We start from the raw sequence: 57,671 nt of genomic DNA, 5'->3' as shown, positions 1-57,671 counted from the left end.
TGACATAGATAGGGTCGCCCCCATCATTATAAATCGGTTCAAATAAGGAAACAGGATCTTGAATCGCATCTAAAGCAAATACAACCTCTTCATGAGAAACCCCAAGGACATTGGCGATTTCCTCAGCTGTCGGTTCCTTTAGCGTCTCCCCTATTAATTTTTCACGCACTTGAAGCGCTTTATACGCAATGTCGCGCAACGAACGAGATACGCGAATCGGATTATTGTCGCGTAAATAGCGACGAATTTCCCCAATAATCATCGGAACCGCATACGTTGAAAATCTCACATTTTGACTTAAATCAAAATTATCAATCGATTTCATAAGACCGATGCAACCGACTTGAAACAAATCGTCCACAAACTCTCCACGGTTATTAAAACGCTGAATAACGCTGAGGACAAGACGCAAATTGCCATTCACAAGCTTCTCTCTTGCCTCTAAGTCCCCTTCATGCATCTTTTTAAACAGTTCTCTCATTTCCTCGTTTTTTAGTACCGGAAGCTTTGATGTATCTACACCACAAATTTCTACTTTGTTTCTTGTCAAGTCTTTCCCTCCTATCAGGAGATGCTGTCATTGTTCAGTATCTCCTTAGGAAGAAAAAATATGCACATGTCCCATTAAGGAAAAATGGGACATGTGCAATTTTTTACATCATCTTATTGAATTCCTTGCGCAATCGCTTAATAATTCGCTTTTCGAGACGTGATATGTAAGACTGTGAGATGCCAAGTAAATCGGCTACATCTTTTTGTGTTTTTTCTTCTCCGCCAGAAAGACCAAAGCGAAGCTCCATAATTTGTTTTTCACGATCACTTAACTGACGGAGTGCATTTAATAAAAGATGGCGATCCACATCTGCTTCTAAATCTTTTGTAATCACATCTTCTTCTGTTCCAAGTACGTCAGACAATAACAGCTCGTTTCCATCCCAATCAATGTTTAGCGGCTCGTCAAACGATACCTCTGATCTCACCTTATTATTGCGTCGCAAATACATGAGGATTTCATTTTCAATGCATCGCGAAGCATAAGTGGCTAACTTAATCTTTTTTTCAGGATTAAATGTATTGACCGCTTTAATGAGTCCAATAGTCCCAATGCTAATTAAATCTTCAATATTGATTCCTGTATTTTCAAATTTTCGCGCAATATAAACGACTAAGCGCAGATTTCTTTCAATCAGCAGCGATCGAGCCGTTTCATCCCCTAAGGAAAGCTTTTGCAGCAATTCCTCTTCCTCTTCTTTCGTGAGTGGTGGAGGTAGCGCTTCACTTCCTCCAATATAATAAATTTCATCGGTCTTGATTCCGAGTTTGATCAGCAACTTATACCATAAATGCAGAATTCGAAGTTTCCATCGTTTCATAAAAAATCCCCCTTCTAATTTAGATAAAGATGCGTATGATATAGTAACAACCCTATGAAGCGGTTAACCGTTTGCCCGCTTGAATCATTTTCGGATGCACAATGCATTGATATTCCCCGTCCGTCGATAAGCTTGCTTCATTTAAACCAACCAGTCCCTTCGACACTCGAATCCATTGTGCTTCATAGCGAATCATGATTTCATCTGGCTTAATAGCTAATAAAAATCTCTGCTCTTTTCCAATTACACGATAAGGAATGATTCGCAAGCGATTGGACCATTTTTCAAACATGGGATCATTTAACCATTGAAAATCGTCTTGTCGTTTAAATTGCTCAAGGATAAGCGGCGGCAATACATCTTTCATTTCATGGATACAGGTAATCATCACAGGCGTTTTTGTGATGGGATCATACAATTGATTTCCACTGTCAATAAGCCCCTTCAGTGAAAGTGAAACATCATCAAAGATAAGCACAACATCCACAATGCTATCAAAACGTATTTTTTTCTCACGAATTCCGGCAATCCTCAAATGGGAAAACAACCATAAAAGCGGAAAGCCAACCAATACAAATAACCAGCTAACAGGATCTCCCGTTCCAAGCGAGTAGGTGGAGAGCATCCCTGTGGTCACTTGGATCTCATGCTGCAGAAAATAGTGAACAGCAATCATCCCTCCCCCAACCATAAAAGTAGCGAAGTAAAACGTAAATAAATTCTCGAAAAAATATCGAAACCGTTTAAAGCCAAATGATATCCAAACGATGATCAATGAGAACAATAACTTGCCAAGCGGTGTTTGTACATATGAAGAAAGCGGTGTAAACATCAAAATCACAAGAAGTGAGCCGATGAAAGCTCCTGCAACTATCCTCCACCATACGGCATTTCTTTTCAGGATAATCGCTGTTAACCAGAGCAGCAATCCGTCAAAGCAAAAATTTAATAACCAAATAACATCTAAATAAACGGTCAATCAGCTAGCCTCCTTTTACAAGGAACACGACAATCAATCTGAAAATAGTATATAGTACATCTTACTGGAAAGTCTGTCAATTTATGATGGTGAAAAAGTGAATTTTTTGTCAAAGGAAAACGAATAGCAGATCGAGAAAGTGCCGTAGGATTAAACTTCATATAGGCATGAACACCTGTCTAAGCCTTATTTACTTTGTCATAAAAAATTAAGATCTTCCACCTAATGCCCAAGTCATATTCATATGTTCACAGAAAAGCAAAAAGAGCATGAAACAGTGTTCATGCTCTTTTGTGAAGCTACATTTTGGCTTATTTTCTTTTTGCTTCAATTGAATGGGCAAGAATGAAAAAGAACGTTCCTACCCTTTTGCATTTTTAGCGGCGACGGTTGCGATTGCGCAGAAAAGCAGGGATATCAAGCGGATCTTCCACCTGTGAAGAGCGAAGCGAACCATAGTCTTGCACGGGCTCTTCACGTTTTTCACGCTTAACGGTCGTTGTCGCTTTTGGAGCGGTGCCAAAACCAGCGCGAACCGGACGAGAAGATGATGGTGTTTCGCTTTCATTGAACCCAGTGGCAATGACCGTCACGACAATTTCATCCTTTAAGTTTTCATTAATAACAGAACCGAAGATCATGTTTACTTCCTGATCGGAAGCCGAAGCCACAATATCCGCTGCTTCTTGCACTTCATATAGACTTAAGTTCGTGCCGCCAGTAATATTCATAAGCACTCCTTGCGCTCCGTCAATCGACGTTTCAAGAAGCGGACTTGAGATCGCTTTTTTGGCGGCTTCAGCCGCACGATTTTCACCGCTAGCGATACCGATTCCCATCAAGGCTGAACCTTTATTGGACATAATGGTTTTAACATCGGCAAAGTCAAGGTTAATTAAACCAGGAACGGCAATTAAGTCGGAAATGCCTTGCACCCCTTGCCGGAGCACGTTGTCCGCTTCACGGAACGCTTCAAGCATCGGCGTATTCTTATCCACGATTTCAAGCAGGCGGTCATTGGGAATCACGATAAGGGTGTCGACTGCTTCCTTCATGGCTGCAATTCCATTAGCAGCTTGCATAGCCCGCTTTCTTCCTTCAAATGTGAAAGGACGTGTAACAACGCCAACTGTCAACGCTCCTAGCTCCTTAGCAATTTGGGCGATGACTGGGGCAGCCCCTGTTCCTGTACCGCCCCCCATTCCTGCGGTCACAAATACCATATCGGCTCCTTTTAGAGCTTCTTCAATTTGTTCTTTGCTTTCCTCTGCTGCTTTTTTTCCCACTTCTGGGTTTGCCCCCGCACCTAATCCGCGCGTCAGTTTTGCACCGATTTGCAGCTTAGTAGGAGCTTTCGATAAATTGAGCGCTTGTGCATCGGTGTTGACTGCGATAAACTCTACACCTTGTACGCCATGTTCAATCATCCGATTTACAGCGTTGTTTCCGCCGCCGCCAACACCGATGACCTTAATAGTTGCTAACTGATCAACAGTAGTATCAAACTCCAACATGACAAATCCTCCTAATAATTCGATCTCTACTCAAAGAAATAACCGAAAAACTTTTTCATTTTTTGTCCTAAATTTTCATCTTTACTTTTTTGTTTTGCTTTAGAAGGCTGTTGTTTAGGAAGCCGTTTTTCTGGCGTTTCCACCGTTGCAGCCACCGGAACTCCTCGTCCCTGCAGCTTGGCATGCCGATAAGCAAATTTAATCAATCCTACTCCCGTTGTATACTGCGGATCGCGCACGCCGATATAATCAGGAATCGCGATGCGTACACTATTCCCCAGCATGTCCTGGGCCAGTTCTAAAATTCCCGGCATGTTGGCGACTCCACCTGTCAAAACATAGCCGCCTGGCAAATCACGAAAGCCTAGCTTACGAGTTTCTTGGAATATAAGCTGAAAAATTTCTTCAAGCCTCGCTTCAATAATATCAGCAACATCAAGCTGAGTAAACTGCTGATGCTGATCCGTGCCGATGATTGGGACACTGAAAATCTCTTCTTCTGAGGCGAGATCATAAAAAGCATGTCCATGTTTAAGCTTAATTTTTTCGGCATCTTCTGTTGAAGTTCTAAGACCGATCGAAATATCTTTTGTAATATGGTCGCCTCCAACAGGAAGAACAGCGGTTGCCCGTAAAAACCCTTGCTCAAAAATAGCGACGGTTGTGGAGCCGCCACCGATGTCTACTAAAGCGACACCCAAATTTTTCTCATCCTTTGATAAGGCAAGCGAACCAGCCGCCAACGGCTGCAAACAAATATCACTTATTTCCAAGCCTGCTCTCTCCACACAACGAAGCAGGTTATGTAATACTGTTTTGGCTCCCGTAATCATCGTTCCTTCCATTTCAAGACGCACCCCGATCATCCCACGAGGATCGCTAATCCCATCAAGACCATCGACTATAAACTGCTTCGGGATGACACCGATGATTTCTCGATCTGGAGGAATCGAGACAACTTGGGCAGAGTCAATGACACGAGCTACATCTTCATCCGTAATTTCCCGGTTTTCACTGGAAACAGCGACAATGCCATGACAATCTTGCAGCTGCACATGGTTGCCGTTGACCCCGACAACGACCCTGTTGATTGTTAACCCAATCATTCGTTCTGCTTGATCAATTGCCCGCTTAATTGAATGTACGGTTTCATCTATATCAACAATGGAACCTTTTTTGAGCCCTTCAGATTTCACATTTCCAACGCCAATGATATTCAATGATTCATTTAGCATTTCTCCAATAATAACCTTAACACTGGATGTACCGATGTCAAGACTAACAACGATTTCATTGCTGTTCATTCTTTGGCACCTCCTTTAACAACTAACATATCGACGAATTGAACAGCTGGCAACAAGTTTTGTTTCATATATTCAACATATCAAGAAGCATTCCCTTTCATTAAAATGAACTTTTTAGGATTTTTCTCGTTTTTCCATCCATTTTGCGAGCCAAATCCGGCGAATGACAGCGATGTTTTGAAACAATCGAACCCCAAAAGCAAACACAGCTGCTAAATACAAGTCTACACCAAGATAAACACCGAGAAAAGCTAAACTTGCGGCTAAAATAATATTAAAAAAGAAACCTGTAAAAAAAACATTTTCATCATATACATTTTGCAAATGAGCGCGAATGCCGCCAATGAGTGTATCAAAGGCTGCGAGAATGGCAATCGATAAATAATTGGCGTATTCAGCAGGAATGCGCCAATCGGTTGAAAATCCTAACACAATCCCAATAATGAAGCCGATGACCGGAAGCCACATGCTATTTTTCCTCCTTTTCGGCTTTTACTGTTTGCATATAGCGAACGCGCCATTGTCCGTTATATTTAGGAATAGAGACTGCTGGCATCGGCTCTGAAACAGTAATTTGCAAATTTTCTGTAACAAAATCATCATAAATGGTGGATACTTTTAGATGATTGTATAGCGTCGTCACATCATCGGAAATAACCTTCACCTGTATTGGCAATGAAGAAATGGATTTCTTTCCAATCTTCGTTACACCGTTTACTTCACGAATTGCCGTTGTATTGGCAAGACGTTCATCAGCAACAGCAATCTCCTTGGCGCCGTACATATTCAACTCATTGATCAACCTCTTTAACAGCTCTGGAGAAATCGTGTATGTAATAGGCCCCACATAATCTTCCGGATAAAACGGTTCGATTGTCAAAACGACTCCTGGCCCCGTCGTCTCCGTCAATCCCGCCTCTTTCCTCAGTTCCTCCACCGTTTCTTGAAGCGTAGCTGCTTGGTTTCCGGCGGGATTTTGCAGGTAATTTTGAATTTTTTCATCATTGCGGCGAATTTCTAGTAAAAGCTGTTGCTCCAGCTGCTGCTCCTTTTTTAAATCTTGACGCAGCTGCCAAATATCCCGCGTATCGCGCACAGCAGGTTGCTTAGTTGTTTGCACCTGAATCGCAAGCATAAACCCGATAATCGCCATAATCACTGTAAAATGAACCAGCTTTTTTCGTACCAACGCGCTTCACCAAACTTTCTATTTTTACTCACGGTTTGTATGAAAAATCGGATCTAGTGTGATATCATCCTTTTGCTGAATATCAACAACAACATGGTCCCCTGTTAATTGATCCTTCACACCTCCGGCAATAGTAAGCGCTGAGGCAAGCACGTTGGAGTCGCCAATCGCAGAAATGGTAAAGGGAGCTGAATGCTGTGTCCCATCCACTTCAATAACAGGACCGTTGCAAACAATATAGGAGCGGTGTGAAATCCGTTGCCCGTTGATGGCAATCGCCTCTGCCCCAGAGATGAGCAGTTCATGCACTACTTTTAATACATGTTGCTCATGAACGATGTAGTTGGTCGCGCTTTGTTCGCTTGGAATATAAGAAGCATCTGAAAGCGTGACTTCAACCCCAGCTCCTCTGACCTTCACTTTTCCGATGTACATCCGCAATTGTTCTGCTTCTGTTGCTAAATCGCTATATGCCTTTTTTTTATCGGCAAGTGAAGCCTCCATTTTCCGCACTTTTTCCTGCTTGCTCATCAGTTCTGCTTTCAGCTTTTGGTTTTCTTTTTGCGATTGAATCAGCAATTGTCTGTATTCATATTCCTTATTCCATTGCTTATCAGTGATCGTTCGTTTTTCAACACGACTTTTTGTATATTCGTAGGAAAAGGAAAGCATAAACCCTAAAACAAGACAGACCAAGGAAAGGATGACATAATTACCGCGCACTACTTTCATTGTCATCGTCATCCTCCTTTTTTGGTTGATCATAAGCTTTAAAGTAGTTGCTGACCTCTAAATGAATTACACCTTTTACATTCGGATCAAGCTTCTTAACAATCTCAGGATAAAGAAGCATTTTTTCCGCAAAATTTTTGACACTCGCACTTACCTCGAATCCGTCATTCATATAAACGGTAATGTGATAGCGATCTTCATCGCTCGGCGCATAGTGGATTTCAGAAATAGCGCTTAATATGTATGGAGGCAGTTTGGCTAGCTGACCTGCCATGTCTTGAATGTCTTCTCCTCTTTTCCAATCCACTAAAATTGGGGCATCGCTTAATACCGTTTTTGGAGCATTTTTCATTAAAATTTGACCGTTCTCAAGAAGGGGAAAGAACGTCTGTTTATGTTCAATGTAAGCAACCCGTCTGCGTTCTTTTATGTAAAGTACAATTGTATTGGGGAATTTTTTTTGCATTTCTACTTGTTTGATTTCCGGATGCTCTTCAATCGCCTGTTTAATTTTCTCTTCTTTTACTTTCCAAAAGCTTGTCCCATTCGCTAAACCGCTCAGTTGAATAATTTTTTCACTTGAAATATGTTGATTTCCTTTTATTTCAATATGCTTGACATAGCTTAAGGGTGATTGAAAATAAACAATACATAAAATAAGCATAAAAAAGAAGACAATGTAAATGGTTAATCGGCGATTGACTTTTTGCCTGCGCCGCTTCTTTAGTTTAGGAACACGTTCTTCGAGAACGACGACTTTACCTTTTTCCAATTTGCTCACCGCTTTCTGACACTTACAAAACAATAAAACAAACGGCATTTGTCTATGCCGTTAGTTTTTGAAGCAAATCTGTTTTTATTATAGCACAATATTGGAAAATAAGGTGATCTAATTTTCTAGGACTTACGACCAATAATCTCCACTTCTGTCTTCATTTCGATGCCGTATAGCTGCTGAATCGTCTTTTTCACATGAGCAATCAAATCCAATACGTCTTGAGCTTTCGCGTTCCCGGCATTTACAATAAAGTTTCCATGCTGCTCAGAAATTTTGGCGCCACCGATCGCATATCCTTTTAATCCCGCTTTTTCAATCAACTGGCCCGCATAATGTGGGAGAGGATTCCGAAAAACGCTTCCAGCACACGGATAATCCCACGGTTGCGTCTCGCGGCGGTAGTCTTTATTTTTTTGCATTTTCGCTACAATGCTTTCCCTTTCTCCCTTTTTCAATTCTAATACCGCTGCAATACAAATTCCAGGGCGCTTCTTTTGCAAAACGGAGGTTCGATAAGAGAACTCCATTTCTTCTTTACTTAACCATTCAATCGTTCCATCAGGAAACAAAACCTGTGCCTTTTGCAAAATATGCGACATATCCGAGCCGTGCGCCCCCGCATTCATATAAACAGCACCGCCGACTGAACCAGGAATTCCCCCAGCAAACTCTAAGCCTGATAACCCTTGCCTGCTGACGGTCGTTGCCAATTTAATTAAAGAATATCCTCCACCAACGGTTACTTCCTCTTCATGAATGGTCAGCTCAGCAATCCCGTCTCCTAATTTAATGACAACACCTTCAATCCCTTCATCCGCTACAAGCAAGTTAGAGCCACGTCCAATCACTCGCCAATTTACATGATGCTTTCGAATAATTTCCATTACTTTTTTTAGGCTTTCGATGCTGTCTGGCTCTACAAACACATCAGCTGGTCCGCCGATTCGAATCGTTGTGTGGCGGGCAAGCGGCTCCTTTTCTCTCACTTTTCCAATATTCGCTTGAGTGAATTCTTTGATGAGCTGTTCCACGGATTTCCTCCCCTTTCCTGTATTTCTTGTTGTCCTGATGATGGATCATCATGATCTTTTTTCCTGTCCACTACTGTCCACAAACAAAACGAGAGGGGCCGCCTCCCTAAGAAATTAGCTTAGAGAACCTCCCCTTTTCTCGTTCATTAATATCGGGCATGTTTACTGATATTCAACAAAACTCCAATCGCCATCAGCATCAAAGTCAGCGACGAGCCGCCGTAGCTTAAAAATGGCAAGGTAATTCCCGTTACTGGCATCAGTCCTGTTACTACCCCGATATTAATCATCACTTGAATTGCGATCATCGAAATAATTCCGATCGCTAAAAATGTTCCATATAAATCAGGAGCTCCAAAAGCGATGCGCACTCCTCTCCAAAGGAGCAAGCTAAACAATAACAGCACGAGTGAACCGCCAATAAATCCCAGTTCCTCCGCCAAAATCGCAAAAATAAAATCGGTTTGCGGTTCAGGTAAGTAAAAAAACTTTTGCCTGCTTTGTCCTAGTCCTAACCCTAGCAGTCCACCCGGCCCAATCGCATAGAGCGACTGAATCATTTGAAAGCCGCTGCCAAGCGGATCTTCCCAAGGATTTAAAAAGGAGGTGATTCGTTTGATTCGATAAGGAGCCGATAAAACAAGACCAGCAAAGCCAGCCAAGCCTATCATTCCAAGGCCGACAAAATGGCTGATGCGAGCTCCAGCAACGAAAATCATCGTAATACAAGTACCCACCATCACCGTTCCTGTTCCTAAATCGGGCTGCAACATAATCATGCCAAATGCTGAAAAGACAAGGGCTAAAGCAGGGAGTAATCCTTTTTTAAATAATGTAATCTTTTTTTGGTTTTCGGACAAATACTTGGCCAAGAAGGCTGCCATCGCCAGTTTCATAAATTCAGATGGCTGAATGGAAAATGCCCCTACACCAATCCAGCTGCGCGAGCCATTGCGCACTACTCCAACTCCTGGAATCAGCACAAGCACAAGCAGCACAAAACATATAATCAGCAAAACTTTTGACCAGTCGCGCCAGACCCAATAATCGACATTCATAATAAAAAACATCGCTGCAATTCCTACACAAGCAAATAACAGCTGGCGCTTAGCAAAGAAAAAAGAATCGTGAAACTTATATTCTGCCCATACAGCGCTGGCACTATAAACCATGATTAGCCCGATTGCTAGCAGCAGAAACGTCAGCAATAGAAGTAAAAAATCAGGCGCAGACTTTTTTTGAGACACTGCCCAACACCTCAGCTTTTATGAACGGTATGTCCTTTCTATTCAAGCTTATGCACTGCGCTTATAAAAATGTCTCCTCTTTGTTCAAAAGTTTTATATTGATCCCAGCTTGCACATGCTGGTGACAACAAAATAATATCGCCAGGCTTCGATATCTCATAAGCAACAGGTACAGCTTTTTCCACATTATCGACATGATAAACCGTTTCTATTCCTGCCTGTTTCGCTACCCGCTCTAACTTTTGTGCCGTTTGTCCAAATAAAATAACGGCTTGAACCTGTTTAAGATAAGGGATCAAGTCATCGAATTCATTGCCGCGATCCAATCCTCCCGCAAGAAGAATGACTCGCTGATCACTAAAAGCAGATAACGCTTTTTGCGTTGCCAATATATTGGTTGCTTTGGAGTCATTAAAAAATTTTCTACCGTTCACAGTGCCTACGTATTGGAGGCGGTGTTTCACTCCAGTAAAGGTTGTTAGTACGCGGGCAATGGCCGCGTTATCTGCGCCTACTAGCTTCGCTGCTGCTACAGCCGCTAATATATTTTCTAGATTATGTTTGCCAGGCAACACAATATCTGATAGGGCGATCACTTTTTCACTGTTCCAGTAGACTGCCTGATCTTTCACATAAGCGCCGCTATTTAATGGTTTGGTAGTGGAAAAAAATATTTTCGTTGCGCTCGATGCCTCAGCGAGCTTCATGACCCATTCGTCATCTGCATTCACGACAGCATAATCGCTTTCTGTTTGATTTTTTAGCAAATTTCCTTTCGCTTGTGCGTATGCTTCCTTCGTTCCATGATAATCCAAATGCGCATCAAAAATGTTAAGAAGCACAGCAATGCGGGGACGAAACGCTTCAATCCCCATCAGTTGGAATGAAGACAGCTCAGTGACAACCCAATTGTCTTCATGAGCCGTTTTGGCTACTTCACACGCCACCATTCCGATATTACCCGCAATCAACGGTTTTTTGCAAGCTTCTTTTAGCATTTCGTAAATCAGTGTAGTGGTGGTCGTTTTGCCATTCGAGCCCGTAATGCCGATAAACGGAGCTTCACAAATGGCATAGGCAAGCTCGACTTCTGTTATGATCGGCAGTCCTTTCTCAAGTGCTTTGGCTACCATTGGATTGGTATATGGAATTCCAGGATTTTTCACCACCAAATCAAATGGTTCATCAAGGAGACCAAGCGGATGCCCTCCGCAAATCACACGAATTCCCTTCTCATGTAACTGCTTTGCTGTTTCGTTTTCATCCAGCGGCTTTTGATCATTAACGGTCACGCTTGCTCCAAGCTCATGAAGCAGCATAGCCGCTGCGAGACCGCTTTTCGCCAAACCAATCACTAACACTCGTTTCCCCTGATACATCGTTACTTGTTTCAATTACATCCACACCTCGATATAGATTCCGAGTATTGCTAACAATAAGCCAATCGCCCAGAATGTGACAACAACGCGCCACTCAGACCATCCAATGAGCTCGTAATGGTGATGCAACGGACTCATGCGAAATACTCGTTTTCCTGTTGTTTTAAATGAAATAACTTGAATAATCACTGATAATGTTTCAATCACAAACACGCCGCCGATAATCGCAAGCAATAGCTCTAATTTCGTTAATATCGCAACAGTGGCAATCGCTCCTCCTAACGCAAGAGAGCCGGTATCGCCCATAAACACTTTAGCTGGATGGGCATTAAACACAAGAAATCCAAGAACAGCCCCAACGACAGCAACGCTAAAAATAGCTACATCATATTGTTGCTGGTTCCATGCAAGAACAGCATAGGCGCCAAAGGCAATCGCTGCCGTTCCCGACAACAAACCGTCGAGCCCATCCGTTAAATTGACGGCATTTGAGCCAGCCACAAGCATAAAAACAAGAAATACGATATATCCCCATCCTAAATCAAATGATAGATGGGTTCCTGGAATATGTAGCGCTGTGGAAAAATTTTGCTGGTGATAAACCATATAAAACACAAAGGCGATCAGGAGCTGCCCTGTTAATTTTTGCTTGCTTGTTAACCCCAGATTCCGCTTCATGACAACTTTAATAAAGTCATCAATAAAGCCAAGCAGTCCATATCCTATGGTAACAAATAAAAGCAAATAGGTCTCGATCGTGATATGGGAAAATTTTTTCGTCATGAAAAACGTTGTAATCACAATCGAGAGCAAAATCATCATTCCGCCCATCGTCGGCGTGCCAGATTTTTTGTGGTGCGTTTTTGGTCCTTCTTCACGTATGCTCTGCCCAAACTTTAATCTTCGTAAAAACGGAATAAAAAAAGGAGATAGCAGCACCGTAATGAAAAAAGCTGTTACAATTGAAAATATCATCACTTGTTCTAACATGACGGCTCACATCCTTCTTTCTCTTGAGCACCGAACCATTTTTGTTTCAGTTGCTGTAATTCATTTATTACCGCTATATCATATGAATGATTTTGTTCAATATGATGCTGCGGAGCGTCAATGGTCAATAAAAATTGCGTTTCTTTATTGTCCGCTTTTTTTAACGGCAAATACATTTCTAATATGGAAGCTAACGCCTTCAGCTCAGAAGGGACGAAAAAAATTGGAAACTGATTTGGAATGTAAGACGGCAATGTTCCGCCATTTTTCCAAAGAGAAGCAATCGCCCCTTGCTCAATAGCCACTTTTAGCTCCCATTCTGTTCCTGCTAGCGGAACAAATAGTCCTTTTTCTGCCTTGCAATAAGGATTCGTAAAAACGGTGCGAAATTCAAGCGCATTGTCGACAATCCCTCTTGTTAAAGGAAATAATTGCTTGACCATTTGATAAGTTAGCATTCTCCATTTCGCTCCTTAATGGCTTCGCGGGCAACGATGCGGTCATCAAAGTGCAGCACTTGATTTCCAATGATCTGATAGGTCTCATGGCCCTTTCCAGCAATTAAAATGACATCATCCTTTTGTGCGTGTTCTACTGCATAACGAATCGCTGCTTTGCGATCTGCGATTGAGATATATCGCTTGCCCGCAACTCCTTTTTCCATGTCATGTAAAATATCTTCCGGTCGCTCGGAACGGGGATTATCAGATGTAAAAATCGCTGTATCCGCATATTTTACGGCAATTTGAGCCATTAACGGACGCTTGGCACGATCTCGATCCCCGCCGCAGCCGACAACCACATAAATATTCCGTTTAGCGAATTGCCGAATGGTTTTTAACACATTTTCTAAGCTGTCTGGAGTATGTGCATAATCAACAATAACAGTAAAATCTTGCCCTTCATTCACGGTTTCAAAACGCCCCGAAACGCCTGATATTTCTTCTAGCGCCTCAGCAATCGTAGACAACGAGAGTCCCGAAGCAAGGCAGGCAGAAGCAGCGGCTAATATATTATACACATTAAAACGGCCGATCAGCTTCGTGCAAATTCGCACCGTTTCATCTGGTGTCACTAAATCAAATTTCATTCCGTTTGGCGACATTTCAATCTGCTTCGCCAGAATATCGCTGTCTTGATCAATCCCATACGTAATAACCGTAGCGGCTGTCATATGTTTATAGTATTCAGACGACGGATCATCTTGGTTAAGAATCGCAAATTTCGGCCGTTGATGATCAAAACGATTGCCGAGTTGAGCAAATAACAAACCTTTTGCCAAGCGATATTCTTCCATTGTACGATGGTAATCTAAATGATCCTGTGTTAAATTTGTAAACACCGCGATATCATAATCGCATCCGTGAACACGCCCCATATGCAACGCATGCGAAGACACTTCCATGATCGCCGTATCAATCTCTTCCTCCACCATTTGCTTAAACGTTCTTTGTAATACAAGAGCGTCAGGAGTCGTGTTTTTCACATCATAAGTTTTATCGCCAATTTTTATATGCATGGTTCCAATCAAACCTGTTTTCTTTCTCGCCTTTCGAAACACATAATCGATAAGGTGAGTCGTCGTCGTTTTTCCATTTGTGCCTGTCACTCCGATCAGATGTAGCTTATGCGTCGGTTGACCATAAAAAGCATCTGCCAGCACTGCTAACGCTCGTTTGCTGTCGCGGACAAGAATCACAGGTACGGAAACATCAACTTCACGCTCTGCTATAATCGCCACTGCCCCGTTTTCTACAGCTTGCTGGGCAAAATCGTGACCATCAACCGTAAATCCTTTAATACAAATAAACAGAGCACCTTTTGTTACCTTTCGGGAATCCATCTCAATCGATGTTACAGTCGGATTTTCGCCGACATATGTACCTAAATGATGCAAATAAGAAAGCAATGTTCGCAGTTCCATCTTGTTCATTCCTCTCGTTTAAATTCCCTCATAAAGAGAATTGTCAGTCGATTTGGCCAAAAAACGGAAAAGAAGGGAGCACCGATGTCCCTCCCTTGTCCTGTATGCCATCATCATGCTGATATCCAGTTAATCAATGGCAGGCAAAACGTCATTACGTACGGATCAAAGAATGCAAGCAGCCAGCAAAAACAAATGAATGTTTCGCTGACTCCCTCGCGCAAAAATACCAATCACAAACGATACGCTTATTCACCGGCTCAACGAAGGCTAGATTTCGTGCCCAAATATACGCGAATCGTTGAGCCTTCCTTCACCTTAACCCCCGGCTTCGGTGCTTGATCAATGACGACATCGCCTTCTCCACTAACATCTAATTTTAAATCAAATAGCTGTTGTTGCAAGTCATTTTTTGTCAAACCTGACAAATCTGGAACTTCCACCATTTTTGTATCATTCCAAGCAAGCTCTTTTTCAATTTGTCCTTTCCGTGGTTTTACACCGATTGTACGCAAACTATCTTCCATAATTTTCCCTACAATTGGCGCAGCAACCACTCCACCGAATTGAACCGTTCCCTTTGGATGGTCAACCGCTACATATACAACCAGCTTTGGATCATCGGCCGGAGCAAAGCCAATAAAAGACACAATATAGTTATCTTTCAAATAGTGACCATCTTTCGCCTTTTGCGCTGTTCCCGTTTTGCCGCCTACACGATAGCCTTCCACAAACGCACCTTTTCCCGTTCCTTGAGCAACCACACTTTCCAGTGCATAACGAACTTGTTTCGATGTTTCCTCGGAAATAACCCTTCTTTTTTCCTTCGGGGTATTACGGCTGATCACCTTTCCGGTTTCCGGGTCCACCCATTCTTTAGCAATGTAAGGAGTATATAAAATACCGCCATTCACAGCAGCCGAAACAGCAGCCACTTGTTGGATCGGCGTAACTGAAACCCCTTGGCCAAAAGCTGTTGTCGCCTGTTCAACAGGTCCTACATTTTTTAAATCAAATAAAATGCCGGTCCCTTCTCCTTGTAAGTCAATACCTGTCTTTTCTCCAAAGCCGAACGCTTTAATATACTCAAACAACTTCTCTTTTCCTAGTCGCTCACCAAGCTCGACAAAACCCGGGTTGCATGAGTTTTGCACGACCTCTAAAAAGGTTTCAGAGCCGTGTCCCCCTTTTTTCCAGCAGCGCAATGTGGCCCCGGCGACTTTGACATAACCTGGATCATAAAAGTGATCTTTTAACAGATTCACTTTTTTCTCTTCAAGAGCTGCTGCCAGTGTAATAATCTTGAATGTAGACCCCGGTTCATATGTGCTCCAGACCGGCAAATTGCGATTATAAATTTCCGATGGCACATTGCGATAGTTCGCTGGATCAAACGTAGGACGGCTCGACATCGCTAGCACTTCGCCTGTATTAGGATCCATAACAATCGCAATAATGCCATCTGGATTATATTTCGTTTCAGCGATATCTAATTCTCGTTCTACAATCGTTTGAATACGCGAATCAATCGTTAGCTTTAAATTTAATCCATCCGTTGGCGGCGTGTAGTGATCGGCCATATTCGGCATTCTCTTTCCTTTTGCATCCGAATAAAACTCAACAGAGCCCTCCTGGCCTTTTAGTTCTTTATCATAATACAGCTCAAGGCCGGTTAAACCTTGATTATCAATTCCCGTAAAGCCAAGCACATGTGATAAGTAGCTGCCGAACGGATAATACCGCTTCGTATCCTCTGCAATATAAACGCCTTTTAAATTCAATTCTCTAATTTCTTTTGCTTTCTCATTGGAAATTTTTCTTCCTTCAGGAATCCGTTCGATCAATGTTTGTTTTGTCACATGCTTATACGCTTCCTCAACTGGCATATTTAGGGCTTTGGCCAGCTTTTGAGCTGTATCTGATGGATTTTCAACCTGTCTTGGTATCACATAAACAGTTGGAGCGCTCATATTAGTTGCTAGCGGAACGCCATTGCGATCTAAAATCTCTCCACGCTTCGGTTCAAATGGAATATTTCGGCTCCATGAATTTTTGGCTTTTTGCGCCAATGCATCTCCAATGAATAATTGGACATACCCTAAGCGAGTATCAATAATCGCAAAAACCAGCACCCCGACCAGCAACACAATGGCAAGCCGTTTGCGAACCGTAACATTTGAAACACGCATACGATGGGAACCTCCCTTATAATAGGCTCGTTCCACTATATGCTTGTACGTTTATTTATAGAACGCTTGAAAATGGATGATATGACACCTTTACTGCACAGGCTGAAAGAGAAGCTATTTGAGTTTCGACTGTCTTGAGCATCATCATTTTTAATCAACCGGCTGCTTTTTCTTTTCGTCCTTCTTCTCTTTTTGCTGGTTGATCCGATCCTTCCATTTGTCCGGTTCAGCTAGCTCAACAATTAAATAGTCATTCGCTTTGACAACCGTTTTTGGTCGAATGCTTTGTGTAATGACATAACCGCTCCCTTTTATGCTCGGATTGAGCTGCAGCAGCTCGGCTGCTTTCATGACATCACGCAATGACCAGCCATTTAAATCTGGCATCGTAGCTGTTCCATCCGTTTTTAAAACGACACGTTCATGAATGATCGTTTCGTCTCCTGCTGAAGGAAGCTGGGCTGCTATTTTTTCTCCATTTCCAATCACGACAGGCTGCAGCCCCTTGGCTTTCAAATCTTGCACGGCTTCATTCACCGGCCAGCCATGATACGACGAAAGTTCTATTCCTTTTTTACTAGAAGTCGTTTTCTCTGTTTCCTCCGAAGCAGGACGGATATTTAAATATTGCAGACTATTTTTCATCACACTGTTAAAAATCATCGAAACAGGTGCGGCTCCTGTTTCTGTATAGGAAAGCTTTGGCTGTTGAACCGCTACATACATTAATAGCTTTGGATCTTCCTTCGGCGCCATTCCTAAGAAAGAGAAAATGTAATTTTCATAGCCTGTCAAATAACCACCTTTTGGAGATGGAATTTGTGCCGTCCCCGTTTTTCCGGCTACATGGTACCCTTCAATTTGATAAGGACGGCCTGTTCCTTTTTCTGATGTCACAACCGTCTCCAGTATATCCAACACCTTCTCTGAAGTTTCCTTCGTAATCGGCTCTCCGACGACCTCTGGCTTATTTTGCATCACCACTTTTTTCGTATCCGGATCGATAATGCGGTCAACAATATACGGCTTCATCATTTTTCCGTCGTTCGCAATCGCTGTAGCCGCCTGAATTTGCTGGATCGGAGTGATGGATGTTCCCTGTCCAAACGCGGTTGTCAGCTTTTCAATGGGATATCGATACAGAATATTTCCTATTCCTTCTCCCGGTAGGTCAATTCCCGTCTTTTCATGAAAGTGGAAGCGATGCAAATATTGCAAAAAGCGATCCTCTCCCAACTTTTCCTTAACGAGTTTTGCAAAGGCTACGTTTGAAGAGCGCTGAACGCCTTCATTAAACGTAATAACACCCCATCCTACTTTATTATGGTCACGAATCTCATTTTTTCCCACTCGATAAGATCCAGAGCGATAGAGCTCATTCCCGTTATAAACGCCTTCATTAATAGCGGCCGCCAAAGTAAACACCTTCATCGTCGATCCCGGTTCATAAGGATAAGAAATCGCATCGTTTAAGTAGTTGGTAATGTTGCGCTTATTCGGATCAAAGCTTGGTCTTGTTCCCATTGCCAAAACCTCTCCTGTTTTCGGATTAACGACAATGGCAATGATTTTTTTCGGCTTGTATTGCTTTTCGACTTGATTCATGGCGTCTTCTAAAAACGTTTGGATTTTTTGGTCGATTGTTAAATATACCTCATCTCCATTATCCGGAGGAACAATCTTTTCTTTTGTATCCGGCAGCCGAAATCCTTCCTTATCACTTTGATAAAAAACATAACCATCTTTTTCATGCAAATAGCGGTTTAAGCTTTTTTCAATTCCCATTGCTCCTGCTGTTTTGCCCGTATCCTCTTCTTTTTGAGCATAACCGATTACATAAGAGGCGAATGTGCCGTTTGGATAAAATCTTTTCGTGTCACGAATGAAGCCGATTCCCGGCAGTTTGAGCGCTTCAATCTTTTTCTTGAGCTCATAACTGATGTTGCGCCCTTGTGCCCCAAACTCTACCTGCTTTGCCTTTTTAGTTAAGATGCTTTTAACTTCGCTGACCTCCATATGTAACAGCGGGGCTAATTTTTGCGCTGTCCTATCAGGATCCACTACATGTTTTGGATCTTTAGGATCGGTCGTCATCTTTGGATCAAGCACCGCTACAAGAGTATATGAAGGGGTATCTTCCGCCAGCACTTCTCCATTCCGATCCAAAATGGTGCCACGCTTAGCCTCGATGGTCCGCTTCTGCTCATATTTTTGCTCCGCCTTTACTGCCAAGACCTGTCCGTCTGCCTTGCCTGTTGTCTGCAACTGAACGAACCGAAAAAGTAACACAAAAAAGAGCAGGCTAAATATTCCAAACAATAATGCCGCTCCTTTATGCGTATTCTTATGCTTTTTGTAAGCCATCGTCCATCATTCCTGTACAACCTTTACGTTATTTTCGTTTAATGTGAGGCCTAGCTCCTTGGCTTTCTCCAAAATCCGTTCATACGTGCTAAGCTGCTGGACTTCTACATACAAATCATTGTTGCGCTTTTTCTGCTCATCCATTGTCCCTTCAAGTTGCTGAATATGCTTATTGACTTGATAAATCGTGACTTGATTGGAAATGATTTTGACAGACGAATAAAAGGCAAATAGCAAGAACGAGAATAAAACGATTTTCTCGCCAAGCGTGAGGCGAAGCTTCAACTTTCGTTTTGGTTTCGCCTGCGGACGGACCGATGAATGCTGTTGTTGCTTCTCTTGAACTTTGACAGCTGTATTACTCACATTTTCCCCTCCTTAAAAATTCTGTCCTTTTATAGCTTCTCTGCAATGCGCAGCTTGGCAGAACGTGCTCGATTGTTTTCCCCTATTTCCTTTTCTGAAGGAATAATAGGCTTTTTGGTAATGATCTTTAATTTTGGACGATATTCTTCTGGAATCAATGGCAATCCGGGAGGGAGCTTGGGCCCTTCACTCGCTTCCTTAAACGCCGTTTTGCAAATGCGGTCTTCTAACGAATGAAAGGTGATCACGCTCACTCGTCCTCCAGGTTTCAACAGATCAATCGCTTGAGTAATCGCTTCTTTAAATGCTTGCAATTCATCATTGACCGCAATACGTATAGCCTGAAAAATTCGTTTGGCCGGGTGTCCTCCGCTTCTTCGGGCTGGCGCAGGAATCGCTTCTTTTATGAGTTCCACCAGCTCCCCGGTCGTCTCAATGGGCTTCTGCTGCCGGAATGCTTCAATTTTTCTGGCGACTTGTTTTGAAAATTTCTCCTCACCATATTGGAAAAAAATATGTACAAGCCGTTCATATGGCCAGTGATTCACAATTTCATATGCAGTGAGCGACTCCTCTCGATTCATCCTCATATCGAGCGGTGCATCATAATGATAGCTAAAGCCGCGTTCTGGCGTATCTAATTGCGGGGAAGATACTCCCAAATCAAATAAAATTCCATCCACTTCGTAAATGCTGTGTTCAGCTAGTTTTTCCGCTAAAAAGCGAAAATTGCTTTTAATAAATACGACCTGCTTCTCATACTGCGCTAATTTTCTTTTGGCATGCTCAATCGCCGTTGTATCTTGGTCAAACGCGAACAGCCTTCCTTGCGTCGAAAGCTGCGAAAGCAAGTATTCGCTATGTCCGCCGCCGCCAAGCGTACAATCGACGTAAATGCCGTCCGGATTGATTCGCAGGCCATCTACTGTTTCTTTTAATAAGACTGTTGTATGCTTAAACACAGCCTCACCACCTTTTTCATGATGTATGCTCTATGTAAGTAGCCGTTTATTTATTATACAACAAAACAAAACAATTTTTTAGGCTTTTTCTGTAAAAATACGTCTATTTCCGCATCTTTTTGTCGCATTCCGTCTACCCCCCTCCAATCAAAACAATCGTTCGCTTTTCCACCTGATTTTCTTGAATTGTTTTTCTCTGTACTATTCTTGTCCCCCAAAAAAAATCCTGTACAAAACAGGATTTTTCGTTCGACTCTTTCTGTTATAGATATACAATTTTATGCAAACCATTCCATTTATATTTGACATTCATCAGACGTTCGACAAAATCAAATCCGTATTTATTAATGTAATAAAAAATGTTCCAGACTCGCTCTTGTGGCGCTTGATTCGGGAACAGCGACATTTCAATGCGGGCAAATTTGCGCAGTTCCACCTCATATTTTCTCTCAATCGAGCGATGCAATGTTTGGTGAAGAAAATCGATCTGTGATTGAATAAAAGCGGCATTTTTCGCCAATACATCCGTTAAACCGCGATCAATCTCCACCCCTATCTCCCTCAGCGGCCGATGAATTTCTTCAATTTCTTCTTTAGCACGGGCAATCATCTCATCAAGCGGGTATTGGACTTGACGCGCGTACCATTCTGATTTAGCTTGCTCGATCTGTCCTTGCAACACATCAAACACGGTCATTCCAACTTCACGCAAATCGGTGTCAATCGAACGCTCGACAAGTGTAATATTGAATCTTGGAACAACAGGCGGCATCGCATAACCAAATAACGAAAACGCTTCCTTTAATTCTGCCCAATACGCAATTTCCCCTGGACCAGCGATAAAGGCGAGGGTTGGAAACAAGAATTCCTGCATAAGCGGTCTCGTCACCACATTATTGCTTAGCTGATGCGGTGAGCGTTTCGCCATTTGCAATAGCTCTTCCTTCTTCCATACGATCTCATTTTTTTTGCTTCGGAAATATTCTCCATTCTCCTCTGCTTCCAGCAACAATCTTTCCTTTCCGTCATAGTAAAAGAGATTGGCTGATCGCGGATGAATATCGAGCGTCTTGCGATATCCCAGTTCTTCCAATCGTTTTTGCTGGTATATGACTGCTTCTGTTACCTCACTGTAGCGTTCAATCAGCGATGCAAAAAATTCACTTTCAACGACTCTTAGCGATTCATCAGCTGCATTTACGACTACAAGTCCTTCTGAAGCAAATAACCGGAGAACAATCTGGGCAAAGAAGTCCACAAAAGTATTGGCTTGCTCTACACAATTCTCTAAAAAATGGAGCAGTTTATCTGTCGTTTCTGTCTCTCCATACGTTTCTATCACTTGCTGAATCCATTCGATACAGATTTGCCGATCAATCGGCAATTGAGCAACCATTCGCTTTTCCCGCACTGCATGCGGATATGTATGCTTTTTGATTTTTCCTTGATCAACTACATAAACATGATCCACTTCTGCAATATCGTGGTCTTCTCCAGCCATCCAAAACACCGGCACAACCGGAACTCCCAATTGCTCCTCCTGTTCTTTCGCTAGTTGAATAATGGACATCATTTTATAAATGGTATAAAGCGGACCGGTTAGCAACCCCGTTTGCTGTCCTCCGATGACAACTACGCTAGATGGATTCAACAGTTTTTGAATATTGGCCATCGTCCGTTCACTCGCCTGGAGCGCTTGATGATAAGAAAGCAAATGATCCACCAATCTTTGGCGCGGGTACGTTCGCCTGCTTAGATCGCTCAAGCGCTTTGCAAATACGTCCTCCGCGCGAACGTCGTATGCAAATCCAGCATCCATTGGAAACGTTCCCGCTATGTAATCCGATGCTAGCGACGTCGTCGCTTGTAAAGGAAATTCATATATCTCCATACTTGAAAACTTCCTTTCTTATTTCTTGGTTTTATCAGCACTAAAAATCAAGATATTTCGCTATATCAGGAGATTTGTTTCGTTCTTTTAAGAAGCGAACACTCATGAGTATAGCATTCTTTTCTCCAAATGAAAAAATATGCGCTCACAGCTATTTTATATGTTGTTGACGATTCTTACCAAAATTCCATATCCAAGCAATCCAAAGTAAGCAAAGAAAAATAATAAAAAGCTAAATCGCCAAAATAAACGAAAAACAGTGGCAATATGTAAGTCCCCTTTTTTCTGCCAATATCCTACTGCAAACAATATATTAATTATAATGAGCAAAATGACCATAGGCCACCAATATGATTTTCCCCAAATGGCTTGAATCAAGAAATGAACCGCAATGATAAAAAAGATCGTTGAGATATTGATCGCTGTATAAAATGACTTTTTCTTTTTTTTCGTTAATTTTCTCGTTACCATATAAACGACAAAAAAAGCAAGCAGTGGCATTGTGACAAAAGCTGCTGCTATATGAGCAACCAAATTACCCATTAAATCCCCTTCCTTCCATCCCTTTTACGGCGTTCATTAAAAATTGGCAAATGGGCGTTTGCACACCTTTTTCTTTACCTTTGGCAATCACATATCCCAAAATCGCTTCAATTTCTGTCATCCGCCCATTTTCGAGATCGCACAGCATCGAGGAACGGTTATTAGCTGTTCGTTCGCATATCCGGACAATCCGCTCCCGCGCTTCGTTCTCATCAGGCAATGACAACGCTAAACATATTTCCGAAAATAGCAATTCCATCATTTTTTTATATTCTTTCGTTTTTACCAATTCTCCATTTGGAACACGTAACATCGCTGTTAGCGGGTTAATGACAGCATTGACAACGAGCTTATTCGTCAGCAACTGCTGCCAATTATGTTCAAATTCGATCGGAAAATCGGAACTAGAAACATCCAACAGTTGCTTTAACGGCCCGGTATCCCCCTGAAATAAAGCAATGGAAATCTTTCCAATTCCCGTATGTTCAACAGTCCGGTCATCCTTTTTAAACGCTCCGTGTTCAACGGTGCCCACGGCAATACACTGTGCTTTAAGCTGAGATAAAAGAGAGACATGCCCCATGCCGTTTTGCAAAAAAACAAAGGCCCCCCCATCTGTCCACTGATTGCACAGCTCGATTGCATGAACCATATCATATTGCTTAACGGTAACAAAGAAAACATCCGCTTGCATCTTTTCATATCCAGCTGCCCATGCACGGATCGGCACGATTCGTTCATCGCCATTCTTTATCATTCGCAAGCCTCGTTCATTAAGAAGATCCGCTTGCGTTTTCCGACGCGTATAAATCGTTACCTCGCATGTGCTCGATAAATAAGCTGCAATTAATAGCCCAATCGCTCCGCCGCCGATAATCCCTATTTTCATCTCGATTTTCCTCGCTTTCCATTCATACACTCCTGCGACTATTTTATCAAATTACGAATCGACCCGTTAATAGAAAAAGCTGATCTCAAAGGATCAGCTTTTTCTATTACTTTTCAATTTTTTCGAGATTGCCATTTCGGTCCATTTGGAACTTTACTTTCGATGTTTGCTCTTCTTCAAGTATCACCATTTTTCTCGCTCTTTCCATAATTCCAATAAACGTTTTGTAATCTTCTTGGACCGCTTTTAATTCTTTTTGCAGACGCTCTTTTTCTAGCTGCAATTTGGTAATCATTTGCTGCAGTTGTTCCATATCTCTTTTTAACGCGCGATTTTCATCCATCACATGCTGATATTGTGCGGAAGATTGTTGATATCTTTGCAAAAAGGCAATGATATCCTGCCATGTCAATTTCGCTGTTTTATCCTCTCCTTGCCCCGCTTCCTTTTGAACGAGCTGCGTACGTTCCTTTTTTACTTCTTTTCTCTGTTTTTTCGCTAGCTCAATGGCTTCTTTATATTGTTTTCTCACATAGGAATTCCAACGAAAACCGCAAGCAGCAGCTGTTCTCGAAAGACGCCTGCCTACTTCCTCAAACGCTTGCAGCTGCGTCCCTCCTTCACGAATATAGCGCAATACTATTTCTGCCAATAATAAATCCTCATCCTGCGTCCATGCATCTTGTCTTACACTCGTCATGGTTCCTTCCCCCTAGTCGCTTTTTTCAATATATGTATGCGACTAGTAGAAAAGATAGAAGAAGAATATTACGATCGATTCAAAAAAGTTCGCACTGCTTCTTCATGCTCATCAGATTCCCAAAGCACGGCACATTGTTCAATTTCCGCAAAAAAACGACCTCGAAACTCTTCTGTTTTCCATTTTTGAACAGCAGCTTGCTTATAGGCGCGAAGAACAGGGGCAGACTGCGCCAAATACGGCTCAAGCAACTTCCGACACTCTTCTTTTATTTCTTTATTTTCCGAAATTAATGAATGAATCCATCCATATTCATGCAATTGCTCAGAAGGCATACGTCTCGCTTTTAATAAAAGATCGAGGGCGTGCGTATAAGGAAGCTTTTCGAAGAGCATCGTCGCTCCTCCCCATCCCGTCGTAATTCCTAACGTTCCTTGAATAAAGCCTGCTTTGATTCCTGTCTTTGCATAGCGAAAATCACAGGCCGTTGCAAGTTCACACCCGCCGCCGACAGCTGATCCATTAAGCAAAGCAACTGTCGGTTTAGAAATCGTTAACAAGGAATACAAAATCGCGCCCATTTTTGAAAGCATTTGATACGCTTCTTCCTTTGTATGTAAACGATGGAATTCACTTAAATCCCCGCCCGAACAAAAAGCTTGCTGGCCGGCACCTGTCAGCACCAACACCTTTACTTTATCATTTTCTTCCACAAGGCGAATCGTTTCTTGTAAAGCATCCATCACTTCATAATTAATGGCATTTCGTTTTTCTTGCCGATTAATAGTAAACCAAACGATGCCATCATCATCTCGTTCTAGCAAAACCGCACTCACTTTTCTTCCTCCTTTACTCTCATATTTATGTTAGCCACTTTTTCTTATTTTCCTTCTGCTCTGCACAATAAACCTCTGCCACCTACACTCTGTTTAGGGGGGAGAGAATATAAAAAAGAGGCTCTTGTCACACCATCCCTATGTAACCGCTTAACTTTACGTTTTTCTACAACACCGGCAAAGCAAGCATTTCACAATAGCCACGTGCCCCATGCTCTTCCATGAAAAAACAGGCATAAGGATACCCTTATGCCTGTTTTTTCATGATTATTTGTTCACAACTTCTTTTCCTTTGTAAGTTCCGCAAGACTTGCAGACGCGATGAGCTAATTTCATTTCACCGCAGTTTGGGCATGCAACCATGCCTGGAACTTGCAATTTGAAATGTGTACGGCGCATTCTTTTTTTCGTTTTCGATGTTCTTCTAAAAGGTACAGCCATTCTTTCCACCTCCTTAAACAGGATTTAGAAGTTATGATGAAGGCCGGATCAAGCCGGTTCTTCGCTTATTCTTCCTTTTTATCAAAAAATTTCGCCAATCCAGCTAGACGAGGATCAATTTTGTTTTTAGCCTGCTCCTCAGTAATAACCTCCCAACCAGCTCCGGATTGTGGTGCTCCATCTTGAATGTTTTCCTGCTCTGAAAATATTTGCATGGGAATTTCAAGCAAAATGAGCTCTTTCACAATCGGCAGCAGGTCAACCGCATCTCCTTGAACAAGGTGCGTTTCTTCATCCGGATGAACATCATAGTCGTTTAAAAAAAACGTTTCGGTCGTATGGATCGCAAACGGATAAGAAACATCAACCAACGTCCGGGAGCAAGGCAATACCATTGTCCCTTCAATCGTTAAATGAAAAGTAAACTTAGTAGCACCGATATCTGCCCGTCCTTTCACACGGACAGGGGAAATATCGCGGATCGATGGCTCCATCTGTTTTAAATCGGAAACATCGACCATTTCATCCATGACAAGCCCTTTTGCTTGCAGCTGATGAAGCTGATGAATAGACCATTTCATTAAAATCACCTCAAGGCAACAAAGAAAATTATACGTTTCGTTTCCCTGTTTGTCAATATTTTTTCTTTACAGTATAATGATTGTCAGTTTACATTCAATGTATCACGTTTTGATCAAAAAAACAAAATTTCAAGCGGGGAGGCAAAAATGAAGGCAGTTGGAATCGTCGTTGAATATAATCCGTTTCATAACGGACACTTGTATCATCTCCAAGAAACGAAAAAAAAGACAGGCGCTGATTGTGTCATTGCCGTTATGAGTGGCAACTTTCTGCAAAGAGGAGAACCAGCGCTCGTTTCCAAATGGGCTCGCACATCTATGGCCATCTCAGCTGGTGTCGACCTCGTCATCGAGCTTCCTTATACATTTGCCGTCCAATCAGCAGAACGGTTCGCCACTGGAGCTGTCGCACTGCTTGATGCATTGTATTGCGCCGAGCTTTGTTTTGGGAGCGAAAATGGCGAAATTGAGCCGTTTCTTCAAGCGGTCCAAACGATCAAACGGCAGCAATCACGGTACAACCAATCCATTCAGCAAGCTCTCAAAGACGGTATGAGCTATCCACAAGCAGTCACATATGCTTGTAGACAGCTTGAGATGAAGGAAATCGATTTAGCTCAACCAAATAATATTCTCGGTTTTTCCTATGTGAAAGCGATTATCGAGCAAAAGAGCGCGATGGTTCCCCAAACGATTCAACGGATCGCTTCCGGATATCACGATGAAGTTTTTTCTCATCCGTGGATCGCCAGTGCAACGAGCTTAAGAAAAGCACTAAATGGAGCGATTGAAGCGCTTGAACACATTTCGCCCTATATTCCCTTCTCTACCAAAAAGGCTCTTGAGAAATATTATGCAGTATATGGCACATTCCATCGTTGGGAGCCATATTTTCCGTTTTTGAAGTACCGCATCATGACAAGTGAAGAAAGCGATTTACAAAGCATTGTCGGCGTAGATGAAGGCATTGAGTATCGACTCAAACAGGCCATTACAGAAGCCGAAACATTTGAGCAATTTCTCCATTCTGTCAAAACCAAACGATATACATGGACTCGTTTACAAAGAATGTGTGTCCATATTCTAACCCATTTTAAAAAAGAGCAAATGAATGGGATCAAAAGCCCCTCTTATATTCGTCTGCTTGGCATGAGTGACAACGGACGCCTCTATTTGCAAATGATAAAAAAACGGCTTTCGCTGCCGCTTGTAACAACCGTATCACGCCTGCAAAAGGATGTGATATACCAGCAAGAAAAAAAAGCGGTAGCTGCTTATACCGCTATTTTTTCCGAGACTACTCGCATTCAAGCACTTAAAGAGGAATATGCGACACCTCCTGTTCATTTCAACTCTTGCAAATAACGAAGGGCATCAGAAAACGTGTCGACCGGAACAATTTTCATCTTTGTTCCGATTTTTTTTGCCGTTTTGACAGCTTCGCGATAATTCGAGTTTTTCGCTCCCTTCTCGTTTGGAGCAAAGAAAATATCGGCACCAGCTTGATCAGCAGCCACAATTTTTTGCGATATTCCCCCAATAGGGCCAACCTCACCATTCATGTTGATGGTGCCGGTTCCAGCGATCTTATATCCCTTTGTAATATCTTCATCAACAAGCTGATTATAAATTTCTAAAGAAAACATCAGTCCTGCAGACGGCCCGCCAATTTTTTCTGAATCAACGCGAACGGAGGGCTGCGTCGTAATATGATAATCGGTCATTGGCGAGATACCAAGTCCGATTTGCTTTGGTTCTTGCGGAAATGGTGCCAACGCAATCGAGGCTGTCTTTTCTTTTCCATTTCTTTCCCATGTAATCGAAACGGAATCTCCTTTTTTCTTTTGCCGCACATATTGGATTAATTGTTCTGCTGTCCCAATTTCTTTTCCACCTACACGAACAATGCGGTCTCCCACATGCAAAATATGCGCTGCTGGCATTCCATCGACAAGGCTCATGACATAAACACCATTCGGACGATAAGAAACAGGTTTATGGGCATGTTTATAGGCGACAACAATCGCAGATTCTTTTGACTCCTTCATTAAATGGAGCTGTCGAAGGGTATACTCTTCATCCGTTTCCCCTTCTTGCTTGATTTCCTGCAATGGATAAAGCTCGTAATACGGACGGATATGAGCAAGCAAGTAATAGGCGATATTCGCTCGCCCCATTCGCACAGTTGTCAGCATAAAGCTCCCTTGATCCTCATCGCCTTGATCAACGTGAACGAGCGGTTCTAATTTTTGGGCTGTACCCGGCATCGTCACATAATACGGAAGCTGCACAAAAATAAAAAGCAGGCTAGCTGCTACCCCAATTAACAGTGAAATAATATAGGCTCTTGCTCTTTTTTTCATTTATGATGTTGCTCCTTCCATTTCGCAATTGCTTCACGGATTCTAGGAATTTGCTTTCGCGCCTCTTCTTCCCCGATTTCAATAATTTCTTCAATATGAGTAAATGCTCGAGAGCTATATTGCTCTACACGCGGACGGATCATAACATCTGAAGCAAATTCACGATGACGGACAAGTTCATCTTGGAGAATATCAATGCTTTGCAAAATGACATCAAAAATCGAGGAGATGGCATCAGTTACCTTTACATGAGAGACATCGACGCCAATCACGACATCCGCTCCCATCGTGCGCGCTACCGAAACTGGAATGCGGTCAATGACGCCCCCATCGACAAGCATCCGACCATCGATGGTTTCAGGAACAAAAATTCCCGGAATCGAAATACTGGCACGAACAGCATCCGCTACCACGCCGCTTCGAAACACCACTTTTTCGCAGCGCTGAAGATCTGTTGCTACAATGGCAATCGGAATCTGCAACTCCTCAATTTTTTTCCCTTTTGTTACCAACCAAATAAATTCCTTTATTCTCTTTCCTGCAATAAGCCCCATTTTCGGAATCGTCACATCAATGTAGTCGTTTCTGCGGAAGGCCTTTGCTAATTTGTATAGGCGCTCGACCCCTAATCCGCTTGCATATAACGCCGCGACAAGCGCCCCCATGCTGCTTCCTGCTATGTAATGAATCGGAATCCGCTCTTCCTCCAACACTTTAATAATACCAAGGTGCGCAAAGCCTCTTGCTCCTCCGGAACCTAGCGCTAAGCCAATTCTCGGTTCCATCCCCTTTCCTCCTTTTGACTCTTCCATCTCTTTCAGCCTCAGCTTCCCCTTGCATATTTAATTTATGTCGATCATACGTAAAAATGCTTTTTATCGCTCATGTGTCGAGACCACTTGCTTTGATCTTGAAACGATTTCTCCATCGCCATATGCCTCGCTTTACTTCCTGTGGACAGCAGCAAATCCCGTATGCCAAGCGAACCGCTCTCTGAACGTCGTTACGCCATACGAAAACTACATCGAGCAACTTGACATGTGAAGGGAATTGGCGTTGCTCCAAGCTTCGCCGCGCATCCGTGTGACAAAAAAGCGAGTCACGGGATTCTTCCAACTATGGATTTTTACAGCTACCGCTCGTTTCATTTTTAAGGTGTTTATATCGTTTCTATCCATCAAGAATTCTCTATTATTTTACTATGATAAGCGAACAAGAGAAAAGCTATGAGCATTTATATAGAGAAAGTCGCCTCCCTTGTGCCGCTTTCTCAATCGGAACTTATCTATTTCGTCTACTAGCTAAAGCGATTGCATTCGATCATGATCCGTTTTCGGTTTATATCGATATAGCTGTTAAGCATGACAAGCAACTATGTATAAAGATGAAACGTACCGTCCATTCAAAGGCTGACACTCATTTTTTCGACAACTGGAGGCAAGTTATACCGAAATAGGGCCTTTGTCCCTTTATAACTAAGCTAGCCCCAGACGACCGATCTCCCATCCGTCTTCAAGATTGTATGGACATAGCAGCTTTTTACGGCCATAATAAAGAGGCTGACTGAAGCAAGGACAATTCCTTTTCAGTCAGCTTTCTTTTTACAAGACTATTGCTGCGATAAAAAAGAATGAAATTTTTGGCGAAGCGCTTCTTCGACAATTGGCGGTACCAGTTCAGAAATGTTGCCGTTATATTTTGCCACTTCCTTAACAATACTTGAGCTTAAAAAAGCATACTGGCTATTCGTCATCATAAAAAAGGTTTCAATATTCTCATCAAGTACGCGGTTCATCGACGTAATTTGCATCTCATACTCAAAATCGGAGACTGCCCGCAGCCCTCTTAAAATAGCGTTAGCCTTCTTCGTACGAGCATAATCAATAAGAAGACCGTTAAAAGATTCGACCATAACATTTTTAAAAGGCTTGACCACTTCTTTCAACAGCTCTATTCTTTCTTCAACTGAAAACAGCGGCTTTTTTGACGAGTTATTCAAAACCGCAACATATACTTGATCAAATACCTTCGCTCCGCGGCGAATAATATCTAAATGTCCATATGTAACCGGATCAAAGCTGCCCGGACAAACAGCAATGCTCGCCATGAAACCTATTCCCCCTTCTGTGTATAAGCGTAAATAGAAACAGCGGTAATGCCGTAAACTTCGTGCTTTATTCTCACTAAGTTTCCGATTCTGTCAGGAAGCTCAATATCATGCGCATGCTCCGCAACAATAAACCCATTTTTCTCCAAAAGAGAATGCTCATCAATAAAGGAAATGAGCGCCTGCAATTTTTGCTTCTTATAAGGTGGATCAAGAAAAATTAAATGAAATCGCAGCTGACGTTTTATAATCGCTTTTAATGCTCGCTCTGCGTCATTGCGATAAATTTCTGACTGTTCTTTCAACCCGCACGCTTCTACATTTTTGCGAATCGTCTGGACCGCTTTTGCGTCATGATCGACAAAAATCATCGAATGCAAACCGCGGCTTAGCGCTTCTATTCCCAATCCGCCGCTTCCTCCGAATAAATCGAGCCCGATTCCTCCTGAAAAATAAGGGCCAACCATATTAAAAATCGCTTCTTTTACTTTATCTGTCGTCGGTCTTGTCGACATGCCTGGAACCGCTTGCAATACTCTCCCCTTACACTTTCCAGAAATTACTCTCATGATGCCTCACCATACTTCAAACATTTCTTTCCCTATCCTATCACAAACGTGCTAACCGTTTCCAGTCGTTTTTATCCCCGCGTTTTTGCAAAAAATAAAATAGGATGTATACAAATTCATTCATTGGTCATACTGATTAATGGCAACGTCCATATGGGTGTTGTTGCCAATCACGGAGAAGACTTACGTTTCCCCATAAGTTCTTCCTCCGGTTTCTCCTCTCCCTTTTCCTTTAGCTTATGCGTTCCTTTTCGATGCGCAGGAACAAATAAGCATAAAAGGCCCTGCAGGAAAACTGCAGGGATTTTTTTATGATATGAGAATTGATATATGACTCTTTTTTAAAGAAACCAAGCGCCATCGGTGAGCGCTTTTCTTATGAGCCATGCACATAAATATTTTGAGAGCTTGTCCAAACCTCGATGGAAAACCAGTGCTGAATCATATCTGCACTCATGTATAAAGTACCATTTAAATCATGGATGATGATGGAGGGCATCCCAAATTGATCGTTTTCTTTCATGTAAACAGGTGAATTGACAAAAAAACGCCAACGGTTGCTGCCCTTTTCAATAAATACAGCATCGCCGGACTGAGTAACGTGATAGCCAAGTTTCTCCATCACTTCTTTAAACGGCAATAGCAACTCACCGCCTCGCAAAACGGCTTTTCCTTCTTTCAAAACCTTGTCATTTACATATAGATTTCCTTCATTAGTAAACACGAGATCAAGATTTTTTTTGGCTGTTAATAAATCAGCAAAATAAGTCGTCTTCCCTAAATGAGCTTTTGTTAACGCCTTATCCAGCAAAGCCGGAGTCAGTTTTTCTCCTTTATGCTGCAAAATAGTGGAAAGAAACTCTTGTCTCTCTTCTTCCGTTAGATTTTGCTGAAACTGCTGCAGCACCGCTTTTGCCCGAGAGGTGGTCGCTGGCTTCTGAAAGGTGAGGGCTGTCAATAAATCTGCGAGCCACTCGTTCATCAAAGCATTTGGTGCAAAATAAGAAGCATAATAGGCCCGCATATATTGTTCACGAACAGCAGAAAGTGATCCCGATTCCGGTATGACAACTAACACGGGGGATATGTGCTGATCGTTCTGTGGCGATTGTACAATCGTCAAGGATGGGACGTCTGCCCATTTTTGCAGCTTTCCATTCCCCATTGGACGCTTTCCATATACTTCAATGTCACCATCTACTTGCCTTGGCAGCTCAGAAGGATAAAAATAAAGCGGAAATGATAGCAAATTCGCTTGCGACCAAGAGTAAAGGGTGAACGCTTGCTTCTTGATCTTCGCTTCGAGCGGAGCCCCGGCTATCCACATTCCATCTTTCGTCGCATAATCGACAAACTGCACATGAAATTTCTGTGTTTGCTTTGTCACAAACATAACAGACCAATGTTCAAGCCAAATCGTTTTCGATATCGGCAGCGGAATCATGTATTGCATAATCAGCCGTTCATGTTCTTTTCCTTCAATAGACGACGCTCCAGCATTCAAGCCGTTCTGCATGTTTTCTTTATCTCCGAATCGATATCGAAATTGCTGCGCTTCCTTTGGTACAACAATTTCATACGATTGATTCTTTAGCCCATCAACCGTTTGCGTAATTTCTAGACTCCCCTCTTCATGTCGAATATCAATGGAATGAACCAGCGGTGCGTGATCGTTGATCTGATTACTTTTTTCATAATCTCGCCATTGCATATAAGCAGTGCCACCGCTTATCCCTAAAAAGATCATCATCATTAAAATGGCCGTTCGTACCATGCTGCGATCCCTCATTCGGTTAGTTTCTTACAATATTTACTACACATTAAAGATATCAAAAAAACGCTAGAATTTGTATAAAAATGTCGAAATTTGTTTATCTTTTTTGGAAACAATGGTAAAGTAATAAATTGGAGAAAAACAGGGAAGGGGGGAATCCTACATGATTCAGCGATTTATTGAACTTGGAGAAGGGTATTCAGATATTTATGAGCTCATTGAATTAGCCAAAGTCAACCAGCACCGCCTATCGGGACTTTTTGCCTTTCACACCGTTAAGCATGGACAGCCGGTTACATCCTTAGTCGTTGTGCTTCATCCAACAGATCCAGGCGATTTTCAGCCTTTGTACATTTGCCGCGAAGGCATTCCAAATCCGTCAGTCAAACCAAATAAGCGATACGATCTGTTTGCCGAGTTAGCAAAAGAGCTCAACCTTGAGATTATCCATCTTGAAGTAAAACCATCCACTTTTTTCGCGGAGGTAGAGCTCTATTATCAGCATTTGATTGGCATTATGCGAATGAATCGTTTCATTCCGCCTCTGCAGTAATTACAACGTCAATCAATAAAAAGCGGCTGACTTCAAGTACAAAGTCAGCCGTTATTCGACCGTATAGCCCAGCTTGTAGCTTTGTTCTTTTTCCTTCTCACCGTCTCCTTTTGACTCAAACTCCATCTTCAAAAACGGACGATAGGAAGGTTCCACTTTTTTTACAAATGGCAAAGAAGCGATCTTCTTCATAAGAACATCCGCCTCTTCCATATTGCAGTACAGCACTGCATATTTCAAGCGCTTCGATACATAATGAATGTTGCCAAATTTGCGTAAATGCTTACTATGCTTCAATGAGTATAGCCAAACAATGATTCCTTGACGTTTCCGAAACATACTCTTAATTCCCCTTTGACAGATTACGATCGGCAGCCGCAGCTTCCTCCTGTGCCACATCCGCCTGAACAGCCGGATAAAGCAGTAAAATACGGATTCCCTGTCGGTACTTTCACTTGTTCCGATACAGCTCTTCCAATAAGCACACTCACTTCATCTAACAATTCTTGCAGCTCATTTTCCGCTTTTTTGAATGCGGCAATGCTATCATGAAAGTCTAATTTTCGCTTAATTTCGCGTATTTCCTTCATCACTGTTTGGTAATCTGGATGGTACTTTCCAAAACGCTGTACTTCTTCATAACGCTCTTTTATGGCTATAAACTGCTTAATCAGCTGCTGTGCCACACGGTCATTTTTTAAACGCTGCCAACAGCTGCGGTAATATTCCGCCGCCGCCGACTGAACAATCATTTTTCCTAACGATTCGGCTTTATTTAAAATCTCGAGCCGTTCGAGCGTTGCAATCATCACTTTGTATAAGCACCTCCATGTTATCATCATATCATGAGAACAGTCTAGAAGAAAAGCAAAGCGCAGAACAAAAAAATAGTCTGACTTACCCGCCAGACCTTCCATTATGGAATATTCACTTCAAATTCGCTTGATACACCATATTTACTTTCATCATCACGAACAAGCTCAAGACGGATCTGATGCTTTCCTGATGGCAGCCCTCTTAAAACAAAAGCAGCTGTAAATACTTCATTTATTTTCTGTCCATTTAAATATACATTAATGTGTCCATTGCCATGAGCTTTGTCACCTTTAGTAAAGGAAAAATGATCGACAACGCATTCAACCAATACATCTTTTCCTCGCATTTCATGCTTAACATGCATCGTCTGAGCTGCTGGGGCTTGCATGGAAACAGCAGCCGAGACCTGCTGCATCGTTTCAGGCTGCGGCTTATGATTAACGCATGCGGTCAAAGCCGCTATCGCCAAAACCATCGCTAGTTGTTTTAGTTGCAAAGACATCACTCCTTTAGGAGTAGTCTTTGCATTTTTTTTTAAATTACTCTTGCATCCCTTGGAACATATTGAACATAAGTGCCGCCATTTCCAGAGAATTAGCTATTTTTTCCACTTTTTGCGGCAATGTTTGTTCATAATATTCTTTCGCTGCTGCTTCGAATGCTGCCACTTGATTTGGATCACGCGATAATGTTCGGTACCATCGCGGTTGCTCGCGAATAAATGCCTGAAGCATTTTTTTAGAATGAATGTATTGAACAAGTTCTTTTCTCATCAATCGCAACCTCTAATCTTTGCGGAATGAAAACGGATGATGCTCGCGCGAAACCGTTGACGACGGCTGTCTCATTCCTTGTAACTGTCCGATCATACTTTGAATAGCAGAAATGGCTTGTTGAGCACTTGAAATATGCTTCTGCACCTCATTCGGATCCATATTTTTTAACGTAGCTAAAAGTTTATTGATAAATGGATGATGCTCCCCGTCTTCCTCTGCTTGCTTTACTTGCTCCGCTTTGTATTCATTCCAGATCTCATCTTCTTCGCCAAACAAATACCAATCTTCATAAAACTGCTTCCACGTTTTTTTTCCGTTTCTTACTTCTTGAATGATTTTAGGATGCTTTTTTACAAACTGTTTAAACTGTTCCACAGAAGGATGTAGATTCTTTTCCATATCCCTTCTACCTCCCCTTTACTTACCTAACATATACTATTCGACTAAGCGAATATGGCGTGCGCCCATTTTTATCTAATGGAACAGATGGATCTCTCACACCTATCCCCCGTTAAAAGGAGAGCTTCTCGGTGGAGTATGTTCAACATGCGGGTTACGCCATGCTTTTTCTTTTTTGAATTGTTTTGGTTCAAGCGGAAAGGTACTTAGCCTTTTCCTATTGGAGCTTTCTATAAATTTAGATTGAAAAATCGACAGAATGAAAAACGTTTCTAATGAACGGAAAAGAACCACTGAAAATGGTTTTCGAAGGTTGAAAAAGAAACTGGCCTTTATTAAAATACAACTTTAATTCGCCAACATTTGTCCTCAAATGAGCGAGCCGTGATTTGATTTTGCCGATCGGGCAACCGAATAACGCCGCTTCCTGACCAATAAATTGGTCAGGAAGCGGCTAGTTGTTCGCTCATCAATCATCCGGGACAAGTCGATGACTGGACTCCGACCGTCGCTTCCCTTATAAAAATTAGGGTGAAAAAGAAAAAAAGTGAACAGCCATCACTTGCATTATAAAGTCATTGCCTAATTCGTCGAGACTTCCCATGGTTTCAGAAAATCTTGGGTATAATATTGTCCTGACACGCCAACACCAAGATGAGTAAATTGCGGGCTAAGCAGCGTGTCTCGATGGCTTTTGCTGTTGAGCCATCCTTTAACAGCCGCAATTGCATCTATATATTGGGCCGCAATATTCTCACCAGCGATTTGAAACGGGATATGAGCCGCTAACAAGCGTTTTTTTAGATCACCATAAGTCGGAGACTGATGAGAAAAATAATGGTTTTCGTTCATATCCTGGCTATGCGCATAAGCAGCCTCCGCTGCTTTATCGTGCCAACGCAATGGTGCAACCTTATAGCGGCTCCTAATTACATTGGTAATCTCAAAAATTTGCCTTGCATTCGCCGTCTCTACTTGCTTTTGCTCCACTAAAGATAAAGGGCGTGCTGTCGGCAGCTCTCCTCGGTACACTAGTTCATACGGTCGCAGTTTTACCAGTGTTTCCCCATCCATAATTCGAATGCCTGAAATCGTTTCATTAAAATGATCAAGATAAAATTGCACATAGACATCATTTAAACGAACGATGGGCTGGATCGTCATATCTTGTTCCGATAGTTCAAAACGGTATGTTCCCGTACGGAGGGATACTTCCAGCGTTGAAGATACGGGAATCCGCTTAAATAACTGCTGCACAGGCTGACCAATTCGAAAAGGAGAGACATCTACCTGATCACCGCATATAAAGACAGTGACAACGCGGCCATTCAGCACGCCAATTTGTAAATACGTACTCGCTTGCTGGTTGTAAATCCACCATTTGTAGTCATAAGCTGAGGCGTCCACTCGCGTTGGTTGTCCAAACTGCTTTTTTATTTGCTCTTCTGTCTTGCCAATCAAAGACAATGCTCCTGTCATGATGACCGGTTGCTTTTCAAGCTGCTGCTGACTTTCTTTTTGTGATGATGAAGAATTTAACGGAGGGATATGGGTAGGGAAAAAATACAAAAAGCTAATTAATAAGATAAAAAACAGAAAAAACCATTTCACTAGGCAGCCCACCTTCATACAATCTCTTATTGACATTATATCCTGTTTTGTCTGCAAAAAAAACGAAACCCCTTATGAAAAAGGGATTTCGTTTTTAATCGACAATATGTTGCTTTGAAATAGAGGTCAATGCCTGACCAGCACTTTCATCCGAAGCTTCGTTTGTCGCCAAGTCTCCAAGAGAGATAATGCCGATCAGCTTATTATGTTCAACAACCGGCAAGCGACGAATTTGCTGCTTAGCCATTTGCTGTGCTGCCTCTTGAACAGATAGGTCCGGCGATATTGCCATGACATTTCGCGTCATCACTTCGGTTACTTGGCTAGATCCTGGTCGTTTTTCTGCGATCCCGCGAACAACAAGGTCACGGTCGGTCACCATTCCAACAATCTCACCGTTTTCTACTATCGGTATCGCTCCAACATTCAGATCCCGCATTTTTACCGCTGCTTCAAACACGTTATCAAGAGGCGTGCAATAATCCACCTGTGTTGTCATCACTTCACGTACCGTTTTCATGGTTTTCGTCTCCTCCTATTTTCTATTTTCCAATCAACATTTGCATCCAATAATAGCCATACGGGCCGCCCTTTGCATCCCCCACTCCAATCGGTGTATACTCCTTGTTGGAAAGATTAGTCCTAAGACTATCTATCTAAGCGCTGACCTCTTACCGAGTCGAGTATCACCACTACAGCATTTTCTCCTGCTGATCGATCGCTAATTCCAAAATGATGGATCATCGTAAATGATGATTTACACACATATGAAAAATAATTTTTATCTCTCATGTCCACCGATTTATATCGTGCGACACCAGCCAATTCCCAATCAGTCTGCAGTGGACGCAAACAGCATTTTGCCCTCTGCTCGTTTGTTAAACGGATCACTTCACTTTCCGTTTGTTTGGCACAATCTAAAACGCAAATATCTCTGGGATCCATAAGCGTCGGGTGAAAAAATGGCGGATTGACAGCCATCTTCTCTGACAATCCAACTTTGTAACGAACGGCTATTTTCCACAAACTATCCTCCGGTTGGACCACATAGGTCGTCGTTCCTTGCTCATGAACGCTAAGTGGTATACTGATAGTAAAAATCAACATACTCATCAGTAAAGATATCCCGATTTTTCCGTGTTTATCTCCCTCCTTTGCTTTTTAGTTTCACCAAAAAAAATAAAAAACGACGAATATCATAAAATTTTTCACACTGTTTCGTCAAAAATAAACTATTGATTGAAAGTTGAACGCTTTCATACTATTATAAATGGAGAAGGATTTTTCCTTTACCGGGAATTGGTGCATAGGAGGGAATATAGAATGAAATTTGAAAATACAGGAATTGAAAACCAAACAGCTGAATTATCTGATTTAGACGAATTGATGGAAAATCTAGGATTTGTACGTGCAGGACAATGGGATTATGAACGTGTTACATACGATCGCAAATTCGAAATTAAAAACGATGTATACTATCTTCGAGTACAAGGCTATGCAGTTGAAGGAGAAGTTGATTCGCGTTATGCGCTCATCAAATTAATCACTCCGATTCTTGGCAAGCACTATTATCCGCACGGCGTTGAGTATGGGGAAGGAGAAAATTTTCCAACTTCGTTGATTAATCAATGTCAAACCCTTTTAGAAAAACTTAAAAGTGAATTAACAAAAATCAATGCATGAGATCACGATCTCATGCATTTTTTTCTTGATGATCTATTAGACGTTTTACAAAAATATGGACATGCTTGACCTTGAACGGAGTCATTGTTTCGATTTCACGAGCAATTCGCTCCTGCATTTCCTCACACACAGAAATAATGGACGAACTGGTCCGCATCACAGCAGTGATTATAATCGTACAGGCAAAACCTTCATTTAGCAAAATATCAACCGTTGTTTCATCTATGACGATTTCTTGCCGTTCGTGCAAACACATCATCGCAACGGTCATCAATGTCGAATAAGCTGCATTCGGTCGACGCAAGCGAATGGCCCCTTTCATTTTTCATCACCCGAACCTATATGAAGAAATTCATACCTTTTCTAACATCCAAACATGCGACCGATATACCATCGCTGAACACCTCAACATTTGTATGAATAAAAGCCCCGCATGTCTTTCAACTGATTAGACTTTGATCAATTCCTTCGCGTCGCACAACTTGTCTTCGAGCGCCAAAAACAGCTGCCACCTTCTCACTTTCCGGATCTGATTCATGCCCTCTCAAGTTTTATTTATATATTATAACCATGATGCTAGAGGAATGTTACGCGCAACGATATAGACATAACTTGACATGCCTCCATTTGCATGGAGACGGGGCTCAATAGTCAGGTGAGCGAACCGCGCTGATTCACAAAACCAGCCATGAGCCTGAACACGTTGTCGTTTCATCCTTTGCTACACAATTATCCTTCCATTCCGACCGTAAATTTTGCAGATACCGTTCGTTTCATCTTTTCCGTTGTCTTTATACAGCATGAGAACACTAAAGTGAATCGATTCTACCTGACGCCATGCTTCTATAATGATCAGGAGTGTTAATTAGCCAATCCCCGAAGTTGGCGAGCAAATCGGCTTCATGCTTAAGTAAAATAACGGATCTTCAACACTAGTGCTATATGATATTTATATGCTGCCTGCCCTCTCTTGTTTCTTCATAAAAGAAAACCCCCGGCATTTGCCGCGGGGAGCGCTAATACCCTAAAATCGCTTTAATCATGGAGGTAGTTTCCCCACCATGATAGACGACATAGAGAAGGCAGTAAACGACAACTCCTGTCACTGCCGTAAAAAACCAAATAACACTTGTAATCGGTCCTAATTTTTTATGTTTAATCAAATTGTTTTTCCATCCCGTTAAAAGTGTAACAACGCCAAAAACAGCGCCGACAGTCGCTAGTACGATATGGAAGAAGAGAAAAATAGTATAATAAACTTTTACTGAAGCAGGGCCACCAAAGCTTGTGTTCCCGATAAATACAGTTCTTGACAAATAAATCAGAAAAAAGGCAAGTGCAAAAATCGCTGCCCAAAGCATGGTTTTCTTATGCGCTTCGATCCTTTTTTTTCGAATGAGATACCAGCCATACGCTACCAGCGCAGCACTAATAACAATGCAGCTTGTACTGATAGTGGGCAAAATTGGCAATGAATGTGTCATATCCTCTCCTCGCTTCGTCTTTAATTATGATTCGGAAGGGTGTGGTGGTACAACTGTTTCTATCGATTCCTTCTCGCGTTCTTTTTGATACCATTCAATAAACACAAAAAACAGCATAGCTCCATACACAATTTCTTGAATAATTTTCATTAAAACACCGCCTAGCTGTTGGTCATGAAGAAGAGACATCGATAGAAACATTTCTGGTCCCGTTAAATGCAAAGATGCCAACGTTGCTTTAGGCACACACAGCTGCAAAGCGTTGAGCCATGCCTGCGGATCGGAAAATGTTCGATAAAGCGGTTCATCCGCAAAAATAATTAGAGCACATGCAGGCGTCAGCAGCACACCATTAGCGAAAATATACCCAACCTTTTTAATTCCTGAAAGAGTTTGCCATTCGGTCAGCTTGTTCAGCATCGGCCACCACATAAAAAACGCTGCTATAAAAATGAGGGTAGTCACAGCTGCATGATACAGCACATTCGTTTTAATAGCATCAAAAATCAATGGCACATGATAAAAAGAAAATAAGCCATTAAACAATAACAAAGAAATAAGCGGTTTTGTAAAAAAGGAAAACAGCTTTTTGATGATGGCCATACTGAACAATTTTTCATACATCCAATTAGGAATACCTAAAATAAAGCATGGTGGAATAATTAAATATAAAACCGCCATTTGCGTCATATGGGCACTAAACATTAAATGACCAAGTAAATCAATTGGCGATCCTTTTATTATATAAAGCAGAGCCATTCCGATTAAAAAATACGTTTTTTGCTTTGCCGATGTGGGGCCCTCTGTCGTCCATTTTTTTTGCCACGGCCCAACTGCCAATATATAAAATAAACTGATCAATAATAGCGCGATGAGAAAAAACGGGCTCCACAAAGCCATAAACCCAAACATTTGCAATGATGATAGCATACTTCCCCCTCCTTCACTATTATACTACACGACTGTCGTTTGTCCACGAACTTTCACCTATGACACGAAAAAGGAAATCAGCTTGGGCTGATTTCCTTTTTCTATTACCACCAAACAATTGTCATAAAAGCCCAGATCGTAACAAAAGCTACCAATACACCACCATAAAGAAACAAAGCTGGAATTTCATGGCCTTTATGACTCATATGCATAAAGTAATACAATTGGAACGCTACTTGCACAGCGGCAAGGAGCAAAATAAACGGAACGGAAAACCAGTGTGAAAATTCATCATAACCAACTGCAAAAAACGCCACAAGTGTCAAAGCAATCATTAAAGCAAACGAAATGACCTGATGCTTCATTTCAGCAGCATTTTTTTTGCGACGATACGCTAAGTCTACCTTTGGGTTGCCTGCATTTGTAGGATTTGCCATAAAATCACCCCACCATTCCCATTAAGTATACAACGGTAAAAATAAACACCCAGACAACGTCAATGAAGTGCCAATATAAACTTGCTACATAAAATTTTGGCGCATTGTACAAGTTTAAGCCTCTTTTCGCATTACGGATCATCAATGTTGAAATCCACAATAATCCGAATGCAACGTGGCCACCGTGTGTACCGACTAGCGTGTAGAATGCAGAAGCAAAAGCGCTTTTCGTAAACACATGTCCTTCATGAACATATTCATTAAATTCGTAAATTTCAAGCCCTAGGAAGCCGGCACCTAAGAGCAATGTAATTCCAAACCAAAGCTGCATTTTTTTAAAATCGAAATTTTTCATATGGTAGATCGCGTACACGCTCGTTAAGCTGCTTGTTAATAAAAGCATGGTAGCAACGAATACAAGCGGCATTTTAAACAATTCATCAGCAGATGGACCACCAGCTGTTTTATCTCTTAGCGCCAAATAAGTGGCAAAGAGGGAGGCGAAGAGAACAGTCTCCCCCCCTAAGAATAGCCAAAAACCTAAAAATTTATTTTTCCCTTCAAGGGTGGCTTTTTCAGGCGATGCAGGAAACGTTTCTGCAGTCAATTTTTCTTCAACATGCATTATGCCTTAACCCCCTTTTCCGTTTCAAGGACTTCTTCCTTATGAATATGGAAGCCATGATCATCGACAACTGAACGTAAGAACATACAAATAAAGGTAATTAACAAGCCGCCTATTCCAACAAATAGGCTCCATGAATATTTTGCATGGTACATAAAACCAAATGCCGCAATAAATAAGCCAAGCGAGATCACAAATGGCAAAATTGAAGAATTCGGCATATGAATATCGCCTAAAGGTTCTGCTGGCGTTAAGCCTTTTTTGCCTTCCATTTTTTCAATCCATAACGCATCTAAACCACGCACAAGCGGCGTTTGAGCAAAGTTATACTCTGGAGGCGGAGAAGCAACAGCCCATTCAAGGGTACGTCCGTCTCCCCATGGATCTGCAGACACTTTTTCACCTTTCACAGATGTAATGACCACATTGATCAAAAGAATGATCGTTGCTGCGGCCATGAAAAAGGCTCCAACAGTACTAATAAAGTTCCCTGTTTCTAAGCCCTGCCCCGGTAAATATGTAAAGATACGTCGAGGCATCCCCATCAGTCCTAAGAAGTGCTGGATAAAGAATGTTAAATGGAAACCGATAAAGAATAACCAGAATGTAATTTTTCCAAGCGTTTCATTTAACATTTTTCCAAACATTTTTGGCCACCAATAATGAGCACCAGCCAACAAGGCAAAGACAACCCCGCCGACAATGACATAATGGAAGTGGGCAACAACGAAATAGCTATCATGGTATTGATAGTCTGCCGCAGCTGCCGCGTTCATAACCCCTGTTACTCCTCCCATGACGAAAGACGGGATGAAGGCTACAGCGTACATCATCGGTGTCGTAAACTTGATGCTTCCGCCCCACATTGTAAATAGCCAGTTGAAAATTTTAATACCTGTTGGAACGGCAATGGCCATCGTTGCCACAGCAAAAATAGCATTAGCAATTGGTCCTAAACCGGTTGTAAACATATGGTGTGCCCATACCATGAAGCCTAAAAACCCGATGAGCACCGTTGCAAATACCATTGAAGAATATCCGAATAAGCGTTTGCGTGAAAATGTCGCAAAAATTTCCGAGAAAATACCGAATGCTGGAAGCACGAGAATATATACTTCTGGGTGACCGAAAATCCAGAATAAATGCTCCCAAATAATCGTATTTCCTCCAGCCGCCGCATTGAAGAAATTACCCCCAAACAAGCGATCCATCATCATTAAAACAAGACCAACTGTTAGTGGAGGAAACGCAAATAAGATGAGTGCAGATGTTACAAATGTCGCCCACGTAAACATCGGCATACGCATATATGTCATTCCAGGCGCTCTCATATTGATAATGGTAACAAGGAAGTTAATACCGCCTATCAAAGTTCCAATACCGGAAATCTGTAATCCAAGCACATAAAAATCAATACCGTGCCCTGGTGATTCAAGTGATAAGGATGCATATGAAGTCCATCCAGCATCAGGCGCTCCGCCTAAAAACCACGAACAGTTGAGGAACACGCCTCCAAAAAAGAACAACCAAAAGCCTAATGCATTTAAAAATGGGAATGCCACGTCACGAGCGCCAATTTGAATCGGCACAACCGCATTCATCATAGCGAACACAAGCGGCATGGCTGCCAAGAAAATCATCGTTGTACCATGCATCGTTAACACTTCGTTATACAAACCGCCAACTAAAAAGTCATTGTTCGGCTTAGCAAGCTGAATCCGAATAAATAATGCTTCAAGACCACCTACAAGAAAGAAAAGACCACCGGCAATTAAATAAAGGATGGCGATTTTCTTATGGTCGACCGTTGTAAGGTAGTCCCATATTAGGCTCTTTTTGCGAGCTACTGTACTCACGATTTAACCTCCCTTATCGATATAGATCCCCTTTATGTTACTCCACTTTTAAGCTCATTAAATATTTGGTTAGAGCATCAATCTGTGCGTCTGTTAATTTTCCATATGTACCCGTCATTTTGTTGCCAGGCTTCACACTGTCCGGGTCTTTTAACCATTTCTTTAAGTTCTCTTCATCATGCTTTAAGATACCAGCAATGCGTTCGCGATCGCCGAAATTGGCCAAGTTTGGCGCTGTACGTGCCTGTTCTGGACGCTTGTCAGCAGGAGTAACAGCATGACAGCCAATACAGCTCTTATTAAAGATTTCTTCGCCTTCTTTTGCGACTGCGTCTGTTGCAGCTGGTTTGGCATTTTTCATTTTTTCTACCCATTGGTCAAACTCTTTTCGAGGAAGTGGTTTCACCTTAAAATCCATTAAAGCATGTGATGGACCGCAAAGCTCGGCACACTTTCCATAGAAAACCCCTTTAGCCTTGTCTGCAGCTTTCTGATCAAACTCCAACCAAAATTGGTTGTTGTTCTCCACGTTTGTATCCAATTTTCCGCCCACGGCAGGAATCCAGAACGAGTGCTTCACATCAGAAGACTTGAGATTAAAGTATACACGTTCATCAGTCGGAACGACTAAATCTTGACTTGTGATAATCCCATAATCAGGATATTCGAATTCCCACCAATAAAGATTGGCGCGTACATTGACGACGACAGTATTCTTATCGCGTTTTTCTTTGTTCATCGGCTTTACATCAGAAAGCTTAAATGTCGCCGAAACTGTCGGTACCGCCAAAATAATTAACAAGAGAATCGGAATAACAGTCCAAATAATTTCAAGCTTATGACTTCCTTCTACTTGCTTAGGAATCTTATTCTCTTCACCTTTACGTCGTCTGAAGCGAATCACAACGTAGATGAAGATAATCGTTACAACAACAATAACAAGCACCATAATGGCTGTGCTAAGCAGCATGAGCGAATACTGCATGTCTGCTACTTCGCCGGCTGGCTGAAGCGCTGATAAAAACGGCTTGCCGCAGCCGGCTAACAGAAGCGCCATTACACTAAAAAGAGAAAATAAGCGCCAATTGAGTAGCCATTTCTTCATAGCCTAATCAAACCCCTCTTTCAATATTAGATAAAGTATATGAATTCTTTCTCTAAATAAAAGTAGAAAGAATTATAAACTTGTGTTAGTCGATTGCGCAAATAACCATCGCTACAAATAAGATAGTTAAATAGTTCAAAGAATAAACAAACATCCATTTTGCCCATTTCAAATCATCTTTCATTTTAAATCCATAAAGTCCTAACGCTAGCCATCCTACATTTAGCAATGTAGCAATGATAAGAAATGGAATTCCTAATGAAAACAAATAAAATGGAAGCGGCAGCAAGCAAGCAACCCAAATCACAATTTGGCGCTTGGTCATCGCAAAGCCATGAACAACAGGTAGCATGGGAATGCCTGCTGCGCGATATTCCTCGCAGCGCTTCATCGCTAAAGCTAAAAAATGTGGCGGTTGCCATAAAAACATCAATAAGAACAGCACAAATGGAACAACATGAAAGTGCGGATCGACAGCTGTCCAGCCAATTAAAGGCGGCACAGCGCCAGAAAAGCTTCCAATCACTGTATTTAAGGTGTTGTTCCTTTTTGACCACATTGTATATAGAAATACATAAGTAGCTACACCAATTAAACCAATTACGGCCGCTGCTAATGTCGTCATTAGCAAACTAAGCGTTCCCACAGATGTCAACAAAACGCCTAGCCATAAAACCCGTTTGGGCTCCATTGTGCCTTTGACAGTCGGTCTTGTCTTTGTCCGCTCCATCAAATGATCGATATCGCGATCAATAAAGTTATTTAAACTGCAAGCTCCTGCAATGACAAGAGCTGAACCAAATAAAGTAAAAAAGACCGTTTGAAGATTTTCTAAAAAACCTTCTCCTGTAAAATAAAACGCTAACCACAGTCCAGTAAATGCTGTAATTAAATTGGAATTCACGATGCCAATTTTGATAACCGAAAGGAAATCCTTCCAAACAGTAGTGACCTTTATCTCCTCTACCTCTTCACGAACTTGAGTGGCCGCTTCATTTGCCATTATTAATTCCTCCTTACGTTCCCCGTTCCAACTTTAGAAGCGCAGGCAACATGAATACGTTTTCAAGCATTATGCAATATCTTAAATATCTTAACGTATTTTAACACATTTTTCACTGTTAATCATTTCTTTATATATTAAATCACATTTTTTTAGCGAATTGTGAATTTTTTTTGAATAATTTGTGTCAAATTTTTGAATGTCATGTCACTTTTTACATCCATCCATTATTATTTCTAACAGACTCACGATGAACATTCAATATTTTTTGCATTCGCTGTTCAATAAGCATTCATTTGTGTTTCGATGCGGCTATGGTGTACAATAGTGTTGCCTGTCGAGATTGCTCTTACTTATCTGCTTTGTGTAGATAAGCATATGCTTTACTAGATTATTGACAAAATCAATATTTTCTAATACAAGTGGGTGAAGAATTTTGCAACGCACTTTAAAATGGTTTGCTACAACAACAACGATTGCCATGCTATTTGTATTAATCGGGGGGGCATTAGTTACAAAAACAGAATCCGGAATGGGCTGCGGGCGTTCCTGGCCCCTTTGCAACGGCCAACTCATTCCATCGACGATTACCCCAGAACTGGTAATTGAGCTCAGTCACCGACTAGTATCTGGCCTTGCCGGGGTGATGGTGCTCGTTCTCTCGGTTTGGACTTGGCGAACAATCGGCCACATTCGTGAAACAAAATTTTTGGCGAGCGTTTCTTTTATCTTTCTTGTTCTTCAAGGACTCATCGGCGCAGCGGCGGTCGTATGGGGACAATCCGCTGCTGTCCTTGCCCTTCATTTCGGCATCTCGCTTATTTCGTTCGCCTCTGTTTTTCTACTTACGCTGCTTATTTTTGAGGTCGATAAGAAGTTTGACGCCGATTCCTTGATCATTGATCGCAAAATGAAGGTTCATATTTATGGCATTATCGCTTACTGCTATATTGTGGTTTATACAGGAGCGCTTGTACGTCATAAACAAGCAAGTTTAGCTTGTCCCAGCTGGCCGCTTTGCGCCAAAACGCGTCCGTTTCCTGTCCAGCTTCACGAATGGATTCAAATGGGACACCGTCTTGCCGCTGGCTTGATTATTATTTGGATTTTGTTCGCTACGATTCGTGCGATTAGATACCACAAACATCAACGTGTGATTTACTGGGGATGGATCGCATCTCTCGTTCTTGTCCTGTTGCAAATGATCACCGGTGCACTGATTATTTTTACACAATTAAATTTATACATTGCGCTCGCTCACGGATTTTTCATTTCCTGCTTATTCGGTGTCCTTAGCTATTTATTGCTTCTGGCAACAAGAAGCAAACGAAACGAACAACAGCTATCCTTGCATAAGCAATCTGTCATTGGCATAAAAAAAACAGGCGCTAGAACCTCCTAGCGCCTGTTTTTTTATTTAGTTAATTCAATTAATAAATCTCCTGCCTGAATCGCATCTCCATTTTTTACATAAATATCTTTCACTGTTCCTGAGAATGGTGCTTGTACAGTTGTTTCCATTTTCATTGCCTCTGTTATCATTAAATGATCGCCTTTATTCACCTTTTCTCCTTGCTCCACAAGCACTTTTACAACCGTACCAGGCATTGTCGCTGCAATATGGTTTGGATTGCTTTTATCTGCTTTAATCCGTTCCGCAACGGCAGCTTTAATACTCTCATCGCGTATGACAACCTCGCGCGGCTGACCGTTTAATTCGAAATAAACGATGCGTGTTCCATCCGCCTGCGGCTGTCCGATCGATACAAGCTTCACAATGAGCGTTTTCCCTTTCTCAATTTCTACTTCAATTTCTTCTCCAAGTCTCATCCCGTAAAGGAAGGTTGGCGTATCAAGAACGGAAATATCGCCAAATTTATCAACCGTCTGTGTATACTCTACGAACACTTTTGGATAAAGTGCATAAGCAATCGCATCAAAATCAGTCACTTGTCTTCCTAACATATGGAATAGCTCTTGCTTCATTTTTTCAAAATCCACTGGTTCAAGCAATTCGCCCGGTCTGACAGTAATCGGTTCGCGCCCTTTTAAAATAATGCGTTGTAGCTCTTTTGGAAAGCCGCCTGGCATTTGTCCCAAATATCCTTCAAATAGTTCAACGACAGAATCAGGAAAATCGAGCACTTCTCCGCGCTCGTAAATATCTTTTTCCGTCAAATGGTTTTGCACCATATAAAGCGCCATATCTCCTACCACTTTAGAAGAAGGGGTCACTTTCACGATATCGCCAAACAGATCGTTTACACGACGGTACATCTCTTTTACTTCATCCCAACGATCACCAAGTCCCACCGCTTTCGCTTGCTGCTGCAGATTGCTATATTGACCGCCAGGCATTTCATGTCTGTATACTTCTGTATGTGGAGCGTTCATGCCGCTTTCAAACTCTTGATAAAAGCTGCGCACATCCTCCCAGTAGCGGGATAAGTGCTCCAAGCCTTCAATGTTAACCTCTGGAGCGCGCTCTGTTCCTTCTAGCGCATAATATAGCGTATTCGCGCTCGGCTGCGATGTTAATCCTGCCATTGAGCTAACGGCTACATCGACGATATCAACTCCTGCCTCGATGGCTCTCGCATACATATAAATGCCATTGCCGCTCGTATCATGTGTATGAAGATGGATCGGAATATGAACCGTTTCTTTTAAAGCGGAAATGAGGGCATAAGCAGCTTGCGGTTTTAAAAGCCCCGCCATATCTTTAATCGCCAAAATATGAGCTCCTGCCTGTTCAAGTTCTTTTGCTAGCTCTTTATAATACCCAAGACTATATTTTGGTCGATTCGGATCAAAAATATCTCCGGTATAACAAATGGCAGCCTCAGCGATTTTCCCTGTTTGTCTAACGGCATCAATCGCCACAGTCATTCCTTTGACCCAGTTTAAGCTGTCGAAAATGCGAAAAACATCAATTCCTGCTTGTGCTGATTTTTCAACAAACTCGCGAATGACATTATCCGGATAGTTTTTATAGCCAACTGCATTCGCTGAGCGCAACAGCATTTGAAACAATATGTTCGGAATTCGCTCGCGCAGCTTTAATAGGCGATCCCAAGGATCCTCTTTTAAGAAGCGGTAGGCAACATCAAACGTTGCTCCTCCCCACATTTCAAGCGAAAATAAATTAGGCAATAGATGCGCAGTCGGTTCAGCAATATGGAGTAAATCCGTAGTCCGCACGCGCGTAGCAAGCAACGATTGATGAGCGTCACGGAATGTCGTATCTGTGAGCAGCACTTGATTTTGCTCTTTAATCCAACTGACAAGTCCCTCTGCGCCTCTCTCATCTAAAATTTGCTTTGTGCCATGAGCAAGCGGCTGTAACGGATCAATTTTTGGAATTCGTGGCTTTTCAAAAACCGGTTTCTTTTTCTTTCCAATTCCAGGAAAACCATTCACCGTTACATTTCCGATATAGGTGAGCATTTTGGTTCCCCTGTCTTTTCTTTTCGGGAAGACAAAAAGCTCTGGCGTCGTATCAATAAACGATGTATCGTACTCTCCAGATAAAAACTTTGGATGTTGTACAACGTTTTCCAAGAAAGGGATATTGGTTTTTATTCCGCGAATGCGGAATTCGCGCAAGTTGCGCAACATCTTTCTGGCTGCTTGCTCGAAAGTCAGCGCCCATGTTGATAATTTCACAAGCAAAGAGTCATAATACGGCGTAATGACTGCGCCTTGGAATCCGTTTCCGGCATCCAACCGCACGCCAAAGCCACCGCCTGAACGGTAGGCCATAATTTTTCCCGTATCAGGCATGAAGTTGTTTAGTGGATCCTCCGTCGTCACCCGTGATTGAATCGCATAGCCGTTAATTTGAATATCCTCTTGCTGAGGGATACCGATTTGTTCACTGTGCAATGAATGGCCTTCCGCAATTAAAATTTGCGACTGGACAATATCGACTCCCGTAATCATCTCCGTAATCGTGTGCTCTACCTGAACACGCGGATTTACTTCGATAAAATAAAATTGGTCTCCTGCAACAAGAAATTCGACTGTTCCCGCATTGACATACGCAACATTTTTCATTAGTTTGACCGCCGCTTCACAAATACGTTGGCGAAGCTCGGCCGATAACGAGACGCTCGGAGCGATTTCAACAACCTTTTGATGACGGCGCTGTACCGAACAATCCCTGTCATACAGATGCACAATATTTCCATCGTAGTCCCCTAAAATTTGGACTTCGATATGCTTCGGATTTTCAATTAGCTTCTCAACATATACCTCATCGCTACCAAATGCTGCTTTTGCTTCTGATTTTGCACGTTCATAAGCTTCTTTCACCTCTGCTTTTGAACGCACAATCCGCATGCCGCGGCCGCCTCCGCCCAAAGCAGCTTTAATAATGATTGGGTAGCCATGCTGCTCGCCAAAGCGAACCACTTCTTCCAAGCTATGTACGGGACCATCGCTTCCAGGAATGACCGGAATACCGGCTAATTCTGCTTGACGGCGGGCTTTTACTTTATCACCGAACATATCTAAATGTTCTTCATTCGGTCCAATAAAAACGATTCCTTCCTCTTTGCATCGTTTGGCAAACTGAATGTTTTCCGAAAGGAATCCGTATCCCGGATGAATCGCATCGACATCATGTGCCTTCGCAATTTCAATAATTCCTTCGATATCCAAATAGGCTTCGATCGGCTTTTTGCCTTCTCCAACTAAATAGGCCTCATCTGCTTTATAGCGGTGATAAGAGCCGGCATCCTCTTTTGAGTAAATCGCAACGGTTCGAATGCCTAGCTCATTGCAGGCACGAAAAACACGAATCGCGATTTCGCCGCGGTTTGCTACTAATACTTTCTGAATTCGACGTGTACTCATTTTTTTGTTCCTCTCCTCCTTTCTAATAAAACTATAACGGTTTTGCAAATTTGTAAATATGCTTTCTAAAAAGTCAGACCTCTTTTTAACGGTTTTTTTGCATGATCAACGTGTTGTTCTTTATGTTTATACTTCGCTTCATATTTAACAAACATCGAAATATTGACCATAATCCCAAGCGATGTCATAAAAAGAATGAGCGCAGACCCTCCGTAGCTTACTAAAGGCAAAGGGACACCTGTGATCGGAATCAAACCTGTTACACCTCCAACATTGATGAACGTTTGAATTCCAATCATCGAAGAAATACCAATAGCAAGCAAGCTGCCAAACGCATCATTGCATTTTCTGGCAATCATGAATCCCTTTAGAACAATAAAAGCTAGCAGCAGCAAAACAAAAGCCACCCCAAATAAACCTAATTCCTCCGCGATCACTGCGATAATAAAATCGGTATGCGACTCAGGCAAATACCCATACTTCTGAATACTTTGCCCTAATCCCAGCCCTTTTAATCCGCCAAGGCCAATCGCCAAATATGAATTCACCAATTGAAATCCCTCATCGTCTGCATACTTAAATGGATTAACAAAGCTATAAAACCGCGACAACCGTTCTGGAGAAAAAATTTCATCCCAAATAAACGGAAGCGAAACAGGAGCGACCACCGCTGCCACCATCATAAAAAACAGCAGCTGCTTCCACAGCAAACGAAAGCTTAAACCCGACGATAAAATCACACAAGAAGCAATCAGCAACACAATCATGGCTGTTCCAAAATCGGGCTGAATGGCAATAAGAAAGCAGATCCATAGTGTATAATAAATTGGAAATAACTGTCCTTTAACCGGTTCCGCCAGCTTTTTTTGCTTATTGGCAAATACTGCTGCCAAATAAATAAGCAAGCTTAACTTGACAAGCTCAGCAGGCTGAATGCTAAAGAATCCGAGTTTAAACCAGCTTGTGGCATTATTGGCAGTATGGCCGAGAAATGCCACAGCAATTAAAAGGATCGGAGAAGCAAAAAAGATCCCTTGAATGACTTTTTTCCCCATCCATACCTTATAAGGAACAAGCATCGTGATTAAAAAACAAATTCCTGAGGCAGCCAACCACATTTTTTGTTTTTGAAAAAAGTAATCGCTTGCCACTCCATAACGTGTAACCGCTGCGACCATACTTGAGCTGTATACCATAACCAATCCAAATATCGCCAGCATCCAAACGGCAATGATCAGCGGATAATCATATGATTTAACAATATTCTTAAAGAGTTGTTTATTCATCTTTCCTCTTCCCTACCAAATGTTATACTATAGTTACTAAGAAACATTCGTAATAAGATTGCGTTTTCCTTCCAAAAACGCAAAAACTCAAACGATTGCCGCAAATTCAACCGTTTGAGTTCATGTTTATCATTATCGTACGCGTTTTTTTGTAGAAGCTTCATGAAGCATTGAAAGCTCCCGTTCCAATGTATCAAGAATCGCTTTTCCATCCTTTGCATCGACCAGCCCCAACCGAATCGCAAAATCAATTTCACGCGATAAACCAAACATTTGCGTGTCAAGTACTTCTTCGTAAAGAGGGCACTGGGGCATTGTCAAGTTATCCATTTGCACTTGAATGAGCTTAACAATCTTATCCGCGTCTGTTTTAAGAAGCGCGTACGCTTTTTCACGATAATTAATCGTATCGTCCGTCACATCGATCCCTCCGTTCTCCCCTAATCCTTCTATAAATCTTAACGTGAATCGAAAAATTTTGCAAGATGAAAGACTTGTCACAAATGATCGGACATGACAAAATATTCATTTATCATTATACTAAAAACAGTACAAGATGAAAGAGGAGAGAGCAGCTATGGATCGTATTATTCCAATTAAAGGTAAGGTTAAGTTTTCCATAACTTTGGATCCCGGTGTATGGATTTTTGATGACCGCAAAGTTGACTTGCATACTTACTTTTCAGGACAGACAGAAAAAGCCGAAAAAGAGGATGAAATTCAAAAAATATCGGCATACTGGGACCGAGAAATTCAAGAAGGCGCATATTTTCCGCCAACCCTAAAAACAGAAAAGAAATTTGTCAAAGAAAAGATCATTACTGGAACATTCGGAATGCCGCTCGCTCCATTTTTAAACAATGCCGAAGTGCTAGATGATGCAACAGAGCTAATGATTGTCACCGACAACGGTGAATTCACAATTCCGCTTCAACAAGCCTACCAACTTGTTCTCGGCTTTTCGAAAGATGGAAAGCCTTTAAAAGAAAATGGGCCTGTCCACGTATATTTCGGAGACGGCTCAAACCAGAACACCCCCATCACTCATGTACGTGAGTTGATCATTCAGTGATACCGGCCATCGCAGCTGTCCGTCAGCAACGGACAGCTGCGATGGTAGACAAAGTCCATTTTGAATTTGTCTACCATCCTTTATCCAGCATAAGGACATAAGTGAATGGATTTTAGATTTGTGTTGATGCCCCAGTAAAAACGAAGGGATATCACTCGCTGCTTCCTAGCTTTTCTGCCGAAGCCGGCAAGCCCTTTATGAACAACGAACGCTTTGCGGGCCATTCCGTTGCTTGCTGGGGTTCCTGTTCGGGAGAAGAGGCAGAAAAAGCTGGGGATTGAACTAGGACAATCAGCAGTTTTTAGTAAAACAATGAATAAGCAGCACTTGTGATTTTATGAAGTATTTATATCATAGTAAATCAGCGGCAAGCTGCGCTAATCCAGAACGTTCCCCTTTGATTAAGCGAACATGACCAGCAATCTTTTGCTCTTTAAATTTTTCCACGACATATGTTAACCCATTGTTGTATTCATCTAAATATGGATGGTCAATTTGCTCTGGATCGCCCATTAAAATAATTTTGCTTTTCTCACCAACGCGCGTAAGGATTGTTTTCACCTCATGCTTTGTTAGATTTTGCGCTTCATCAATAATAATAAACTGCTCAGGCAAGCTGCGGCCGCGTATATACGTGAGTGCTTCCACTTCAATGGAGCTCATGCCGGCTAAAATCGCATCAAGCTCTCCAGGCTTTTTTGTGTTAAATAAATATTCAAGGTTATCAAAAATCGGCTGCATCCACGGCCTCAATTTTTCTTGCTTTTCTCCCGGCAAAAATCCGATATCCTTGCCAACCGGAACAATTGGTCTTGCTACAAGCAGTTTCTTATATGTTCCCAAATCTTCTGTCTGCATCAATCCGGCTGCTAATGCAAGGAGCGTTTTTCCTGTTCCAGCCTTGCCAATAAGAGTGACAAGCGAAACATCCTTGCGCATGAGCAGTTCAAATGCCATCGTTTGCTGAACATTGCGCGGACGAATCCCCCACACATGATCATAATGGAAAAGCAGCTTCTTCACTTTTTTTCCGGAGTGATCAACAATGCCAATAGCCGATGCTGAGCTGCCAAGCGCATCTTTGATAATAATAAACTGGTTTGGATAAAATGGATGGTTGGCGATTTCCGAAAGAACAATTTCGCCCTTTTCATAAAATCGTTTTAAATGGTCCATGCTGATATACAGTTCAAGAAAGCCTGTATAAATGTGATCGATATCAACCACACGATCGCTTAAAAAATCCTCTGCCTGCAATCCAATGGCATCCGCTTTCACGCGAACAAGCGCATCTTTACTTACTAAAATCACTAAACGCCCATTTTCTTTTGTTTGCTCTTCAAGAGATAAATTTTTCGCAACCGCTAAAATACGATTATCATTCGTTTTTTCAACGAAGATTTCTTGCAATTGATGAAAGGAGCGATGATTCAATTCAATACGCAGCACTCCTCCATTATCAAGTAAAATTTTTTCATGCAGCTTTCCATTTTCTCGCAAGCGGTCAATCAGTTTCGATACTTGCCGCGCATTTCTCCCAACCTCATCCATATATCGCTTTTTTGAATCCACTTCTTCTAACACAACAGCAGGAATGACCACTTCATTGTCTTTAAATGAAAAAATGGAGTAAGGATCTTGCAAAAGTACGTTAGTATCAAGTACATATATTTTATTCCCCAAATTTCCACGCCCCCATTTCATTATATTGGTTAAATTTTTTTGGACGGGATTGATGTTATATACTATGAGCCAATGTATAAAGATAGAAGGTGATTCACAAAATAAAGTTAAAAACATTAGAGGTGCTTAAATGATGAATGCTCGCTCTTTTTTCAGCGTTATCCTTCCTTTTTTTGTTCTGATGGGATGCAGCATGAGTAATGACAAACAAGAAATACCAAATCGCTCCTTTGTTCATGTGAAAAATACAACGAATGAAAAGATTGAAAATAAATCCGGTCAGCAAATTGCCCATCATTTAGCCGATTTAGCAGACCGCGTTCCGAATGTGAATGATGCAACAGCTCTCATCGTCGGAAAATATGCGATTGTAGGGATCGATATTAATGATAATATGGATACTTCACGCGTCGGTACAATTAAGTATTCGGTGGCTGAAGCTTTGCAAAAAGATCCTTACGGGGCCAATTCGATTATTATTGCTGATCCCGATTTATATGCACGATTAAAAAATATCGTCCGCCAAGTCGACAATGGACGGCCTGTACAAGCTTTTATGAACGAAATTGCTGCTATTGTAGGTCGGGTAATGCCAGAAATTCCAAGCGATTTATTGCAAACGAAAAATCCTTCACCGACTAATACAAATGACTCCGAGTTAAACAAGCAGGAGGAAAAACAGCTCAATCAGCGTCAGGATAAGCAATCGAACCATTACTTAAACAAATAGAGCCTAGCCGAAATTGGCTAAGCTCTTTTTTATGCATTCCGTAGCGCTGTCATCACTTGATTATCCAACTTGGCAGCAGCCTGCGCATCATAGGTTTTTTCATACTTCGGCTCCACCGAGATTTTTGAGCCATAAAACATAACATCGCGCACTTCCACAATATCCAACTCCACTAACGCAAGCTTCAGAGGCACTCCTTCCATTTTCTCGGCTTTAATGCTCGCTCGGCCGCTGATGGCATAAGTCGATTCATTCGCGATAACATTTACAACAACAAGAGGATTTTTCTGGATATTTTTCACAATCCGTGAACGATTATCAACAGCAAAATAAAGACGCTCTTCGTCCGGCGCGAAAATCCAAGAAATTGAACTCACATTCGGGCCTCCTGTTTCGTGATCGATTGTCGCAAGCGTGACAAATCGTTCCTTTTGCAGTGCTTGAAACAGCGGTTCAATTAGCTTTTTCTCTACTGCATTTGCCATGAAAAATTCCTCCCAAATGTTCATTATGTTTTAATCATACCCATTTTCTCCAAAAAGGAAAAGAGAAATGATATAATGAAAATAAAAGCGCGAAGATAAGCATCGGAATATGGCTTGGATTAAAGCCTCTCTGTTGCGCAACTGCGTTCCCTACCGATGATATGCAAATAAAAGACTGACTTGAACTAACGAGGTGGATGATGAGAGTTAAATGTGTTCTCTGTGAGCAAATGGATACCATTGATGATGAATCCCTGCTTGCCAAACGGCTGCGCAACCGTCCAATTCATACATATATGTGCGAACAATGCCACGAACGGATTGCGGAAAAAACAAAAGCGCGGCTTGCGACAGGAAAATTCCGCATCTATCGTTCATCAGAATCACATGATGAATGGTAAAAAGCACCGGATGCCGGTGCTTTTTTGTTATTTCGCTAAAACAAAAGTTCATTATCGTCTCTTCCTCGACCGTCAAGAAATGCGGATTCTACTTTATAACTGGGCTATAAATCCAATGCATGCGTTGAAGCAGACTAAAAACACAAGAAGCATGGCTTACGGCGGAAACCGATCTGTATTTCTATAGCAAACAAATGACGGACGATCCGTTTTCTCTGCTCGGATCATATAAAGCGTCAGTTCTCATATATCCTTAGGATAGTTCGTATATTTTTCGGGCTCGCTTTGAATTTGCTCAAGCATCCCTTCAATGAATTCGACCGGAAACCGTGTGGCTTGCTCTTTTCCGCCTTTTTGGTAACTCACAATGTACATTTCTTCTTCTTTTACAAAAGCTACCTTTTCGATTTGAAAGTCAATCTTTAATATATTTTTAAAAAGTTGTGCCGTGTCTTGTGCAGCATGGTCTTCAGGCCGGGCATCCGCCACCACTTGAATCGTCAACCAATTGTACAGGGCATCTTGTAATGATTTCATGATTTTACCGCTCCTACTCACCGGCATTCATTTTTTGCTGCTGCGACTGACGCAAGCGAATCTTATAAATAATCAATACAATGGCCGCTATCACCAGTCCTTCAGCAATCGGCAAAAAGACAGCGAAAAATGTTAAAATTGTACAGCCGAGCGCAAGCAGAACATAAATAATGACGTTTTTTAACAAAGGAAGCTGTTTAGCAAAACCAAGACGATAAACAATAGCCGATAAAATAAAAACCGTGATATAAAGAAGCCACATTCCCCGTTCGGGATTGTCATGCACCTGATATAACGAAGCAAAAAAGGAAAGCCGCTCCATCACAT

General features: G+C 41.9%; 61 protein-coding genes (2 of these 61 cut by a window edge). 7 read left to right on the top strand and 54 right to left on the bottom strand.

Annotated features, from left to right (window positions below; translation table 11 throughout):
* From sigG to GRQ40_RS06150, 26 genes are all read right to left on the bottom strand, one after another.
* Window positions 1-550, bottom strand: partial view of an RNA polymerase sporulation sigma factor SigG gene (sigG, locus tag GRQ40_RS06275; RefSeq protein WP_044746582.1) — the 5' portion only. It extends 230 nt beyond the left edge of the window; the window shows 550 of its 780 coding nt (coding positions 1-550); the start codon lies at window positions 548-550; the stop codon falls past the left edge of the window.
* 103 nt (window positions 551-653) lie between these two features.
* Window positions 654-1,373 (bottom strand): RNA polymerase sporulation sigma factor SigE, encoded by a 720-nt coding sequence (gene sigE / locus GRQ40_RS06270; protein WP_044746583.1) that lies wholly within the window; start codon window positions 1,371-1,373, stop codon window positions 654-656.
* A 52-nt stretch (window positions 1,374-1,425) separates the two neighbouring features.
* The gene (spoIIGA, locus tag GRQ40_RS06265; protein WP_066147149.1) at window positions 1,426-2,352 is read right to left on the bottom strand and encodes a sigma-E processing peptidase SpoIIGA; all 927 of its coding nucleotides are present in this window, start codon (window positions 2,350-2,352) and stop codon (window positions 1,426-1,428) included.
* Window positions 2,353-2,729: 377 nt separating this feature from the next.
* A complete protein-coding gene (gene ftsZ, locus GRQ40_RS06260) occupies window positions 2,730-3,866 on the bottom strand; it encodes a cell division protein FtsZ (RefSeq protein ID WP_044746585.1) in 1,137 nt (378 codons plus the stop codon).
* Between the two features lie 26 nt (window positions 3,867-3,892).
* Window positions 3,893-5,170, bottom strand: coding sequence for a cell division protein FtsA (ftsA, locus tag GRQ40_RS06255; RefSeq protein ID WP_044746586.1), 1,278 nt, complete (start codon window positions 5,168-5,170; stop codon window positions 3,893-3,895).
* 114 nt (window positions 5,171-5,284) lie between these two features.
* Entirely contained in the window at window positions 5,285-5,638 is a 354-nt protein-coding gene (locus GRQ40_RS06250) for a small basic family protein (RefSeq protein ID WP_066147147.1), read from the bottom strand.
* 1 nt (window position 5,639) lies between these two features.
* Window positions 5,640-6,359 carry a DUF881 domain-containing protein gene (locus tag GRQ40_RS06245; RefSeq protein ID WP_044746588.1) on the bottom strand — a complete coding sequence of 240 codons (720 nt, stop codon included), beginning with the start codon at window positions 6,357-6,359 and terminating at the stop codon, window positions 5,640-5,642.
* Between the two features lie 24 nt (window positions 6,360-6,383).
* Window positions 6,384-7,091 carry a DUF881 domain-containing protein gene (locus GRQ40_RS06240; RefSeq protein WP_066147709.1) on the bottom strand — a complete coding sequence of 236 codons (708 nt, stop codon included), beginning with the start codon at window positions 7,089-7,091 and terminating at the stop codon, window positions 6,384-6,386.
* Window positions 7,072-7,911 (bottom strand): cell division protein FtsQ/DivIB, encoded by an 840-nt coding sequence (locus tag GRQ40_RS06235; protein ID WP_066147145.1) that lies wholly within the window; start codon window positions 7,909-7,911, stop codon window positions 7,072-7,074. The genes GRQ40_RS06240 and GRQ40_RS06235 overlap by 20 nt, the downstream gene beginning before the upstream one ends.
* A 77-nt stretch (window positions 7,912-7,988) precedes the next feature.
* Window positions 7,989-8,900, bottom strand: coding sequence for a UDP-N-acetylmuramate dehydrogenase (murB, locus tag GRQ40_RS06230; protein ID WP_066147143.1), 912 nt, complete (start codon window positions 8,898-8,900; stop codon window positions 7,989-7,991).
* Between the two features lie 146 nt (window positions 8,901-9,046).
* A complete protein-coding gene (spoVE, locus tag GRQ40_RS06225) occupies window positions 9,047-10,147 on the bottom strand; it encodes a stage V sporulation protein E (protein ID WP_066147141.1) in 1,101 nt (366 codons plus the stop codon).
* A 38-nt stretch (window positions 10,148-10,185) separates the two neighbouring features.
* Window positions 10,186-11,541, bottom strand: coding sequence for a UDP-N-acetylmuramoyl-L-alanine--D-glutamate ligase (murD, locus tag GRQ40_RS06220; protein ID WP_066147139.1), 1,356 nt, complete (start codon window positions 11,539-11,541; stop codon window positions 10,186-10,188).
* Window positions 11,542-12,516, bottom strand: coding sequence for a phospho-N-acetylmuramoyl-pentapeptide-transferase (mraY, locus tag GRQ40_RS06215; RefSeq protein ID WP_066147137.1), 975 nt, complete (start codon window positions 12,514-12,516; stop codon window positions 11,542-11,544). It abuts the gene before it with no gap.
* Window positions 12,510-12,974, bottom strand: coding sequence for a hypothetical protein (locus GRQ40_RS06210; RefSeq protein ID WP_066147135.1), 465 nt, complete (start codon window positions 12,972-12,974; stop codon window positions 12,510-12,512). The genes mraY and GRQ40_RS06210 overlap by 7 nt, the downstream gene beginning before the upstream one ends.
* The gene (locus tag GRQ40_RS06205; protein WP_159719578.1) at window positions 12,968-14,440 is read right to left on the bottom strand and encodes a UDP-N-acetylmuramoyl-L-alanyl-D-glutamate--2,6-diaminopimelate ligase; all 1,473 of its coding nucleotides are present in this window, start codon (window positions 14,438-14,440) and stop codon (window positions 12,968-12,970) included. The genes GRQ40_RS06210 and GRQ40_RS06205 overlap by 7 nt, the downstream gene beginning before the upstream one ends.
* A 260-nt stretch (window positions 14,441-14,700) precedes the next feature.
* Window positions 14,701-16,629 carry a stage V sporulation protein D gene (locus GRQ40_RS06200; protein ID WP_066147132.1) on the bottom strand — a complete coding sequence of 643 codons (1,929 nt, stop codon included), beginning with the start codon at window positions 16,627-16,629 and terminating at the stop codon, window positions 14,701-14,703.
* A 150-nt stretch (window positions 16,630-16,779) separates the two neighbouring features.
* Window positions 16,780-18,993, bottom strand: a complete 2,214-nt coding sequence (locus GRQ40_RS06195) for a penicillin-binding protein (protein ID WP_066147129.1) — start codon at window positions 18,991-18,993, stop codon at window positions 16,780-16,782.
* Between the two features lie 6 nt (window positions 18,994-18,999).
* A complete protein-coding gene (ftsL, locus tag GRQ40_RS06190; RefSeq protein ID WP_066147127.1) occupies window positions 19,000-19,359 on the bottom strand; it encodes a cell division protein FtsL in 360 nt (119 codons plus the stop codon).
* Window positions 19,360-19,388: 29 nt separating this feature from the next.
* Window positions 19,389-20,321: a 16S rRNA (cytosine(1402)-N(4))-methyltransferase RsmH gene (gene rsmH, locus GRQ40_RS06185; RefSeq protein WP_159719577.1), complete on the bottom strand. Its 933-nt coding sequence runs from the start codon at window positions 20,319-20,321 to the stop codon at window positions 19,389-19,391.
* Between the two features lie 262 nt (window positions 20,322-20,583).
* Window positions 20,584-22,212 carry a bacillithiol biosynthesis cysteine-adding enzyme BshC gene (bshC, locus tag GRQ40_RS06180; protein WP_159719576.1) on the bottom strand — a complete coding sequence of 543 codons (1,629 nt, stop codon included), beginning with the start codon at window positions 22,210-22,212 and terminating at the stop codon, window positions 20,584-20,586.
* 156 nt (window positions 22,213-22,368) lie between these two features.
* On the bottom strand, window positions 22,369-22,755 hold the full coding sequence (locus tag GRQ40_RS06175) for a DUF3397 domain-containing protein (RefSeq protein ID WP_044746601.1): 387 nt from the start codon (window positions 22,753-22,755) through the stop codon (window positions 22,369-22,371).
* A complete protein-coding gene (locus GRQ40_RS06170) occupies window positions 22,748-23,644 on the bottom strand; it encodes a 2-dehydropantoate 2-reductase (RefSeq protein WP_159719575.1) in 897 nt (298 codons plus the stop codon). The genes GRQ40_RS06175 and GRQ40_RS06170 overlap by 8 nt, the downstream gene beginning before the upstream one ends.
* A 106-nt stretch (window positions 23,645-23,750) precedes the next feature.
* Window positions 23,751-24,344, bottom strand: a complete 594-nt coding sequence (locus tag GRQ40_RS06165) for an RsfA family transcriptional regulator (protein ID WP_044746603.1) — start codon at window positions 24,342-24,344, stop codon at window positions 23,751-23,753.
* Window positions 24,345-24,412: 68 nt separating this feature from the next.
* Window positions 24,413-25,180: an enoyl-CoA hydratase/isomerase family protein gene (locus GRQ40_RS06160; RefSeq protein WP_139788079.1), complete on the bottom strand. Its 768-nt coding sequence runs from the start codon at window positions 25,178-25,180 to the stop codon at window positions 24,413-24,415.
* 267 nt (window positions 25,181-25,447) lie between these two features.
* A complete protein-coding gene (gene rpmF / locus GRQ40_RS06155) occupies window positions 25,448-25,621 on the bottom strand; it encodes a 50S ribosomal protein L32 (RefSeq protein ID WP_044746604.1) in 174 nt (57 codons plus the stop codon).
* A gap of 65 nt (window positions 25,622-25,686) precedes the next feature.
* On the bottom strand, window positions 25,687-26,202 hold the full coding sequence (locus GRQ40_RS06150) for a YceD family protein (RefSeq protein WP_044746605.1): 516 nt from the start codon (window positions 26,200-26,202) through the stop codon (window positions 25,687-25,689).
* A gap of 147 nt (window positions 26,203-26,349) precedes the next feature.
* On the opposite strand from GRQ40_RS06150, the gene GRQ40_RS06145 reads away from it, so the two are divergent.
* Complete coding sequence (locus GRQ40_RS06145; protein WP_159719574.1) at window positions 26,350-27,567, top strand: nucleotidyltransferase; 1,218 nt, start codon at window positions 26,350-26,352, stop codon at window positions 27,565-27,567.
* On the opposite strand, the gene GRQ40_RS06140 is transcribed toward GRQ40_RS06145, so the two are convergent.
* The 5 genes from GRQ40_RS06140 to GRQ40_RS06120 form a co-directional block, all read right to left on the bottom strand.
* Entirely contained in the window at window positions 27,546-28,565 is a 1,020-nt protein-coding gene (locus tag GRQ40_RS06140) for a SepM family pheromone-processing serine protease (protein WP_159719573.1), read from the bottom strand. The genes GRQ40_RS06145 and GRQ40_RS06140 overlap by 22 nt on opposite strands.
* Complete coding sequence (locus GRQ40_RS06135) at window positions 28,562-29,350, bottom strand: patatin-like phospholipase family protein (RefSeq protein ID WP_080860921.1); 789 nt, start codon at window positions 29,348-29,350, stop codon at window positions 28,562-28,564. Before GRQ40_RS06135 ends, GRQ40_RS06140 begins: the two co-directional genes overlap by 4 nt.
* 824 nt (window positions 29,351-30,174) lie before the next feature.
* On the bottom strand, window positions 30,175-30,672 hold the full coding sequence (gene coaD / locus GRQ40_RS06130; protein ID WP_066147113.1) for a pantetheine-phosphate adenylyltransferase: 498 nt from the start codon (window positions 30,670-30,672) through the stop codon (window positions 30,175-30,177).
* 5 nt (window positions 30,673-30,677) lie between these two features.
* Window positions 30,678-31,241, bottom strand: coding sequence for a 16S rRNA (guanine(966)-N(2))-methyltransferase RsmD (gene rsmD, locus GRQ40_RS06125; RefSeq protein WP_080860923.1), 564 nt, complete (start codon window positions 31,239-31,241; stop codon window positions 30,678-30,680).
* A 376-nt stretch (window positions 31,242-31,617) separates the two neighbouring features.
* Window positions 31,618-33,015 carry a stalk domain-containing protein gene (locus GRQ40_RS06120; RefSeq protein ID WP_159719572.1) on the bottom strand — a complete coding sequence of 466 codons (1,398 nt, stop codon included), beginning with the start codon at window positions 33,013-33,015 and terminating at the stop codon, window positions 31,618-31,620.
* A 163-nt stretch (window positions 33,016-33,178) separates the two neighbouring features.
* On the opposite strand from GRQ40_RS06120, the gene GRQ40_RS06115 reads away from it, so the two are divergent.
* Complete coding sequence (locus tag GRQ40_RS06115) at window positions 33,179-33,568, top strand: DUF7147 family protein (RefSeq protein WP_044746612.1); 390 nt, start codon at window positions 33,179-33,181, stop codon at window positions 33,566-33,568.
* Between the two features lie 51 nt (window positions 33,569-33,619).
* On the opposite strand, the gene GRQ40_RS06110 is transcribed toward GRQ40_RS06115, so the two are convergent.
* The 8 genes from GRQ40_RS06110 to GRQ40_RS06075 form a co-directional block, all read right to left on the bottom strand.
* Window positions 33,620-33,907 (bottom strand): YlbG family protein, encoded by a 288-nt coding sequence (locus GRQ40_RS06110; protein ID WP_044746613.1) that lies wholly within the window; start codon window positions 33,905-33,907, stop codon window positions 33,620-33,622.
* A gap of 23 nt (window positions 33,908-33,930) precedes the next feature.
* Window positions 33,931-34,380 (bottom strand): YlbF/YmcA family competence regulator, encoded by a 450-nt coding sequence (locus GRQ40_RS06105; protein ID WP_066147107.1) that lies wholly within the window; start codon window positions 34,378-34,380, stop codon window positions 33,931-33,933.
* 104 nt (window positions 34,381-34,484) lie between these two features.
* The gene (locus GRQ40_RS06100) at window positions 34,485-34,886 is read right to left on the bottom strand and encodes a hypothetical protein (RefSeq protein WP_066147105.1); all 402 of its coding nucleotides are present in this window, start codon (window positions 34,884-34,886) and stop codon (window positions 34,485-34,487) included.
* Between the two features lie 37 nt (window positions 34,887-34,923).
* Window positions 34,924-35,157 carry a YlbE-like family protein gene (locus GRQ40_RS06095; protein ID WP_044746615.1) on the bottom strand — a complete coding sequence of 78 codons (234 nt, stop codon included), beginning with the start codon at window positions 35,155-35,157 and terminating at the stop codon, window positions 34,924-34,926.
* A 12-nt stretch (window positions 35,158-35,169) separates the two neighbouring features.
* Window positions 35,170-35,559 carry a YlbD family protein gene (locus tag GRQ40_RS06090; protein WP_066147103.1) on the bottom strand — a complete coding sequence of 130 codons (390 nt, stop codon included), beginning with the start codon at window positions 35,557-35,559 and terminating at the stop codon, window positions 35,170-35,172.
* A 582-nt stretch (window positions 35,560-36,141) separates the two neighbouring features.
* Window positions 36,142-37,170, bottom strand: a complete 1,029-nt coding sequence (locus GRQ40_RS06085; RefSeq protein ID WP_080860933.1) for a CAP domain-containing protein — start codon at window positions 37,168-37,170, stop codon at window positions 36,142-36,144.
* 94 nt (window positions 37,171-37,264) lie between these two features.
* A complete protein-coding gene (locus GRQ40_RS06080; protein ID WP_159719571.1) occupies window positions 37,265-37,690 on the bottom strand; it encodes a CBS domain-containing protein in 426 nt (141 codons plus the stop codon).
* 128 nt (window positions 37,691-37,818) lie between these two features.
* Window positions 37,819-38,283 (bottom strand): LysM peptidoglycan-binding domain-containing protein, encoded by a 465-nt coding sequence (locus GRQ40_RS06075; protein ID WP_159719570.1) that lies wholly within the window; start codon window positions 38,281-38,283, stop codon window positions 37,819-37,821.
* Between the two features lie 210 nt (window positions 38,284-38,493).
* Here GRQ40_RS06075 and GRQ40_RS06070 point away from each other — a divergent pair, with 210 nt between their 5' ends.
* Window positions 38,494-38,853, top strand: coding sequence for a YugN family protein (locus GRQ40_RS06070; RefSeq protein ID WP_044746619.1), 360 nt, complete (start codon window positions 38,494-38,496; stop codon window positions 38,851-38,853).
* A 10-nt stretch (window positions 38,854-38,863) separates the two neighbouring features.
* Here the strand turns inward: GRQ40_RS06070 and GRQ40_RS06065 are convergent, their stop codons facing one another.
* The 8 genes from GRQ40_RS06065 to cyoE form a co-directional block, all read right to left on the bottom strand.
* On the bottom strand, window positions 38,864-39,175 hold the full coding sequence (locus GRQ40_RS06065) for an Asp23/Gls24 family envelope stress response protein (RefSeq protein ID WP_066147095.1): 312 nt from the start codon (window positions 39,173-39,175) through the stop codon (window positions 38,864-38,866).
* 694 nt (window positions 39,176-39,869) lie between these two features.
* Window positions 39,870-40,337, bottom strand: a complete 468-nt coding sequence (locus GRQ40_RS06060) for a DUF420 domain-containing protein (protein ID WP_066147093.1) — start codon at window positions 40,335-40,337, stop codon at window positions 39,870-39,872.
* A gap of 24 nt (window positions 40,338-40,361) precedes the next feature.
* The gene (ctaG, locus tag GRQ40_RS06055) at window positions 40,362-41,267 is read right to left on the bottom strand and encodes a cytochrome c oxidase assembly factor CtaG (protein ID WP_080860938.1); all 906 of its coding nucleotides are present in this window, start codon (window positions 41,265-41,267) and stop codon (window positions 40,362-40,364) included.
* 104 nt (window positions 41,268-41,371) lie between these two features.
* Window positions 41,372-41,704 (bottom strand): cytochrome c oxidase subunit IVB, encoded by a 333-nt coding sequence (gene ctaF, locus GRQ40_RS06050; RefSeq protein WP_066147089.1) that lies wholly within the window; start codon window positions 41,702-41,704, stop codon window positions 41,372-41,374.
* Window positions 41,705-41,708: 4 nt separating this feature from the next.
* A complete protein-coding gene (gene ctaE / locus GRQ40_RS06045; RefSeq protein ID WP_066147087.1) occupies window positions 41,709-42,329 on the bottom strand; it encodes a cytochrome c oxidase subunit III in 621 nt (206 codons plus the stop codon).
* Window positions 42,329-44,185, bottom strand: a complete 1,857-nt coding sequence (ctaD, locus tag GRQ40_RS06040) for a cytochrome c oxidase subunit I (protein ID WP_066147085.1) — start codon at window positions 44,183-44,185, stop codon at window positions 42,329-42,331. The genes ctaE and ctaD overlap by 1 nt, the downstream gene beginning before the upstream one ends.
* Window positions 44,186-44,222: 37 nt before the next feature.
* The gene (gene coxB, locus GRQ40_RS06035) at window positions 44,223-45,290 is read right to left on the bottom strand and encodes a cytochrome c oxidase subunit II (RefSeq protein WP_066147082.1); all 1,068 of its coding nucleotides are present in this window, start codon (window positions 45,288-45,290) and stop codon (window positions 44,223-44,225) included.
* Window positions 45,291-45,375: 85 nt separating this feature from the next.
* Entirely contained in the window at window positions 45,376-46,293 is a 918-nt protein-coding gene (gene cyoE / locus GRQ40_RS06030) for a heme o synthase (protein ID WP_159719569.1), read from the bottom strand.
* Window positions 46,294-46,729: 436 nt separating this feature from the next.
* On the opposite strand from cyoE, the gene GRQ40_RS06025 reads away from it, so the two are divergent.
* Window positions 46,730-47,695 carry a COX15/CtaA family protein gene (locus GRQ40_RS06025; protein WP_156450496.1) on the top strand — a complete coding sequence of 322 codons (966 nt, stop codon included), beginning with the start codon at window positions 46,730-46,732 and terminating at the stop codon, window positions 47,693-47,695.
* Between the two features lie 11 nt (window positions 47,696-47,706).
* Here GRQ40_RS06025 and pyc read toward each other — a convergent pair whose 3' ends face one another.
* The 3 genes from pyc to GRQ40_RS06010 form a co-directional block, all read right to left on the bottom strand.
* Window positions 47,707-51,150: a pyruvate carboxylase gene (gene pyc / locus GRQ40_RS06020; protein ID WP_080860944.1), complete on the bottom strand. Its 3,444-nt coding sequence runs from the start codon at window positions 51,148-51,150 to the stop codon at window positions 47,707-47,709.
* Between the two features lie 65 nt (window positions 51,151-51,215).
* Window positions 51,216-52,436: an FtsW/RodA/SpoVE family cell cycle protein gene (locus GRQ40_RS06015; RefSeq protein ID WP_066147076.1), complete on the bottom strand. Its 1,221-nt coding sequence runs from the start codon at window positions 52,434-52,436 to the stop codon at window positions 51,216-51,218.
* A 132-nt stretch (window positions 52,437-52,568) separates the two neighbouring features.
* On the bottom strand, window positions 52,569-52,856 hold the full coding sequence (locus GRQ40_RS06010; protein ID WP_044746631.1) for an Fpa/YlaN family protein: 288 nt from the start codon (window positions 52,854-52,856) through the stop codon (window positions 52,569-52,571).
* 157 nt (window positions 52,857-53,013) lie between these two features.
* Here GRQ40_RS06010 and GRQ40_RS06005 point away from each other — a divergent pair, with 157 nt between their 5' ends.
* Window positions 53,014-53,508, top strand: a complete 495-nt coding sequence (locus tag GRQ40_RS06005) for a peptidyl-prolyl cis-trans isomerase (RefSeq protein WP_159719568.1) — start codon at window positions 53,014-53,016, stop codon at window positions 53,506-53,508.
* A 351-nt stretch (window positions 53,509-53,859) separates the two neighbouring features.
* Here the strand turns inward: GRQ40_RS06005 and GRQ40_RS06000 are convergent, their stop codons facing one another.
* A complete protein-coding gene (locus tag GRQ40_RS06000; RefSeq protein WP_159719567.1) occupies window positions 53,860-55,191 on the bottom strand; it encodes a PhoH family protein in 1,332 nt (443 codons plus the stop codon).
* Window positions 55,192-55,324: 133 nt separating this feature from the next.
* On the opposite strand from GRQ40_RS06000, the gene GRQ40_RS05995 reads away from it, so the two are divergent.
* On the top strand, window positions 55,325-55,921 hold the full coding sequence (locus tag GRQ40_RS05995; protein WP_080861011.1) for a YhcN/YlaJ family sporulation lipoprotein: 597 nt from the start codon (window positions 55,325-55,327) through the stop codon (window positions 55,919-55,921).
* Between the two features lie 29 nt (window positions 55,922-55,950).
* On the opposite strand, the gene GRQ40_RS05990 is transcribed toward GRQ40_RS05995, so the two are convergent.
* Window positions 55,951-56,406 carry a pyridoxamine 5'-phosphate oxidase family protein gene (locus GRQ40_RS05990; RefSeq protein ID WP_044746633.1) on the bottom strand — a complete coding sequence of 152 codons (456 nt, stop codon included), beginning with the start codon at window positions 56,404-56,406 and terminating at the stop codon, window positions 55,951-55,953.
* Window positions 56,407-56,606: 200 nt separating this feature from the next.
* Between GRQ40_RS05990 and GRQ40_RS05985 the strand changes: the two genes are divergently transcribed.
* Window positions 56,607-56,807 carry a YlaI family protein gene (locus tag GRQ40_RS05985; protein WP_066401576.1) on the top strand — a complete coding sequence of 67 codons (201 nt, stop codon included), beginning with the start codon at window positions 56,607-56,609 and terminating at the stop codon, window positions 56,805-56,807.
* A 243-nt stretch (window positions 56,808-57,050) separates the two neighbouring features.
* Here the strand turns inward: GRQ40_RS05985 and GRQ40_RS05980 are convergent, their stop codons facing one another.
* Together GRQ40_RS05980 and GRQ40_RS05975 are read right to left on the bottom strand one after the other, a co-directional pair.
* Window positions 57,051-57,344 (bottom strand): hypothetical protein, encoded by a 294-nt coding sequence (locus tag GRQ40_RS05980; protein ID WP_066147070.1) that lies wholly within the window; start codon window positions 57,342-57,344, stop codon window positions 57,051-57,053.
* Window positions 57,345-57,357: 13 nt separating this feature from the next.
* A protein-coding gene (locus GRQ40_RS05975; protein WP_066147068.1) for a YlaH-like family protein crosses the window boundary here: on the bottom strand, window positions 57,358-57,671 show its 3' portion. It continues 4 nt past the right edge of the window; only the last 314 of its 318 coding nucleotides appear in the window; its start codon lies off the right edge, out of view — the gene reads right to left on this strand; its stop codon occupies window positions 57,358-57,360.

Origin of the sequence: Anoxybacillus sp. PDR2 (assembly GCF_009834045.1) — a bacterium.
GTDB classification, from domain to species: Bacteria; Bacillota; Bacilli; order Bacillales; family Anoxybacillaceae; genus Anoxybacteroides; species Anoxybacteroides rupiense.
The sequence above is the reverse complement of the archived record's forward strand: the minus strand, read 5'-3'. Positions and strand labels throughout refer to the sequence as shown.

Bases quoted from the DNA above. Each gene is read 5' to 3' on its own strand.
- mraY (WP_066147137.1), bottom strand. From the start codon at position 12,516: ATGTTAGAACAAGTGATGATATTTTCAATTGTAACAGCTTTTTTCATT.
- GRQ40_RS06065 (WP_066147095.1), bottom strand. From the start codon at position 39,175: ATGAAAGGGGCCATTCGCTTGCGTCGACCGAATGCAGCTTATTCGACA.
- ftsA (WP_044746586.1), bottom strand. From the start codon at position 5,170: ATGAACAGCAATGAAATCGTTGTTAGTCTTGACATCGGTACATCCAGT.
- ctaG (WP_080860938.1), bottom strand. From the start codon at position 41,267: ATGCTATCATCATTGCAAATGTTTGGGTTTATGGCTTTGTGGAGCCCG.
- GRQ40_RS06135 (WP_080860921.1), bottom strand. From the start codon at position 29,350: ATGGAACCGAGAATTGGCTTAGCGCTAGGTTCCGGAGGAGCAAGAGGC.
- ctaF (WP_066147089.1), bottom strand. From the start codon at position 41,704: ATGGCAAATCCTACAAATGCAGGCAACCCAAAGGTAGACTTAGCGTAT.
- GRQ40_RS06240 (WP_066147709.1), bottom strand. From the start codon at position 7,091: ATGAAAGTAGTGCGCGGTAATTATGTCATCCTTTCCTTGGTCTGTCTT.
- GRQ40_RS06145 (WP_159719574.1), top strand. From the start codon at position 26,350: ATGAAGGCAGTTGGAATCGTCGTTGAATATAATCCGTTTCATAACGGA.
- GRQ40_RS06170 (WP_159719575.1), bottom strand. From the start codon at position 23,644: ATGAAAATAGGGATTATCGGCGGCGGAGCGATTGGGCTATTAATTGCA.
- rpmF (WP_044746604.1), bottom strand. From the start codon at position 25,621: ATGGCTGTACCTTTTAGAAGAACATCGAAAACGAAAAAAAGAATGCGC.
- GRQ40_RS06165 (WP_044746603.1), bottom strand. From the start codon at position 24,344: ATGACGAGTGTAAGACAAGATGCATGGACGCAGGATGAGGATTTATTA.
- GRQ40_RS06070 (WP_044746619.1), top strand. From the start codon at position 38,494: ATGAAATTTGAAAATACAGGAATTGAAAACCAAACAGCTGAATTATCT.
- GRQ40_RS06075 (WP_159719570.1), bottom strand. From the start codon at position 38,283: ATGAGTATGTTGATTTTTACTATCAGTATACCACTTAGCGTTCATGAG.
- GRQ40_RS06120 (WP_159719572.1), bottom strand. From the start codon at position 33,015: ATGGTACGAACGGCCATTTTAATGATGATGATCTTTTTAGGGATAAGC.
- pyc (WP_080860944.1), bottom strand. From the start codon at position 51,150: ATGAGTACACGTCGAATTCAGAAAGTATTAGTAGCAAACCGCGGCGAA.
- sigE (WP_044746583.1), bottom strand. From the start codon at position 1,373: ATGAAACGATGGAAACTTCGAATTCTGCATTTATGGTATAAGTTGCTG.
- GRQ40_RS05995 (WP_080861011.1), top strand. From the start codon at position 55,325: ATGAATGCTCGCTCTTTTTTCAGCGTTATCCTTCCTTTTTTTGTTCTG.
- rsmD (WP_080860923.1), bottom strand. From the start codon at position 31,241: ATGAGAGTAATTTCTGGAAAGTGTAAGGGGAGAGTATTGCAAGCGGTT.
- GRQ40_RS06110 (WP_044746613.1), bottom strand. From the start codon at position 33,907: ATGTTTCGGAAACGTCAAGGAATCATTGTTTGGCTATACTCATTGAAG.
- GRQ40_RS06090 (WP_066147103.1), bottom strand. From the start codon at position 35,559: ATGGAAAAGAATCTACATCCTTCTGTGGAACAGTTTAAACAGTTTGTA.
- GRQ40_RS05980 (WP_066147070.1), bottom strand. From the start codon at position 57,344: ATGAAATCATTACAAGATGCCCTGTACAATTGGTTGACGATTCAAGTG.
- GRQ40_RS06250 (WP_066147147.1), bottom strand. From the start codon at position 5,638: ATGTGGCTTCCGGTCATCGGCTTCATTATTGGGATTGTGTTAGGATTT.
- GRQ40_RS06005 (WP_159719568.1), top strand. From the start codon at position 53,014: ATGGATCGTATTATTCCAATTAAAGGTAAGGTTAAGTTTTCCATAACT.
- GRQ40_RS06095 (WP_044746615.1), bottom strand. From the start codon at position 35,157: ATGAGAAAAGAACTTGTTCAATACATTCATTCTAAAAAAATGCTTCAG.
- GRQ40_RS06115 (WP_044746612.1), top strand. From the start codon at position 33,179: ATGATTCAGCGATTTATTGAACTTGGAGAAGGGTATTCAGATATTTAT.
- coxB (WP_066147082.1), bottom strand. From the start codon at position 45,290: ATGAAGAAATGGCTACTCAATTGGCGCTTATTTTCTCTTTTTAGTGTA.
- bshC (WP_159719576.1), bottom strand. From the start codon at position 22,212: ATGGAGATATATGAATTTCCTTTACAAGCGACGACGTCGCTAGCATCG.
- GRQ40_RS05985 (WP_066401576.1), top strand. From the start codon at position 56,607: ATGAGAGTTAAATGTGTTCTCTGTGAGCAAATGGATACCATTGATGAT.
- cyoE (WP_159719569.1), bottom strand. From the start codon at position 46,293: ATGGCAAATGAAGCGGCCACTCAAGTTCGTGAAGAGGTAGAGGAGATA.
- GRQ40_RS06060 (WP_066147093.1), bottom strand. From the start codon at position 40,337: ATGACACATTCATTGCCAATTTTGCCCACTATCAGTACAAGCTGCATT.
- ftsZ (WP_044746585.1), bottom strand. From the start codon at position 3,866: ATGTTGGAGTTTGATACTACTGTTGATCAGTTAGCAACTATTAAGGTC.
- GRQ40_RS06140 (WP_159719573.1), bottom strand. From the start codon at position 28,565: ATGAAAAAAAGAGCAAGAGCCTATATTATTTCACTGTTAATTGGGGTA.
- GRQ40_RS06100 (WP_066147105.1), bottom strand. From the start codon at position 34,886: ATGTCTTTGCAACTAAAACAACTAGCGATGGTTTTGGCGATAGCGGCT.
- GRQ40_RS06175 (WP_044746601.1), bottom strand. From the start codon at position 22,755: ATGGGTAATTTGGTTGCTCATATAGCAGCAGCTTTTGTCACAATGCCA.
- GRQ40_RS06205 (WP_159719578.1), bottom strand. From the start codon at position 14,440: ATGGAACTGCGAACATTGCTTTCTTATTTGCATCATTTAGGTACATAT.
- GRQ40_RS05990 (WP_044746633.1), bottom strand. From the start codon at position 56,406: ATGGCAAATGCAGTAGAGAAAAAGCTAATTGAACCGCTGTTTCAAGCA.
- GRQ40_RS06210 (WP_066147135.1), bottom strand. From the start codon at position 12,974: ATGCTAACTTATCAAATGGTCAAGCAATTATTTCCTTTAACAAGAGGG.
- GRQ40_RS06015 (WP_066147076.1), bottom strand. From the start codon at position 52,436: ATGAATAAACAACTCTTTAAGAATATTGTTAAATCATATGATTATCCG.
- GRQ40_RS06080 (WP_159719571.1), bottom strand. From the start codon at position 37,690: ATGAAAACGGTACGTGAAGTGATGACAACACAGGTGGATTATTGCACG.
- GRQ40_RS06195 (WP_066147129.1), bottom strand. From the start codon at position 18,993: ATGGCTTACAAAAAGCATAAGAATACGCATAAAGGAGCGGCATTATTG.
- GRQ40_RS06150 (WP_044746605.1), bottom strand. From the start codon at position 26,202: ATGAAATGGTCTATTCATCAGCTTCATCAGCTGCAAGCAAAAGGGCTT.
- GRQ40_RS06200 (WP_066147132.1), bottom strand. From the start codon at position 16,629: ATGCGTGTTTCAAATGTTACGGTTCGCAAACGGCTTGCCATTGTGTTG.
- ctaE (WP_066147087.1), bottom strand. From the start codon at position 42,329: ATGCATGTTGAAGAAAAATTGACTGCAGAAACGTTTCCTGCATCGCCT.
- coaD (WP_066147113.1), bottom strand. From the start codon at position 30,672: ATGGCGAGCATTGCTGTTTGTCCGGGCAGCTTTGATCCGGTTACATAT.
- GRQ40_RS06235 (WP_066147145.1), bottom strand. From the start codon at position 7,911: ATGCCGTTTGTTTTATTGTTTTGTAAGTGTCAGAAAGCGGTGAGCAAA.